We start from the raw sequence: 56,254 nt of genomic DNA, 5'->3' as shown, positions 1-56,254 counted from the left end.
CCGGTCGGATTATGCTTTATGATTCGCTTTCCGGCTTCTTCCTTGCCGCGCCGCGCCTGACGTTACGCCGGATCATGGCGGTGCTTGCGCCGCCAAGGCCGAAAGCGAGGCCGAAATAGACGGTCATGGCCACGACCACCATCGCTGCCACGGTGCCCGCCCGGACCACGAAGGGGGCGGCGGACGAAAGCTCATAGGCGAAATAGCCGATGGCATAATGAATGCCGAAAGCCATGACGCCGGCCGCGAACAGGAGGCGCGGAATGCGGGTCAGGAGCGGAATGTCCTGGCCCCAATGGCCGCGCTTCACCAGTGTTGCGAAAAGCAGGACGGCATTGACCCAGCCTGCGACGATTTCGGCGGTGGCAATGCCCGCCGGGCCGAAAAGCGGGAAAAGCGTGATGGCAAGCGAGACGTTCACGACGACGGAAATGGCGGCGAAGACCATCGGTGTGCGGGTGTCCTCGCGGGCGAAGAAACCCGGAATGAACGCCTTGATCAGCACGAAGGCAGGCAGTCCAAGACCGTAGATCGCCAGAATGCCGGATACGACCAGCGTGGAATCCGGGCTGAACTTGCCACGCTCGAACAGAAGCCGCACGATCGGCTCCGACATGACGAGCAGGGCGGCGGCGGCGGGCAGAGTGAGAAAAAGCGTGAACTCGACCGAGCGGTTCTGGAGGTTCGAGGCCTCCTTCATGTGTCCGCCGCGCAGCGCGCGCGACAGTTCCGGCAGGAGCACGGTCGCGACCGCGATGCCGACGACGCCAAGCGGAAGCTGGTAGATGCGGTCGGCATAGACAAGCGAGGAAACCGCGCCTTCCATTCCGGACGCGATATTGGTGTTGATCAGCAGATTGATCTGCGTGATGCCGCCGGTGATCGCGGCCGGAAGCGCCAGCACGAGCAGCCGCTTGACGTCGGAAGTGAGACGCGGGCGGCGAAAGCCTATCCTGATGCCCGCATGACGCACCGCGATCCAGACGATTGCAAGCTGCACGAGGCCCGCGGCCATCACGCCCCATGAGAGGCCATAGCCGACGGCAAGCGCGTCATGACCCCGCCACCAGGCCACGGCCAGAACACCGATCAGGATGATGTTTAGGAAGACCGGCGCGACCGCCGCCGCGAAATAGCGGTGTAGCGAGTTCAGCATACCGCCCATCATCGCTGCCAGCGACATGCAGGCGAGATAAGGGAACATGATGGTGGCAAGCCGCACTGTATTGTCGAATTTCACCGCATCGCCGGTAAAGCCCGGCGCGATGACGGTGCGCACTAGAAACGGCATCGACAGTTCCATCGCGATGGTCAGGAACAGGAGCACGGTGAAGAGCACGCCGAACACTTCCTCGGAAAAACGGCGCGCGCCATCCAGGCCGTTCTTTTCGATTTCCTTGGCAAAAAGCGGCACGAAGGCGGAATTGAAAGCGCCTTCGGCAAAAAGCCTGCGGAACGTGTTCGGGAAACGGAAGGCGGCGTTGAAGGCGTCCGCTACCGGGCCGGTGCCGAGCGCGGCCGCCATGAACATCTCGCGCGTGAAGCCGAAAATGCGGCTCATCAGCGTGCCCGACGCAACCGTGGCGAATTTTTTAACCAAACTCATTGTCTTGAAATACCCGAACCTACGCTGCCGCCTGGGGCGAGCGATTATTTGTTTTCGTACTGTTGTCATCGCCGACAAGCAGGGCGAGAAGCTTGCGTCTGATCGTGCCCTGACGGGAAGCGTTCGAAATCTTGTGGCCGACGAGATCGGTCACATAGAAACTGTCGATCACCTTCTCGCCGAAGGTGGTGATGTGGGCCGATGCAATATCGAGCGACAGGTCGGAAATAAGTCCGGTCAGTTCCGACAGGAGGCCGGGCCTGTCGAGGCCTTCCACTTCGATGACGGTGAACTTGTTGGAGAGCGTGTTGTTGATTTCCACGCGCGGTTCGACCTTGAAGGCCTTGGCATTTTTTCTCGACTTGGTGCGTTTGGCCAGCACGTCGGGCAGACGCGTTTTCCCGGAAAGCATATCCTCGATCACCTTGCCCACCCGTTCGGCACGGCGGCGCTCATCGTCATCGAGGTCGAATTCGCGGCTGATGAGGATCGTGTCGAGCGCGCGCCCGTCGCCGGTGGTGAAAATCTGCGCGTCCACGATATTGCCGCCCGCCGCCGCACAGGCGCCGGTGATGATCGACAGAAGCCGGGGATGGTCCGGCGCCAGGACGGTGATTTCCGTCACCGCCTCGAATGTATGCGGCTTCGCCATGGTGGCGAGCGCGCGGCCTTCGCGGTCGGCCTCGCGGATGAAATGCGCGTGTCGCGCCTGATCGTCCAGACTGACCGTGAAGAGATAGTTCTGATAATGCAGGCCAAGATAGGCGTCGCGTTCGGCCGGGGGCCAGTCGGCCAGTTTTTCGGCGAGCGCCTGCCGCGCCTGCCGGTCGCGGTCGGCGCGCGAAAGTTCCGAAAATCCGCCCGTCAGCACAAGCTCGGTTTCATAGAAGAGCGTGCGCAGAAGCTGGCCTTTCCAGCCGTTCCAGACGCCGGGGCCAACGGCCTTGATGTCGCAGACGGTAAGGATGAGCAGGAGCTTCAGCCGCTCCATGGTCTGCACCGTGTCGGCGAAGTCGATGATGGTCTTGCGGTCGTTGAGATCGCGCGATTGCGCCACCATGCTCATGGTCAGGTGTTCGCGCACCAGCCATTCCACCGTCTCGGTCTCCGATGGCGTCAGGCCGAAGCGCGGACCGAGCCTGCGGGCAATGCGCGCGCCTGCCACCGAATGGTCCTCGGGGCGGCCCTTGGCGATATCGTGCAGAAGCAGCGCGACGTAAAGCAGGTTACGGTCACGCTTGAGCGTGGTGATGAGATGGTTGGAAAGGGGATGCTCGTTTTCCAGTTCGCCGCGTTCCATTTCAGAGAGAACGGCAATGCAGCGCAGCAGATGTTCGTCGACCGTGTAATGATGATACATATTGAACTGCATCATCGCGACGATCTTGCCGAAATCCGGAATGAATTTTCCCAATACGCCGGATTCGTTCATGCGGCGCAGGATCAGTTCCGGGTTGCGCGGGGACGCAAGAATTTCGAGGAAAAGCCTGTTGGCTTCCCGGTTCTCGCGCAGTTCCGCATTGATGAGCTTCAGCGAGCGGGTAAGGCTCTGCATCGCTTCGGGATGAAATTCCAGCCCGTGCCTGTCGGCAAGATGAAACAGGCGGATGATATTGACCGGATCCTGCCTGAAGACATCCGGCTGGGCAATATTGATGCGGTGGTTTTCCGAAACGAAACCGCCATCCGGGGAAAGCTTGCGTTTGCGGCGGGAAAAGGTGAGAAAAATGCGGTTGAAGCCGGGCACATGCTTGGCCTGCCGTTCCTCAAGCGCCGCACTGATGATGCGGGTCAGGTCGCCGACATCCTTCGCGACGAGGAAATAATGCTTCATGAAGCGTTCGACATAGTTCTGGCCGGGATGCGCCGTGTAGCCGAGACGTTCGGCGATTTCCGGCTGAATGTCGAAGGACAGGCGTTCTTCCGCCTTCAGTGTCGCGAAATGCATGTGGCAGCGCACGGCCCAGAGAAAATCCTCCGCCTTGTTGAACAGGCGCAGCTCCGAACGCGACAGCACGCCGAGCTTGACCAGTTCTTCCTTGCTTTTGACCCGGTAGAAATATTTGGTGATCCAGAACAGCGTGTGCAGGTCGCGCTGGCCGCCCTTGCCTTCCTTGACGTTCGGTTCCACCAGATAGCGGGTTTCGCCCGCCTTGCGGTGGCGCGCATCGCGCTCGGCAAGCTTGGCCTGAATGAATTCCGGCCCCGTATCCTTGACCACTTCCTCGTCGAAACGGGAAACAAGCGTCTTGAAAAGCTCCTTGTCGCCGGACAGGAAACGCGCATCGAGGATCGCCGTGCGGATCGTCATGTCTTCCCGCGAAAGGCGCAGGCATTCGTCGATATTGCGCGTGGAATGGCCGACTTTCAGTCCCATGTCCCATAGCATATAGAGCATGTATTCCACGACCTGCTCGCCCCATGGCGTCTGCTTGTAGGGCAGGAGAAAGAGAAGATCGATATCCGAACCGGGAGCCAGTCCGCCGCGTCCATAGCCGCCGACCGCGACGACGGCCATGTTTTCCGCCTTGGACGGGTTCATCGCGGGATAGACCCGGGCGGCCGCGAATTTGAAGAGCGCTCCGATCAGCGTGTCCATGAGATAGGAAAGGCGTTTCGCGCACAGCGTACCGCCGCCATCCTTCATCAGCAGGCCTTCGGCATTGGCGCGTCCGCGTACAAGCGCGTCTTTCAGCGCTTGCAGAACGACCTTGCGTACGGGAAGACTGGTGTAGCTTTCGCCCGTCGAATCCGCCAGTTCGTTGATCTTGCGGCGCAGCGTCTCGGGATTGACGATTTCTTCCAGCTTAAGGTCGTGTGCGCTCATGCGGGTTTTGGGTCCGGCTTCAGGAGTGGGAGGCGACGGATTATCCTATAGCCGCTTTTACAGGACATGAATATCCAAAAGCAAAGGCCGGGCATTTCGCCCGGCCTTTGTCTTCCTGCCTGCCAAAAGGCTCAGTTGGTCGCATTATAGGCGGTGATTGCCGCCATGTTGACGATATCGGAATCCTTCGCCCCGATCGTCACGATCTGCGCCGGTTTGTCGAGGCCGACGAGCAGCGGACCGATGACGGTCGCGCCGCCCAGCTCCTGCAGCATGTCGGCGGCGATGGACGCCGAATGATTGTCCGGCGTGACGATGACATTGGCGGGACCGGAGAGGCGGATGAACGGATATTGCTCCATCAGCTTCGGATTCAGCGCCACATCCGCGCTCATTTCGCCGTCGAACTCGAAATCGACATGGCGCGTTGAAAGGATGCGGACGGCTTCCTGAATGCGCGCCGAGCGCTCGCCGCCCATATGGCCGAAGGTGGAGAATGCCGTGAGCGCCACGCGCGGCACATAGCCCATGCGGCGCGCCATGCCGGCGGCTTCGACGGCAATGTCGGCAAGTTCGGCTGCGGTCGGCATTTCATGCACTGCCGTATCGGCGATGAACACGGTCCGCTCGCGGCAAAGCGCGATCGAAACGCCCACCATGCGATGGCCGGGCTTGGAATCGATCACCCGGCGCACGTCGTCGAGGCCGGTCGCATAATTGCGGGTTACGCCCGTTACCATGCCGTCGGCATCGCCAAGCGCCACCATGCAGGCCGCGAAATGGTTGCGATCGTTGTTGATGAGGCGATGGCAGTCGCGCGCCAGATAACCCTTGCGCTGAAGCTTTTCGTAAAGATGGTCCGCATAGGCCGAGTTGCGGCTGGAAAGGCGCGCATTGATGATCTCGATTCCCGGACGATCGAGATCGAGACCCGCCGCCTGGGCCGTATTGTGCACGCGCTCTTCGCGACCGACGAGAATGGCGGTGCCAAGCCCCTGATTGACGTAGGAAACGGCGGCGCGCATCACCTGTTCTTCCTCGCCTTCGGCGAAGACGATGCGTTTGGGCTGCTGGCGCACGCGCTCGTAAATACCGCGCAGTGTCGAGGCGATGGGGTCGCGCCGTGCCGACAGTTCCCGCTTGTAGCCTTCAATGTCCTCAATGATGCGCCCGGCAACGCCGGTTTCGATTGCAGCCTTTGCAACGGCTGCCGAAACGGAAGCGAGCAGGCGCGGATCGAACGGCACGGGAATGATGTAGCTCGGACCGAAGCGCGGACGGCTGCCCTGATAGGCGGCGACCACATCGTCCGGCACGTCCTCGCGGGCAAGCTCGGCGATGGCGTGCACGGCGGCGATCTTCATCGCATCGTTGATCGTGGTTGCGCGCACGTCGAGCGCGCCGCGGAAGATGTAGGGAAAGCCCAGGACATTGTTGACCTGGTTCGGATAGTCCGAGCGTCCGGTGGCGACGATGGCGTCGTCGCGAATGAGGGCAACCTCTTCCGGCGTGATTTCAGGATCGGGGTTGGCCATTGCAAAGATGATCGGATTGGGCGCCATGACACGCACCATTTCTTCCGTAAGCGCCCCCTTGGCGGACAGGCCGAGGAACACGTCTGCATCCTTCATGGCATCGGCGAGCGAGCGGCGGTCGGTCTTGACCGCATGTGCCGATTTCCACTGGTTCATGCCTTCTTCGCGGCCCTGATAGACAACGCCCTTGGTGTCGCAAAGGATGACATTGTCCGGGTCGAAGCCCATCGCCTTGATGAGTTCAATGCAGGCGATGCCCGCAGAACCCGCGCCATTGCAGACGAGTTTCGTCGTCTTCATGTCGCGGCCCGTCAGGTGAAGCGCGTTGATGAGACCGGCGGCGGCGATGATCGCCGTACCGTGCTGGTCGTCGTGAAACACCGGGATGTCCATCAGTTCGCGCAGGCGTTGCTCGATGATGAAACAGTCCGGCGCCTTGATGTCTTCCAGATTGATGCCGCCGAAAGACGGGCCGAGATAGCGCACGGCATTGATGAAGGCGTCGATATCGGTCGTATCGATTTCAAGGTCGATGGAGTCCACATCCGCGAAGCGCTTGAACAGCACCGCCTTGCCTTCCATCACCGGCTTGGAGGCCAGCGCGCCGAGATTGCCGAGGCCGAGGATTGCCGTGCCATTGGAAACGACGGCGACCAGATTGCCCTTGGACGTGTAATCATAGGCCAGAGACGCGTCTTCCGCGATGGCCTTCACCGGCACGGCGACGCCTGGCGAATAGGCAAGCGAGAGGTCGCGTTGCGTGGTCATGGGCTTGGTGGGGTTGATCTCCAGCTTGCCGGGACGACCCTGCGCGTGAAAGTCGAGCGCTTCCTTCTCACTGGCTGTGGGTGCGCGTTCTGATGTGTTGCCCTTCGGCGTCGAGGCTGGCATGTTCCCTCCGGTTTCATCTGCGGGAAAACCTCGATAGCGCCAGTCAGGCATCGTGTAAACAGCGCTTACGGGAATAGATATTCATCCAAAAACGATGGAATGCGAAATTTTATGACTTTGGCATTGTTTGCCAAGCAATAAATGAAGGTTTACCTATGGAAGCGAAGGCCAGCGAAAACACGTTGAAAGCGGAAGAAAACGCCGCCGAGGCCGCACCCGTTCGCCTGACGCCCATGATGGAGCAATATATCGAGATCAAGGCGGCAAATGTCGATTCGCTGCTTTTCTATCGCATGGGCGATTTCTACGAGCTGTTTTTCGACGATGCCGTGGAAGCTTCCGCCGCTCTCGGTATCACGCTCACCAAGCGCGGCAAGCATCTGGGCGAGGATATTCCCATGTGCGGCGTGCCGGTGCACGCGGCGGACGACTATCTGCAGAAGCTGATCGCCAAGGGCTATCGGGTCGCGGTCTGCGAGCAGGTCGAAGATCCGGCCGAAGCCAAAAAGCGCGGCGCCAAATCCGTGGTGCGGCGCGATGTGATCCGCCTTGTCACGCCCGGCACGTTGACGGAAGAAAAGCTGCTCGACCCGTCCGAGGCGAATTTCCTGATGGCGCTTGGCCGCACCAGGGGCGAGGGGACGCTGGCGCTTGCCTGGATCGATATTTCCACCGGCACCTTCCGCGTATCGGAAACCGCGCCTGACCGGCTCTTTGCCGATATCATGCGGGTCGATCCGCGTGAGCTGGTCGTGGCGGACACAGCCTTCCACGATGCGGAACTGCGCCCGGTCTTCGATCTGGTGGGCAAGGCGGTGACGCCGCAGCCTGCGACGCTTTTTGACAGCGGGGCGGCTGAAAACCGTATCCAGCGCTATTATGACGTTGCGACGCTCGACGGTTTCGGCCAGTTCAGCCGCGTGGAACTGTCGGCCATTTCCGGCGCCATCGCCTATATCGAGAAGACGCAGATTGCCGAACGACCGCCGCTGATGCGCCCCGAACGCGAACATGAAGGCGGCACGATCTTCATCGATCCCGCCACCCGCGCCAGTCTGGAACTGGTGCGCACCATGTCGGGCAGTCGCGAGGGAAGCCTTCTCAAGGCGATTGACCGTACGGTGACGGGCGGCGGTGCGCGTCTTCTGGCGGAACGGCTGACCGCGCCCTTGACCGATCCCCGCAAGATCACGCTGCGGCTCGATTCCGTTTCGTGGTTCCTGAGCGAGCAATCGCTTTGCGAGGCCCTGCGGCACGAACTGAAGGGCGTGCCGGACATGCCGCGCGCGCTGTCGCGACTGGCAGTCGGTCGTGGCGGTCCGCGCGATCTGGGTGCATTGGCGCGCGGCTTCGAGGCGGCGGGCGCCATTTCCTCGCTGTTGAACGGGGCGCTCCTGCCGAACGAACTGGCCGCCGCGCGGGAAGCGCTGGAGCAGATGTCGGTGGCTTTCGCCGAACATCTCGACCGTGCGCTGGCCGACGAAATGCCGCTTTTGAAGCGTGACGGCGGTTTCGTCCGCGAAGGCTATAATGGCGAACTTGATGAAATGCGCGCGCTGCGCGACCAGTCGCGCCGGGTGATCGCCGGTTTGCAGGCCGATTATATCGAGGAAACCGGCATCAAGTCGCTGAAGATCAAGCATAACAATGTGCTCGGCTATTTCATCGAAGTGACGGCCAACAATGCCGGGGCGATGACCGATACGGACGACGTGAAGGGCCGCTTCATCCATCGCCAGACCATGGCCAATGCGATGCGTTTCACGACGACCGAACTGGCGGAGCTTGAAAGCAGGATCGCGAATGCCGCCGACCGCGCCCTGTCGATCGAACTGGCGATTTTCGAGGAACTGACGGCCGAAGCCGTCAGCCATGCCGACAGCATTCGCGCGGCGGCGGCGGCACTTGCCGTCTTCGACGTTTCGGCGGCGCTTACCGTGCTTGCCGAAGGGCAGGGCTATTGCCGCCCTCTGGTCGACGACAGCCTGTCCTTCAACATCGTTGCCGGTCGCCATCCGGTGGTGGAACAGGCGCTGCGCCGTCAGGCGGCCAATCCGTTCGTGGCCAACGATTGCGATCTTTCCCCGCAAAAGGACGGGGGAAATGGTGCGATCTGGTTGCTGACCGGCCCGAATATGGGCGGTAAGTCGACTTTCCTGCGCCAGAATGCGCTGATTGCCATTCTGGCCCAAATGGGCTCATTCGTTCCCGCCGGATCGGCGCGGATCGGTGTGGTCGACCGGCTTTTCAGCCGCGTCGGTGCGTCCGACGATCTGGCGCGCGGGCGCTCGACCTTCATGGTCGAAATGGTGGAAACGGCGGCGATCCTCAATCAGGCAGGTGAACGCTCGCTCGTCATCCTCGATGAAATCGGGCGCGGCACGGCGACGTTCGACGGTCTGTCCATCGCCTGGGCGGCCGTGGAATATCTGCATGAGAAAAACCGCTGCCGCGCCTTGTTTGCTACCCATTTCCACGAAATGACGGCGCTTTCGGAAAAGCTGGGGCGGCTTTCCAATGTCACCATGCGGGTCAAGGAATGGGACAATGATGTCGTCTTCCTGCACGAAGTGGCAAAGGGGGCGGCTGACCGTTCCTATGGCGTGCAGGTGGCGCGGCTTGCGGGGCTTCCCGAAGCGGTGGTCGATCGCGCTCGTGACGTGCTGCATCAGCTCGAAGCGGGAGAAACGTCCGGCAAGGCCGACAAGCTGATCGACGATCTGCCGCTGTTTTCCGTGGTTTTGCAGGAAAAGCCGAAGCCGCAGGCATCATCGAAAGACAGCGAACTTGCGCAGGCCGTCTCGGCAATCAGCCCGGACGAACTCACACCGCGCGAAGCGCTGGACCTGATCTACAAATTGAAGGAACTGGCCGGAAAGGCGTGAGTTCTCGGAACCCTCGCCCTTCGAGGCTCCGCTATGCTCCGCACCTCAGGGTGAGGGCGTTGGGCTGATTTGATGCAAGATAACCGCAGGGGTTTCCCCTCATCCTGAGGAGGCCTGAAGGGCCGTCTCGAAGGCCGAGGGGAAAACAGCCAAGTTTACACAAAACGGTTAGCTTCCGCGCCGTAATAGGTGATGTAGCGGCTGGAGATGCGCTCGATCGGCAGGATGATGAACACATCGGTGGTGCCGAAGGCTTCATCAATGACCGCGCCGTCGCCAATCATTGCGCCGAGGCGCAGATACCCCTTCACCAGCGGTGGCATGGAGAAAAGCGCAACCTTGTTGTTGATCGCTTCCTTCGGCATCAGATCCATGGCCTGATAACGGTGCGGCAGGGCGCGTACGTCCCAGTCCGGCGTTGCCCGGCAATTATGGTGCAGGAACGACAGGCCCAGCGCGTGTGCTGCCGGCACCGCGCCGTGGAACGATGCGCAGCCGAACATCACGTCGATGGAATGGCGGCGGCAATAAGCCCATGCCCCCTGCCAGAGAAGTTCCACCGTGCGCTTGGAGCGGTATTCGGCTTTCACGCAGGAGCGCCCAAGCTCCAGAAGACGAAGGTTCGGGCGCGACAGCGCCAGGCGCTGCACGTCATATTCGTCAGCGGAGTAAAATCCGAGCGCCTTTTCGGCCTGATCGCTGCGCATCAGGCGGTAGGTGCCGACAATCTGCTGGTGTTCCGGCACAGGCAGTGCAGTGTCGTAGACGAGAAGATGATCGCAAATGGCATCGAAACGGTCGGCGTCGCGCAGTTCCACGGCTTCGATGGTTTCCCTGCGGGCGCCCATTTCATCGAAGAAGACACGGAAACGCAGTTCCTGCGCGGCTTCGATAGCCTCGCGCGAGTTCGCAAGACGCACTTCCAGCGATCCGATGCGACCCAGAACGACAGGGTCACCGTTGGACGCAAGCAGCGCCTGTTGTGCTTCTAAGCCTGACATGATCGTATCATCAATGATTTGCCGGTCCATTCCAAGCAGTACTGTCATGACGATGGCTCCTGATTTGTCTCTTCACGTATTCCTGAACGGCTTTCCCACTGATATTTCAGCGATGGCTAACCAATCCCGGTTCATACGGTCCTGCACGGACATCACGTCCATTTGGACCGAAGCAGTACAGATTCAGTGCTACGCGAGAATGACAGAAGCATGTCACCAATGTGTCATTACGGCTCGACGGAACTTATCCCCTTCAAATAGCTTTTAAATTTTTCCGTTTCAAATTATGCGAAAGCCCGGAAACGATCAACCCGTCCCCCCGGCGGCAGTATATCCGGCGCGGTTTCAGCGCGCGGTGCGCTCGCGCCGCCAGCCCAGAAACTCTTCCAGAATGATCAGTCCCGCACCGAGGGTGATGAACGCATCGGCGAGATTGAACACGGCGAAAGACCATGTGGGCAGATGGAACAGGATGTAATCGACCACATAGCCATGCACCACGCGGTCGATGAGATTGCCGATGGCGCCGCCGACCACCAGCGCGAAGCCATAGCGCGCAAAGACGCGGTTCGGCGCATTGGTCCACCAGAGATAAAGCACGAAGACGATGACGGCCGCGGTGATCGCAATCAGCCCGCCGTCATGAAGCCATGCCAACATGGAGAAGGCGATACCTTCATTATGCGTGCGGAACAGTGCAAGGAAGGGCAGGAGATCGATCTGCTGGCCATAGCCCATGCGCGTTTCGACGAGATATTTCACGCACTGATCGATCAGCACCGTGAGCATCACGACGAAAAGCGAGGACCAGACCACGTGGCGCTTCATCTCAGGACCTTTCGTCCAGCGTGAGTGCCTCGCGGCGGATTTCGTAAAGCATGACGCCGGTGGCGATAGCCAGATTGAGCGAATCGGCGCGACCCGCCTGCGGAATGCGGGCAAGCTTGTCACAGGCACCGGCAAGACTGTCCGGCAGGCCCTGCTGCTCGTTGCCCATCATCAGCACGACCGGCTTGTTCGCGTAAGGAATGGTGCGATAATCGACCGCGCCTTTCAGATGCGTACCGACGATCAGGCCGGAAAAGCCCTTGCGCCAGTTGAGGAAATCGGCTTCGCTCGCCTTGTAGAGCGGCACGGAAAAGACCGAACCCATGGTGGCGCGCACGGTTTCGAGCGAATAGGGATCGGTCGTGTCGCCGATCAGGATCACACCCTTTGCGCCGACAGCATCAGCCGTGCGGATGACGGTGCCGAGATTTCCCGGATCGCGCACCCGGTCGAGCGCGATATAGACGTCATTGCCCTTGGGGCCAAGTGAGCGCAGCGGCCGGTATTGCTGCTCGAAGACACCGACCACCATCTGCGGGTTGTCGCGCCGGGTGATTGCGGAAATGACCTTATCGGTTACTTCCAGCACCAGCCCGCCCTTGGCGAAGGTGCGGGCGGCGACCTGCTCGACCAGCTTGTTGCCTTTGCCGGATTTGGCGAAAACCAGCGTCTTGATGCGCCAGTCCTGCTCCAGCGCGTCGATGACGAGCTTCAGCCCTTCGGCCAGAAACACGCCCTGCTGGTCGCGGAATTTCTTGAGCGCCAGCGAACGCAGGTCCTTGACGATCGGATTGGCGAGGCTGGTGACTTCCTTGACCTGTCCCACCCGGGGGCCTTTGGAAAAATCGTCGTTACGGCTCATTTGGCTACCCAGCGGCTGAACATGGAAGTGGAAAGTGCGCGCCCTGCCGCCTGTTCGCGCAGGATAAGTTCGCCCGATTCGACCGTGCCGCCAAGGCCGGTGAAACGGTCGCGCATCAGTTCGTGAATGGCGAAGAAGGACGCCCGGATCGAATAGGCGGTGAGAATGACGGCCAATGGCTTTGGCGTCAGGATCGACCGGCAGGTATCGACCATGGCGGGCAGATGCTCGAACAATTGCCAGACTTCGCCGCTGGGGCCGCGCCCATAGGCGGGCGGATCGAGCAGGATAATGTCGTAGAAGCTGCCGCGGCGTTCCTCACGCTGGACGAATTTCATCGCGTCTTCGCAGATCCAGCGAATCGGCTTGTCGGAAAGGCCGGCCATTTCCTGATTCTCGCGCGCCCATAGAATGGCCTTCTTGGAAGCGTCGACATGGGTGACTTCCGCTCCGGCGCGCGCAGCCACTAGCGAGGCAACGCCGGTATAGCCGAAAAGATTGAGCACCTTGACCGTGCGTCCGGCCTTCACGCCTTTGCGGATAAGCCCGTCCATGAACGACCAATGCGCGGCCTGTTCGGGAAAGACGCCGACATGCCGGAACGAGGTGAAGCGGCCATGGAAGGAAATGCCTTCGTGCTGCATCGGCCATGTCTCGCCGAGCGGCACTTTTGGAAACGCCCAGCGCCCCATGCCTTCCTCGTCGGTATTGCCGGTGAAGACGGCATCGGCCTCGTCCCATTCCTTTTGCGGGAGGCTTGGCAACCAGATCGCCTGACCTTCCGGGCGCACAATGCGGTAGGGGCCGTATTGTTCCAGCTTCAGCCCGTTGCCGCTGTCGATGAGCGCATAATCGGGCGAAGGTTCCGTTTCGAGGATCAGCGGCAGGCGCTCGCCCGGACGTGCCCCGGAATAGGGTTTTATCTCGCGAAGCGGCGCGATGGGCTTGTCTTCCGAAGGCTTGGAAGCAGCCTTGGCAAATTGCGGGCGCGGTTTCCTGAAGGAAGAAGCCCTGTTTTCGGACTTGCTGTCGAACTTGCTGGCAAACTTGCTGTCAGGGCGCGGTGCATCGTGTTTCGCGCGCTCGGAGCTGCGCTCCTGCCCACGCTCCTGCCTGGGCACTTGCTTGCCGCCCGAGGGCTTTTTGCCTTTTCCTTTTGGCGTCTTCACCCGAAACTCCAATCATCTTTGGCGCTCTAGAGCATTTCCAGCAAAAGTGTGAAGCGGTTTTGCGTAGGATAATGCGTAAAAACAAATAGTTAGAGCGGTTCCAACGATTCAGTCGAACAGGAACCGCTCTAGGTAGGATAAACGACGCCCACGTGGAAGGGGAAAACGTTGATTGTCGCGCGTTTAGGCCCTGTTTCAGGAATTGATAAGGGATGTATTGCGCTTTTCGGCGGTTTCCACCCGTTCCAGAAGACGCGCCGTCTCCTGTTTGCTGTGGCGGGCCTGACGGCGATGCTTGCCCTGCGTGAGCCATGTCACGATGGAACCGAGGACGACACCGATCAAAAGTGCGCCGAACAGCCAGAGGAACAGGGGCGCATGATAGGATAGCGCAGGGTTGCCCGGATTGAACGGGTCGAGTGTGAATTGCACCGTTGCCCGGTTGGCGACCGATAGCGCGATCAGCGCAACGGCGAGCGGTACCAGAACAATAATGGCGATGATGCGTTTTGCCGCCATGATGCTTATCAGACCGCGCCGTTGAGACGGTCACGCAGTTCCTTGCCGGTCTTGAAGAACGGCACCCACTTTTCTTCCACTTCGACCGTTTCGCCGGTGCGCGGATTGCGGCCGCTGCGGGCGGGACGATTTTTTACCGAAAAGGCACCGAAGCCGCGCAGTTCCACGCGGTTTCCGTCCGCAAGGGCGTTGGTGATCTCATCGAATACCGCGCCGACGATATTTTCGACATCGCGCTGAAAGAGATGCGGATTGCGGCTGGCGATAATCTGAACGAGTTCCGATTTGATCACGGCTTTAAACCCCTGTTGTTTTGTTTGCTGCGTCCGGTTTGCCGGACATTGTCAGTCGACCGGCTTGGCGTCAATTCGCTTCAGGCGCTCCGTCAACGTGCCAAACCGAGAGAAGTCCGTCAAGAAAGATACGATCCCCGGCGATCTCCTTGAGAACGCTGCCTGCTTCCTGCGGAACCCCGAGGAGGCGCGCACCGGCATGGATGATGAGATCGCGCACCGAAAAACCCGTGTCGCTGCTGACCGGTTTCCATTCCAGGCGGGGCAGGTCTTTGGAGACCCCCTTGCTCGCGAGCCAGGTCACGGCTTCTTCCTCGCCGCCAAGGCCGTCGATCAGTTTCTTGTCCAGTGCCTGACGGCCGGTGAAAACCGCGCCATTGGCAAGCGCCAGCGCCTGTTCATGCGTGAACGAGCGGCGTTTTTCAACGATATCCACGAACCATGCATAGGAATCCATGATCATGTTGCGGATCATGCCCTTGGCTTCCTCGCTGGCCGGGCTGAAATAGTTGGGCTCTGCCTTGAGCGGAGAGGACTTGATGGTTTCGACCTTCACGCCGATTGTGTCGAGAAGCTTCGAGACGTCGGGATACTGGAACAGGACGCCGATGGAGCCGACGATGGAAGTCTGCCGCGCCACGATATGGTCGGAGGCGCTGGCGATCATGTATCCGGCGGAGGCTGCCAGCGTGCCGACCTGCGTGACCACGGGCTTCTTTTGGGCGATCTTGCGCACGGCTTCAAAGATCGCCTCGCCGCCGACAGTGGTGCCGCCCGGCGAATCGAGGACGAGAATCACGCCTTTGACCGCGTCGTCTCCGGCGATCTTGCCGAGGCGCTTCAACAATTCCTCATTCTCGAAGATGGTTCCTTCGATGCGCACCTTGGCGATATGCGGCTGGCTGAAATTGGCGCCGCGCAGCGACCAGGACGCAAAGACGGCGATCAGCGCGGCAACCAGAAGCAGGAAGGCCACGCGCCAGATCGTCAGCTTCCTGCGCAATTTCCGGCGTTCGATGATTGCTTCGGCGTCGTGAGCCATTCCGTCCATCCGTTTGTTCGAGCAGCGCTGCCTGCGCCTGCAACTTCACCTTTTGCCCCGAATGGGGACATGCGGCAAGTAGCTTTGGCAAGGTCATGCGTCACAGATAGTGCCCGAAAGCCAAATTAATAGGCCCTGACCCTGATAGGTCCTACCCTGATACCGAAGCGCGATGAGTGGAACGGATCGCATTCCGCATGCGCGTTCCGAATTACCCGGCGACACACGCCGGGATTCGGTCAGAGCGCAATTTGCAGCCTGCGTCCGCGCGGCTGTAACTTGCGCCGGATTTGTGGTATCAAAGAGTTGATTAGCATTCTACCTAATTAAATGAATGCCAATTGGGTTGAATAATCAATGGCATAAGCTGTTCCTGCTTCCATTTTGCGAGGCGGGCGCGCTGTTTTGCGCGTATAAGCCTATTGAGCGGCCGGCTATTTCACCCCAAATAAACCCAATTGAAATGAAACAGCGCGACATAGGGCGCTGATTTTTGAATTCTGAAAAGCCATCGAGGACCTGAAGACAACATGACTGCCGACGTCACACATAACCATGCGCCGCAGAGCGCGACCGCTGCCGGTCGCGGCAAGGGCGGCATGCGTTTTGGTGCTTCGGAGAAGGCGGAAACGCTTTTTCACGCTGCGCAGCGCCATTCGGTCCGTGTCCGGGTTCTGAAAACCGCGCTGCCGATCGCCGCGATCATGGTGGCGGCCGTTTTTTCCTGGTACACCTTTCTCGCCACGCCGAACACGCCCGTCAAGGTGGAAGTGAACACCGGCGGCGAAAGCGGCAAGCTCGTCATGACCAGCCCGCATCTCAACGGATATACCAAGGACAACCGTCCCTATTCGATGACTGCCGCCAAGGCGACGCAGGACGCGAAGAACAGCGGCGCGATTGCGCTTGAAGGCATTTCCGCCGAGTTGCCGGTCGGTGAAGACGGCATCGCCAGGGTTGAGGCCGCGTCGGGCGTTTATGATAATGCAAATGGTCGTTTGCAACTTGATAACGACTTTACTGTTACGACGAATGAAGGTTTACGTGCCGTGCTGCATTCTGCGGATGTGAACCTGAAAAGCGGGCAGATCACCACCGACAAGCCCGTCGACATTCGCAGCGGCAGCACGCATATCCTGGCCGACCGTATGCAGGTCAGGGACAACGGGAAGGTTCTCGTTTTCGAGAACAAGGTTCGAATGACCGTTGACGGCAGCGTCGTTTCGCCCAACAAGGCTCCCTGACGGGGAGCTTGACCTGAGAAAAGGAAACGCATTCCGAAAGAGGGCATAGGCTTTCGGGGACCAAAATGCGCTCCAGACTGGTTTTTTTGATCGCATTTTGCGATGCCGAATGTTCCCATTTGGCCGCAAACTGCTTAAAGTTGCGTCTGACCGCATGTCGGCCCAGAAATGGTTGATGAATGGCCGAATGCTTCGGGGAGCTCAAGATATATGGAACGCGAGACGGGCAGGATGAACAAGGGTACGATGGCCCGCACTTTGCGGACGGGATTTGCAGTTCTGGCGCTTGGCATGGTCGCGGCTCCGGTCGCGTCGCTGGCTCAGGAAGAAGGCTCTGCCGTGAACGGTCTGAAGCTTTCCAACAGCAAGGCGCCGGTCAAGATCGACGCCGACAAGCTGGAAATGCGCGACAAGGAAGGCATTGCCATATTCACCGGCAATGTGGCCGTTTCGCAGGGTGACGCGCTTCTCAAGGCCGGTCTGATGACCGTCTACTACAACAAGGCGAAGAAGGACGGCGAAGGCCAGGCCGCCGCGCCTGCAAGCGCCGGCGTGGGCGGGCTTGATTCGTCCAGCATCGATCACATCGACATTTCCGGAAAAGTGTATCTGAAGTCCGGCACGCAGGTCGCGACCGGCGATACCGGCCGCTACGACGCGAAGAATCAGGTGATGGTCCTTCAGGGGCAGAAGGTGGTTCTGACCGACGGCGATAACGTGGTGACCGGCTGCAAGCTGACCGCGCATCTCGATACGGGGCGCGCCAATGTTGAAAGCTGCAAGGGCCAGACGAAGGGACGTGTGTCGATCATCATGGCTCCGAAGGATCAACAGCAGGGCGGCGCGGCGCCCACACAGAACTGACCGGAGCGCGCGTGGGATTGTTCTGGAACAAGAAGGCCGATGAGCCGCAAGCTGCATCTCGAAATGTGAATGGAGCGTCTGAGGCCGTGGGGGCGATGCCCGCGCAGCCCGGCAAGTCGGCGCGGCTCAAGGGCACACTGGTCGCGCGCGGGCTTTGCAAGAGCTATCGCGGGCGGCAGGTGGTCAATGGCGTGTCGTTCGGCGTTCGCGCGGGCGAGGCCGTCGGTATTCTGGGACCGAACGGCGCCGGCAAGACCACATGCTTCTATATGGTGACGGGACTGGTTCCCGCCGATAGCGGGTCCATCGAGATCGACGGTTTCGACGTTACGTCGATGCCGATGTATCGCCGCTCGCGCCTGGGTATCGGTTATCTGCCGCAGGAAGCCTCGATTTTCCGTGGCCTTTCGGTGGAAAACAATATCAAGGCCGTGCTGGAAGTCGTGGAAAAGGACCGCGCCAAGCGCGCATCCGAGCTGGATGCGCTGCTGGAAGAATTTCACATCGCGCATCTGCGCAAGGCGCCCGCCATTTCGCTCTCGGGCGGTGAACGCCGCCGTCTTGAAATTGCGCGCGCGCTCGCGTCGCGTCCGAATTTCATGCTGCTCGACGAACCTTTTGCAGGCGTCGATCCCATCGCCGTTTCGGATATTCAGCAACTCGTGCGTCACCTGACGAGCCGCGGTATCGGCGTTCTGATCACCGACCACAACGTGCGCGAAACGCTCGGTCTCATCGATCGCGCCTATATCATTCACGCCGGACAGGTCCTGACCCACGGTCGTCCCGCCGAAATCGTCGCAAATCCCGATGTTCGCAGGCTTTATCTCGGCGACCAGTTCACTCTTTGATCCAGCTTATACGCGTTCGAATCGATGCGCGGACGCGCTGTCGTCCGGCTCTCGTGCTGCCGCTCGTGCCGTCGGTGCGCGAGCGGTCGAAACCGTGTCTTCCCGCGACTAATTTCCCTTTTGCTTGAAAAACGCGCATTCTGAATTGACAAGCAAGGTTCATACCAGTTTTCATTCGGTTCGGCCTGCATAGGCGGTTCGTGAAAATTGCTGGAGCGCATCCCGAAAAGTGTGAAACGGTTTTCGGGCCGATGCCATGGGGTAAACCGGGGAGAATAACGCGTCATATGGCTTTGTCGCCCAAGCTCGATTTCCGTCAGTCTCAATCGCTGGTCATGACCCCCCAGCTGATGCAGTCGATCAAACTGTTGCAGATGACGCATGTGGAGCTGGAGCAGTTTCTGGATGTCGAGATCGAGAAAAATCCGCTGCTGGACAGAATAGAGGCAGCGAACGATGATTTTTCAGGCGCGGATTCTGTGCGCGACGACGGGGAGACGGGCGGGGAAGAAGCAGGTTCCGACGCGTCCGAGGCGGACTGGTTCAAGACGGATGTTTCCGACGATGCGGAAACGCTCTCCTCCGCCTTCGACAGTTCGCTGGAGAATATTTTTCCCGACGATCCCGGACGTTCCGACGCGGTCGGCCCCGATCTGACGGCGCAATGGAAATCCGCGCCGGGCGAGGGCCAGGTTTCGGGAAGCGGATACGATATAGACCAGGTCGTGGCGAGCCGTGTTTCGCTGAGCGAGCATGTCGCCGGACAGATCGCGCTGACTTTCTCCACAACCGCTGACCGTTTCATGGCAACGGGGCTTGCCGATGCGCTGGACGAGAGCGGCTATCTGCGCGCCGACACTACGGCGCTGGCCCAGAATCTGGGCGTGGAGACCGCCGAGGTCGAGCGGATACTGACCGCGATGCAAGGCTTCGACCCGCCGGGGATTTTTGCGCGCGATCTGCGCGAATGCCTGGCGATACAGTTGCGCCTCAAGGATCGTTTCGATCCGGCGATGGAAGCGCTCATCGATAATCTCGATCTTCTGGCCCGGCGCGACTTTGCGACGCTCAAAAAGCTCTGCGGCGTCGATCAGGCGGATATTCTCGACATGCTCACCGAAATTCGGATGCTCGATCCCAAGCCGGGAGCGTTGTTCGAGGTTGCGGTGGTCGATGCCATCGTGCCCGACGCGCTCGTCACGCCTTCGCGCGATGGCGGCTGGCTTATCGAACTGAATCCGGCCGCGATGCCGAGGCTCATCGTCAATAATGAATATTATGCCGAAGTCAGCGCATCGGTGAAGGCGGAGGAAAAAGCCTTTCTGTCGGACTGTATGCAGACGGCGAACTGGCTGGTGCGCAGCCTCGATCAGCGGGCGCGAACCATATTGAAGGTCACGCAGGAGATCGTGCGTCAGCAGGACGGTTTTCTGCGCCATGGCGTGGCCTATCTGAAGCCGCTCAATCTGCGCATGGTTGCCGATGCGGTCGGTATGCATGAATCGACCATCAGCCGCGTGACGGCCAACAAGTTCATGGCCACGCCGCGCGGGGTTTTCGAGCTGCGCTATTTTTTCACCGCCTCCATTGCCTCTTCGGAGGGCGGCGACGCCCATTCGTCGGAAAGCGTGCGCCATCGCATCCGTCAGTTGATCGACGCCGAACAGCCGGACAATGTGTTGTCCGACGACGCCATCGTGGATGTCCTGAAGAAGGACGGTGTGGATATTGCGCGCAGAACCGTCGCAAAATACCGCGAAGCGATGAATATTGCTTCGTCCGTTCAGCGCCGACGCGAAAAGAAGGCGAGATTGTCCGCGTCGTGAGCGTCTGAAACAAAAGCGGTGGCGATGGGGAAAACAACCGTCGCGGACAGGCATGGCGACTTTTGGAGCAGACACCGGTTGTGCTGGCTATGCTCCTGTTTTTCGTGAGATATTGGCTTCGGTTACGTACAAGGCCCGCATGGCTGGGAGATCGACTGGCATGAGGACCAATTGACAAGCGCCTGTTCACCCAATAGAAGCCCGGCTCGCGTTGCGAAACCTGTCCCGTCCTCCTGGAAATGGGAAGTTCTGGCGCGCCGACGGGTGTCTTGAGTAAAAGTCGCAGGCAGCTTTTCCCGGAGACCCGGCGTACAACTGAATCGAGTGGTTTCAGGGATTTCGTTTCCACTGGACCAACACGAAACATGATCGCGGTTTGTGAAGAAATTGCGGTTGTCCATATGCTGGCCGAGCAGGTAATCCGACGTTCTGGACGGTCCGGGTGGAAAAGCCGGAAAACGCACGGGATGAAAAGCATCTTTGATGCGGGTTCGCTTTGCGCTTCGCTCGCCTTGTGATTAGACTGAGTCCTGTGGTGTAACGCAAATGAGGTGTGCCAAATGACTCTGCGTGTATCTGGAAAGCATATGGACGTCGGTGAAGCTTTCACGGCCCGGATCGTCGATCGGGTTAACGAGGCTGTCGGCAAATATTTCGATCATGGCTTTTCCGGACAGGTTACGGTCACCAAGTCCGGCTCGCGTTTCAGTGCGGATTGCACTTTGCACCTCGATAGCGGTGCGACGCTGCAAAGCACTGGCGAGGCGCAGGATCCGCAACTGGCTTTCGAAGCGGCCGCGGACAAGATCGAAACCCGCCTTCGCCGCTACAAGCGCCGTCTGAAATCGCGCTCGGCTGCACAGCAAGATGCGATCTATGATGACGTTGCATATCGTGTTATGGCACCGCTGCCGGACGAAGAGGAGGATCTTCCGGCGGATTACGCGCCGACTATCGTTGCGGAATCGTCCGTCGCCCTGCGCACCATGTCGGTGGCGTCGGCGGTCGTGGAACTGGATCTGATCGAGAATCCGGTTCTGGTGTTCCGCAATGCCGGCAATGATGAAGTTAATATCGTCTACCGTCGCGCGGACGGCAATATCGGCTGGGTCGATCCATCGATGGTCACCCGCCAGGCCGTGCGACGCGCCTGACGGCAAACCTGAAGCGCACGCAGCTATTGGCCGCCAGGCCGCCGCGTGCGCTTCCCAAAACCGGGCCGCAAAGGCCTGATTGAAGAAGGAACGGAGAGAATGGATCTTAGTGATCTGATTCAGCCGGGGGCGGTTATCCCTGCGCTGAAAGCCAGCTCCAAAAAGCAGCTTTTGCAGATTTTGTCTGAAAAGGCTGCGGAACTGACCGGTCTCCCTGAGCGCGAAGTTTTCGAAACAATTCTCCAGCGTGAGCGCCTCGGTTCCACCGGGGTAGGCAATGGTATTGCCATTCCGCACGGAAAGCTGGCGAACATCAACAAAATAGCGGGAATCTTCGCTCGTCTGGAAACACCGGTCGATTTCGAGGCGCTGGACGATCAGCCGGTCGATCTTGTTTTTCTGCTTCTGGCGCCGGAAAACGCCGGCGCGGATCATCTGAAGGCACTTTCGCGCATCGCCCGTATGTTGCGCGACGCCGATATGGTTGCCAAGCTGCGCGGCACGCACGACGCGCAGGCGCTATATTCATTCCTGACCGCCCAGCCCGCGTCCAACGCCGCCTGAGCGCAAATAGTTTCTCGTAGACAAAACCGCCGTTCGCCTTGAGTGGCGGTTTTGTTTGTCTGTGTTCATTTTGAACGGGATACATGCAAGGTTTGCGGCAAAGCCTTGCCCGGAATTTGCTCCCTCTGTCTTTGGATTTCGACACATCGCGTAAACCTTTAAATTGGCGACGCAACCAATAATTTAGAGGTGTTTGATGAAATTGGGAAAAACGTGTTTTCTCATTGCAGCGACGTTGGTCCTGACCGGAAATGTTGCTGTCGCGGGTTCACTGACCTCACCATCGATTAGCCAGTCGACAAAATCAGAGCAATGCCATCAGTTGGCGGAGACGATCTGTGCGGAATGGAAGCACTACAAGGAAAAATATGATTACTGCCTGAAAACGACCTACGGCAACTGTATGCACCAGAACCCTCCGCATTGATCACGCATGGAGGTGCGATACCGACGATGGCCGGTATCGCATCAAACTTTACTGCAGCATCACCGTGCGCAGTTCATGCTCCTGTGCGCCCTGCAGCGCGGTGGCGCGGACATCGGAGAGCACGATGGGTTCGCCGCTTGCGCCAAACAGCGCCCAGAGTTCCAGGCCCGGCTCGATTGGCGGAAGGGCAGGGAAGCTGCGGGCAAGGTCATCAGAACGGATCTTGCGCACATAGGCGAGTTCACCTTCGCCGAGATGGGCGAATTCATTTTCGGTGAATATTTGTCTGTTCATGGTCTTAGCCTCCATTCAGGCGGCATGTCATTTGCGACCATGCCGCATCAGAGCTTCACGATTTCAGCATAACGCCAGAGACTGAACGAAACCTGAACGGCTTTCAGTCCTTCACGGCGATGTTGATCTTCTTGATCAGTCGTTCCGGTTCGGGACGGTCGAGATCGATGGCGAGAAGGCCATTCTTCAATTCGCAACCGAGAACCCGCATACCGTCGGCCAGGACGAAAACGCGCTGGAACTGCCGGGCGGCAATGCCGCGATGCAGGAATTCACGTTCGGTATCGTCATTCTGGCGACCCCGGATGACGAGCTGATTGTCTTCCGTCATGACCTCGAGGTCTTCGCTGGAAAAGCCGGCCACCGCGAGCGTGATGCGCAGGCGTTCGGACTCGGTGTCCTCGCGCAGGCGTTCGATGTTGTAGGGCGGATAACCGTCGCCGGATTTAGCGATCCGTTCCAACGTTTTTTCCATCGTATCGAATCCGAGCAGCAAAGGGCTCGAAAACGGTGTCATTCTTGTCATTGCATCAGTCCTTGATGAAAAGCGACCGTTACGAAGAGAACCCGTTCGGCGTCTCTCTTCGCCACCTGATATGGCTTGCAAAATGCCCGACTTCAAGAGCCCGCGCCGGATTCCTTGTCCTGGATCGTAAAACGGGGCCGGATCGTAAAACGGGGATTGGCAACGCGAAAGCTGCGACTGTTGCAGGGAAGGGTGTCAGCGCCGGGCTTTGGCGAGAGCGGCGCCGAACGCGACCGCAAAGCTTTCGCGGTCGTCGGGATTGAGGAAGTTACCGATGGCCACGCTCTTGTCGCGACTTTCCACGCGCATACCGGTAATGCCGATATCCGGTTTGCGCGCCACGTTGAAGCGCGCCCAGAACGGATTGAAGCGATGCGCGGTCAATTTGCCCGAGGCGGCATATTGGCGAATATGCAGGGCCGAACGCGACACGGAAATTTCCTCTCGCGCGCGGGCGGCGCGATAATTCCAGCGAAAGGCGAGATAGATCAGCAGGACGTCGAGGCCGAAAAATCCGAAGATGGGCCAGGCCCCGATGGACCAGAAAAGAATGCCGACGAACATCCAGCAGCCGATCAGGGCGCTCATGAGAACGGTAAAGCCCTTGTTGCCCAGCGACCGATAGGGTGTGAGCAGGGCTTCGAAAATGGGTTTGTCGAACCGGTCTGGTTCTGCGCCGTCTGGATGATGCATCGAATTCGGGTCGGTTGGGGGTTCCGCGAGGGCCTGCGTCAAGCTGCTGATTGTTCTCCTGTCAGGGAAACGATTATAGAAGCGGAATGCAAAAGGCCAAAATCAAATCGCCCGTGAACGATTCTTCTACCCAGCGCCGCCCGCGCCGCGTGGCGGGTACGCTTTATACGGCGGAGGAAATTCACGAAATTTTCCGCCGTTTCTCCGTTCAGCGGCCAGAGCCGAAAGGCGAACTGGAGCATGTGAACGCTTTCACGCTTCTGGTTGCCGTGGTCCTGTCCGCACAGGCGACGGATGCCGGGGTCAACAAGGCCACGCGGGCCCTGTTCGCTGTCGCCGATACACCCGGCAAGATGCGGGCGCTGGGCGAGGAAAAGATCGGCGACCATATCCGCACCATCGGCCTTTGGCGCAACAAGGCAAAGAACGTCATGCTTCTGTCGGAAGCCCTGATCCGCGATCATGGCGGCGAGGTGCCGGGCGACAGGGACGAGCTGGTGAAGCTGCCCGGCGTCGGGCGCAAGACGGCCAATGTCGTGCTGAACATGGCTTTCGGCCAGCCGACCATGGCGGTGGACACGCATATTCTGCGCATCGGCAACCGTATCGGTCTCGCGCCCGGAAAGACGCCGGAGGCCGTCGAGGCCGTTCTGGTGCGCGTCATCCCGGCGGAATACATGCTCCATGCGCATCATTGGCTCATCCTGCACGGGCGTTATGTGTGCAAGGCGCGCAAGCCGGAATGCGAGAGTTGCGTGATCGCGGACATCTGCAAATATCCGGCGAAGACCTGCGACGTGCCCGCCGCGCTCATTCCCCTGCCGCCGCAGGCGTGAGCCGCGCTTCGCGCTGCGATATGGCCTTGTGAAGATGGACCATCATCGTTGCGGCGAAAAGCGGGGTCAGGAGATTGACGATGGGGATCGCCATGAAACCGGCAATCGGCAGGCCAGCCAGAAACACCGTCACGCCGTAATGCGACCGCAGCGCCTTCGCCTCGGCTTCCGGGCGATAGCGCATGGCGGCGAATTCGAAAAACTCCCGTCCGAGCAGGTAGGCGTTGATGACGAAAAAGGCGATCAGATTGACGCCGGGTATGAAAAGCATCAACAGCGCGACGATATTGCCGAGAATGACGATGCCGAGAAATTTCAGCGAAACGACGATGGACCTGACGACCGGCAATGGCTGGCCGGAAGGCTCGCCCGGATAGTCTTCGCGTTCGACCACTTCCGCCACATCGTCGAGAAACAGTCCGGCCACCAGCGCGGTGACGGGCGCTATCATCAGTGCGAGCACGAGTGCCAGTCCAAGGCCCGCCACAATGGCCGCGACGATGCCGAGCCAGCCTGCCCATTCGGGCATACCGGGGAGTATCTGCTCCATCCATGGCCAGGCGAAGGTGAAAAAGACCTGTCGAACGGCTGCCCACAGGCCGATGAGCAGCAGGAGGGTAAGGCCGAGTGTTTTCCAGAAGACGTTTCTCAACTCCGGCGTGAGCAGGCGCTTCAGGGCATTCAATGCGGCGTCAAAGATCATTTTCGACCCATTCCTGGCAGATTCAATAAGCTGGAGCTACCTTTGTGCGTCCGAACGGACGCACGGCGCTCTGTGGACGAAGATGGAAATAGGTATGCGCCTTACCCGACGCAAGCGCTACTACCCACAAGGAGGGAGGCTCGCAGGGTAGCCAAAAGGGTTGCAACAGGCTAAACCGGCACGCATATGACTGCCCGGTATCCGGCCTTGGGCCGGACAGTTGCAACAAACGGGAGCTTCTCGCGCTCATGGCCACATTCGACGTTCTCTGCATCGGCAATGCCATTGTCGATATTCTGTCGCGCACGGATGATTCTTTTCTTGAAACCAACGGCATCGTCAAAGGCGCGATGAATCTCATCGATGCGGATCGCGCTGAACTGCTCTATAGCCGTATAGCGGGTCCGGCGACGGAGATGTCAGGCGGCAGCGCCGGAAACACGGCTGCGGGCGTGGCAAGCCTCGGCGGGCGTTCGGCCTATTTCGGCAAGGTGGCGACCGATCATCTGGGCCGCGTTTTCGCGCATGACATCCGCGCGCAGGGCGTCGCCTTCGACACGCGCCCGCTTGAAAAGGGATCGCCGACCGCCCGTTCGATGATTTTCGTGACGCCGGATGGCGAGCGTTCCATGAACACCTATCTGGGCGCCTGCGTGGAGCTTGGGCCGGAAGACGTCGAGACATCCAAGGTTGCCGACGCGAAAGTCACCTATTTCGAAGGCTATCTCTGGGACCCGCCGCGCGCCAAGGAAGCCATTGTCATGGCCTCGAAGATCTCGCATGAGAAGAACCGCCAGATGGCGATGACGCTCTCCGATCCGTTCTGCGTGGACAGATATCGCGAGGAGTTCCTTGAACTCATGCGCTCGCGCACCGTCGATATCGTTTTCGCCAATGAAGACGAGGCCATGTCGCTCTACAAGACCAAATCGCTCGAAACGGCGATTGCCTCCATGCGCATGGACTGTGCCCTTTCCATTGTCACCCGTTCGGAAAAAGGCGCTATCGTCGTCACGCCCGACCAGACCCTGACGGTCCCGGCGATCGAGATCGACGCGCTCGTGGATACGACTGGCGCGGGCGATCTTTATGCCGCCGGTTTCCTTTACGGTTATACCAAGGAGCGTTCCCTTGAGGATTGCGCGCGCCTCGGTTCGCTCGCAGCCGGTCTCATCATCCAGCAGATGGGACCGCGCCCGCAATTGAGCCTGCAGGACGCAGCCGGTCAGGCCGGTCTCGTATAGAGCATTTCCAGCAAAAGTGTGAAGCGGTTTTGCGTCCGGAAATGCGGCCAAAAAACAGACAGGGCATTTCCAGCAAAAGTGTGAAACGGTTTTGCGCCCGGAAATGCGGACAAGAGGGACAGGGCATTTCCTGAAAATCGTTTCGCCCTTTTCGGAATGTCCTTTTGGAATCACTCCGGCCTGATGATCCGGTCGCGCTGCAATTCCTCTGCGGTGCGTCCGGGACGGCTCTTGTAGACTGGCAGGTTCCAGCCGAAATAGAGCGCTCCGCCGCGGATGACGAAAGCCGCGAGGGCTGCGGCGGCGGCGCAGAATTCCGGTTCGATGCGGAGCCGGGCAAGCAGCACATAAAGACAGGCGCCCGCAAGCGAAGCCGTGACGTAGATTTCCCGGCGCATCAGCACGGAAGGCTCGCCTGCGACCATGTCGCGCAATATGCCGCCGAGCGTGGCGGTGAATATTCCTGTCACGATGGCAACCGACGGGCCGAAACCGAGCGCCAGCCCCTTGGCGGCGCCCAGCACCGTATAGGCAGCCATGCCGACGGCATCGAGCCAGAGCAGGACGCGATAGCGCGATTCGACCCTGTGGGCTGTGAAATAGACAAAGATCGCGGCAAGCGTGCCTGCGAGGAGATAGGCCGGTTCGACCACCCAGAACACCGGCGCGCCTAGGACGAGGTCGCGCAGCGTCCCGCCGCCGATACCTGTTATGTTGGCGAGGAACAGAAAGCCGATAATGTCGAGCTGGCGTCGCGAAGCGGCGAGCGCACCGGTCGCGGCGAAAACGAAAACGCCTGCGAAGTTCAGAAAATCGGGAAGCGTCACGCCACAGCTCTCCTCCGCTCGTTCGGGAACAGTTTTATCGGCGTCCGGCAATAGAGCGCCGTGTGTCCCTAAAGCGTGTTGCGTTCAATCGTATTCAGGCAACACGCTTTAAGCCTTTGTTTCTACGAATGTCTTTTCCCCGCGTAGGCGGTTCCCACTTTTGGGAGACATGCTCTGGCAGGCGCACAAAAGACGCTCCAGCTTGTCGAATCCACGCATCGTGCTTCCCGAAAATCGCTTCCGGTCTTCGGGCCGATCTTGCAGAGCGATTCCCAATTTAACGGAATCGACGGAACCGCTCTACCCTCTTGTTTTTTCCGCAGCCTTCCGGCGCATATGGCCGGGTAGATACGGAAAGAGCGGCAGAAGCAACTGCCGCTCGATCAAATTACTCCCGGTCAGGGATGCTTGACGCCGTTGAAATCAGGCATTGCCTTCCGGTGCCGTAGCCCCGTTCTCGGCCGCGACCTTCGGGCCGCCCTTGGAAACACCGACCATGGCCGGGCGCAGAACGCGCTCGCCGATGGCGTAACCGGCCTGCACGACCTGCACGACCGTATTGTTCGGCAGGTCCGGGTTCGGTACTTCGAACATGGCCTGATGGAAATTCGGGTCGAATTTCTGGCCTTCCGGTTCCAGCTTCTTGACGCCGTGGCGTTCCAGGGCCTGCAACATGGCGCGTTCGGTCATCTCGACGCCTTCGGCCAGCGACTTCAGGCTCGGGTCGATTTCCAGCGCTTCGGCGGGAATGGCTTCCAGCGCGCGGTTCAGATTGTCCGAAACAGACAGCATGTCGCGGGCGAAATTGGTGATCGCATAGGAGCGGGCGTCCTGCACGTCGCGCTGGGTGCGCTTGCGCAGGTTTTCCATCTCGGCGGCGACGCGCAGCATCTGGTCCTTCAGTTCCGTATTGTCGGCTTCCAGCATGGCGATGCGGTTTGCGGTGTCATCCACTTCCGTTTCGGTTTCATCCTCGGCTGCTTCCGCGCGCGCCTCGGCCCGGCGCGCCTTCAGAAAGTCGTCGGCAGCCTGCTTCAGCGCTTCACGATCCTTCGGATTGTTGATATCGCGCTGATCAAGATCGGGGTTCTGCGATTTGTTTTTTTCTTCTGCCATAATTCCAACTTCCGTCTTGAATGTCATTTGAGGCGGATATCGAGTTTCGTGCGTGTAAAATCAAGGTTTAATTTCGCCGCGCCTGACAAGCATGACACCTGTCATCGCAGCAGTCGGGAAACGATTTGCGCCGTATAGTCCACCATCGGAACGATACGGGCATAATTCAGCCGCGTCGGACCGATGACGCCAAGCGCGCCGATGACACGCTGTTCGCTGTCGCGATAAGGAGCGACCACCAGCGACGAGCCGGACAGGGAAAAGAGCTTGTTCTCCGAGCCGATGAAGATGCGCACACCCGAACCGGCTTCCGCCAGATCGAGCAGTTGCACCATGCTGTCCTTGGTTTCCAGATCGTCGAAAAGATGGCGCAGGCGTTCTATGTCTTCCTGTGCATGGATATTTTCCAGCAGGTTGGCGCGGCCGCGCACGATCAGCCGTGCGGGCTGGTCCGTTCCGGCGCCGCTCCATACCGCCAGTCCCTGCGCGACCAGTTCCTGCGAAAGGCTGTCGAGTTCCTGCCGCGTTTCCTCGGAAAGCTTCTTCATTTCCGCTTTGGCTTCGGAAAGCGTGTGCCCGTGGATATGCGCATTGAGGAAGTTGGAAGCTTCCACCAGCTGCGAAGCCGTTATGCCTGCGGGCAGGTTGACGACGCGGTTCTCCACATCGCCATTCTGCATGACAAGGACCGCGAGCGCGCGCGTGGGGTCCAGCCGCACGAACTCGATATGCTTGAGCGCCCCTTCCGCCTTGGTGGCAAGCACCAGCCCCGCGCCGCGTGAAAGGCCGGAAAGCACCTGGCTCGCTTCAGTCAGGACGCTTTCGACGGAATTGTTCGTACCGGCTGCGCGCACCTGCGCTTCGATGGAGGAGCGTTCCTCCGGCGGCAGGTCGCCGACCTCCAGAAAGGCATCGACAAAGAAGCGCAGCCCGATCTGTGTCGGCAGGCGTCCGGCCGAGACATGCGGCGCATAGATGAGCCCCAGATGCTCCAGGTCGCTCATCACGTTGCGGATGGTGGCTGGCGAGAGCGTATGCGGCAGCAGTCGCGAGAGGTTGCGCGAACCCAGTGGATCGCCGTCGTTCAGATAGGTTTCGACGATGAGCCGGAAAATATCGCGTGACCTCTGGTCGAGTGAACTCAGAAGCTGGTGTTCCGGCGGCGTTATCATGGTTGGGCAGCAAACCTTTTGAGTGAATGCCCTTAATATAAGGCTGTACCTTGCAGCGTCAAAGCTTTTGCATAGAGGCTGTCATGTCTCTCAACATGCCCGGCCACGCGAAATTCCTTTCTATTTGCGCGCGACCGGCCTAAGAAACCGCACGGAAATATGAAACGAGGATTTGATATATGCGTCCATCCAAGCGTGCAGCCGACGAAATGCGCGCCGTCTCCTTCGAGCGCGGCATCTCCAAACATGCGGAAGGCTCCTGCCTGGTGAAATTTGGCGACACGCATGTGCTCTGCACGGCGAGCCTTGAAGAAAAGGTGCCGGGCTGGATGCGCAATAGCGGCAAGGGCTGGGTCACGGCGGAATACGGGATGCTGCCGCGCTCCACCGGCGACCGTATGCGCCGCGAAGCCGCGACCGGCAAGCAGGGTGGGCGCACGCAGGAAATCCAGCGCCTGATCGGACGTTCCCTGCGCGCGGTCGTGGACATGCAGGCGCTGGGCGAAGTGCAGATCACGGTGGACTGTGACGTCATTCAGGCCGATGGCGGCACGCGCACGGCGGCGATCACCGGCGGCTGGGTCGCCCTGCACGAATGTCTGCGCTGGATGGAAGCGCGCCAGATGGTGCGCGTGGAAAAGGTCCTGAAAGACCATGTCGCGGCCATTTCCTGCGGCATTTATGAAGGCGCGCCGGTTCTCGATCTCGATTATGCCGAAGATTCGGTTGCCGAGACCGACAGCAATTTCGTCATGACCGGCACGGGCGGCATTGTCGAAATCCAGGGCACGGCCGAAGGCGCTCCGTTCTCGGAAGAGGAATTTTCCAATCTGATGAAACTGGCGCGCACCGGCGTCGATCGTCTTGTGTCATTGCAGAAAATGGCTGTAGCCTGACGGTTCACCGTTATTCCGGCTCTGGCGACCTGCAAATGGCGTTCTTTTCCGCTTCCGGTGCTCATGTACTTTAAGTACACTCCGCTCCGGGTCTCAAAGACCACCATTTTCGGCTCGCCATAGCCGGAATCTCGATGAACCGTATTGGATGCGTTGCAATCGAGGGAAAATCCATGCGCGCTGCCCGTATTCTGGAAACTGCGCTTTATGTCCGCGATGTCGCCGAGGCGATTACTTTCTATCGCGGGGTGATGGGGCTGGAGCCGGTCGGCAAGGTCAGCGAACGCAATGCATTCTTCCGCTGCGGCGAGGGCATATTGCTGCTCTTCAAGGCGGAAGAAACGTTAAAGCCGCCATCGCCCGGTCATCTGCCCGTGCCGCCGCATGGCACGACAGGGCCGGGCCATGTGTGCTTTGCGGCAAGCCGCGCTGAGATCGACGGCTGGCGGGCGCATCTGGAAAAGCATGGCGTCGCAATCGAGGCCGATTTCAATTGGCCCAACGGTGCGCGCTCGATCTATTTCCGCGATCCTTCGGGCAATTCGCTGGAGATTGCTGAACCGAAATTATGGGACTAGAGCATGATCCCAAAAAGTGGGAACCGGTTTTTGGTATAGATCATGCGATGATAAAATAGGTCATGAAATGAGAGTGTTGGAAAAAGGCAAGCTGATCGTCGCTTCGCATAATGCGGGCAAGCTGAAGGAATTTGACGGGCTGATCGGTCCGTTCGGTTTCGATGTCAGCTCCGTCGCCGCTCTCGGTCTGCCTGAGCCGGATGAGACGGGCACGACGTTTGAGGAAAACGCCTATATCAAGGCGCTTGCCGCAGCGAAGGCGACAGGTCTGCCAGCGCTTTCCGACGATTCCGGCATGATGGTTGATGCGCTTGGGGGCGATCCGGGCGTCTACACTGCCAACTGGGCGGAAACGGAAGATGGCAAGCGCGATTTCGACATGGCCATGCAGAAGGTCGAGAACCTGTTGCAGGAAAAGGGCGCCGTGACGCCGGACAAGCGCAAGGCGCGTTTTGTCTCCGTTATTTGTCTCGCATGGCCGGATGGCGAAGCGGAATATTTCCGTGGCGAGGTGGAAGGCACGCTGGTCTGGCCGCCGCGCGGCACGATTGGCTTCGGTTACGATCCGGTTTTCCTACCGGATGGTTATGAAAAAACCTTTGGCGAAATGACGGCGGATGAAAAGCACGGATGGAAGCCCGGCGATGTATCGGCCTTGTCTCACCGCGCCCGCGCCTTCAAGCTTTTTGCCGAAAAGGCGCTCGATCTGGAAGCGGTTCCGGCAAAATGAACGAACGATTTTCTCCGGCAAGCGCCTTTCCCCTTGCGCGTACCGACGGGGAAACCGCGTTTGGCGTTTATCTGCACTGGCCGTTTTGTCTGGCCAAATGCCCCTATTGCGATTTCAACAGCCATGTCCGCCACAAGCCGGTGGATCAGGCGCGTTTTACGCAAAATTTCTTGACCGAAATGGCAACATTGCGCGCGCGCACCGGCCCGCGCACCGTCACCAGCATATTTCTGGGCGGCGGCACACCATCGCTGATGCTACCGGAAACAGTCGGTGCGCTGCTGGACGGCATCGCCTCGCATTGGTCGGTCGCGCCCGATATCGAGGTGACGCTGGAAGCCAATCCCACCAGCGTCGAAGCCGACCGTTTTCGCGGCTATCGCGCTGCCGGCGTCAATCGCGTGTCGCTTGGTATCCAGGCGCTGAACGATCCTGATCTGCGCCGTCTCGGACGCATGCATTCGGTGGAAGAGGCAAAAGCGGCCATTCGCCTCGCACGCGGAATTTTTCCGCGCCTGTCCTTCGATCTCATTTATGCGCGACCCGACCAGACCATTGCAGCATGGCGCGAGGAGTTGAAGGAAGCCATCGGCCTTGCCGCAGATCATCTCTCGCTCTACCAACTCACAATCGAGGAAGGCACGCAGTTCTATAATCTGTGGAAGGCGGGCAAGCTCACGACGCCGGAACCGGATCACGCAGCAGCGCTTTATGAGGAAACGCAACGCGTGACGGCGGAGCACGGTCTTCCGGCCTATGAGATTTCCAATCATGCCGCGCCGGGGCGTGAATCGCAGCACAATCTGGTCTACTGGCGCTATGGGCAATATGTCGGTATTGGGCCGGGCGCGCACGGGCGCTTTGTCGAAAACGATGTGCGCACGGTTACCATGACGGAAAAGCATCCCGAAACATGGCTCGATCATGTGGAGCGGCGCGGCCATGGCATTATCGATGAAGAATATCTCGATGGCGGGCAGGAAGGCGACGAGTTCCTCATGATGGGGCTTCGCCTGCGTGAAGGCATCGACCTTCGCCGTTATGAGAGACTTTCGGGCCACCCGGTCGACCAGAAGCGCCTTGCAAAGCTGGTTTCCGAAGGCATGATCGAACTGATGGGCGGCAATATCATCCGCGCGACGCCGGACGGTGCGCTGGTGCTGGACGCGCTGGTGGCCGATCTTGCGGTATGAAGGACACGAAATGACCGAGGATACGGGCGAGGGACGGCGCGATTATGTGGTGGGCGGCACGGCGATGCGCGCTCGTCCGCTGGAGCCTGCGCTTTATATCGTCTCGACACCCATCGGCAATCTCGGCGACATGACCCTGCGCGGCATCGAGACGCTGGCCGCAGCCGATGTGCTAGCCTGCGAGGATACGCGCGTAACCCGCGTTCTGCTCGACCGCTATGGCATTTCGCGCCGCCCTGTCAGCTATCACGAGCACAACGCCGCCGAGGCCGGTGAAAAGCTGATTGCCGCGTTGGCGGCGGGCAAAAGCGTGGCGCTGGTCTCCGACGCCGGAACGCCGCTCGTTTCCGATCCGGGTTTCCGGCTGGTGGGCGAGGCGCGCGAGGCAGGCATAAAGGTCGTGCCCGTGCCGGGCGCTTCCGCCGTTCTGGCGGCACTTGCCGCTTCCGGCCTGCCGACCGACGCCTTCATGTTCTGCGGCTTCCTGCCGTCCAAGCATGGCCAGAGGCAGAACCGGCTCGAAAGCCTCAAGGGCATCGACGCAACGCTGGTTTTCTATGAATCGCCCAATCGCACGGCAGCGACGCTGGCCGATATGACGGCGGTCTTCGGGCCGGATCGCGAGGGCGCGCTGTGCCGCGAATTGACCAAGGCCTATGAAACGGTTGTCACCGCGCCGCTGGGCGAGTTGGCAAAACAGTTCGATGGTGAAGACCGCATTCGCGGCGAGGTGGTTCTGCTGGTCGGTCCGCCATCGGGGGAGGCTGCCCCGCAGACCGAAGAGGATATCGACAGGCTGCTTCTGTCGCTTGCCGCCGAATTGCCGCCATCCAAGGCCGCGGGCGAAGCGGCCCGCATGATTGGCGGGCAGAAATCCGTCCTCTATCAGCGCCTCATGCAACTCAAATCGGGCGCGTGATGACGAGGTTTCGCGAGAAAAGGCAGGATGCTTTCTTTCGCGGACACAGCGCCGAACGCTTTGCCGCACTCGCGCTGATGCTGAAGGGGTTTCGCATCGTGGCGCGGCGCTATCGCACACGGCTTGGTGAGATCGACCTGATCGCAAGGCGTGGGCGACTGGTGCTGGTCGTGGAGGTCAAGGCGCGAACGAGTATCGAGGCCGCACAACTGGCCGTCACCCCGCAGGCGATGCAGCGCATCGAAGCCGCCGCCGATCTCTGGCTGCAACGGCAACCGGACCATGCGCAATTGTCGCTGCGGTTCGATCTGGTCGCGGTGCTGCCGCGCCGCTGGCCGAAACATTTTCCCGCCTTCTTTAGCTCCGGGACCTATGCGTAAGTTTCTGTAATCACATAAAAACTGTGGGATATATTGCAGGCCTGCCGGAGAATGAAAATCCTGCAAAGGGCATTCTTGAGAAAAAGTGATGCGCGGTGCGATTTGCGCGCGCAAGCCCGTTTCTTATAATTTTCCGCCGCGCCATGAATAATGACCACCATCTCGACTGCCCATGTATTTCCAGCCCGGAAGCGGCCGCCGCCTTCGCTGGAAGGGCTCAAAAGGATGGTTGCCGTGCCTTCATCGCAAAAACGTCTGCTGGCAGATTTTCCCGCCTTCTTCCGTGTTTCGGAAGAGCTGGTGGTGATCGTCGGCGGGGGCGAGGAAGCCCTGAACAAGGCGCGCCTGGTGGCGCAGACTTCCGCCCGCCTGCGCATTGTCGCCAATAAAATCGAACCGGCACTGGCCGCTTTCGCGACGAGCCACGGCGCGGAGCAGATCACCCAGGCTTTTGCGCCTGAACATCTCGATGGCGCCCGGCTCGTCTTTGTCGCTACCGGTGACGAGGCGCTGGATAGCGCCGTTGCCGCCAGCGCCAAGGCGCAGAAAATCCCGGTCAATGTGGTGGACCGGCCAGCGCTCTGCGATTTTCTGACGCCCGCAATCGTCAACCGCGCTCCCGTTGCGATTGCCATCGGCACGGAAGGGGCCGCGCCTGTTCTGGCGCAGATGGTGCGCGCGCGTATCGATGCCGCTTTTTCGCCGCGTCTGGGCGAGCTTGCGCATCTTGCCGAAAGCTGGCGTCCTCGGGTCGAGCGCATGGTGCCCAAGGGGCTGGCGCGCCGCAGTTTCTGGCGCGGTTTCTTTTCGGGACCGGTCTCCCGCGCCGTTGAAAACGGCGACCGCGAGGAAGCTTCCCGCATCGCTGGCGATCTCATCGCTCAGCCTCACGGAATGGCCGGTTATGTCTGGCTGGTGGGGGCGGGGCCGGGGGCGGAAGATCTTCTGACCCTGCGTGCGCAGCGCGCATTGATGCAGGCCGATATCATCGTTCACGACGCTTTGGTGCCGGAGAGCGTGATTGCCATGGGCCGCCGCGATGCCGAGCGCCTGCCGGTCGGCAAGCGCAAGGGGTGCCATTCGAAAAGCCAGGAAGAGATCAATCGCCTGCTGGTTTCGCTGGGACGGCAAGGCAAGCGCGTGGTGCGGCTGAAATCGGGCGATCCGCTGGTCTTCGGTCGTGCCGGTGAGGAAATGGCCGCTTTGCGCGCTGCCGGGATCGGTTTCGAAGTCGTGCCGGGCATCACCTCCGCCTTTGCCGCCGCCGCCGATATGGAATTGCCGTTGACACTGCGCGGTGTCGCCTCTTCGCTGGTTTTCACCACCGGCCATGACATGACGGGCCGCGTGCTGCCCGATTGGGCAAAGCTCGCCGTCTCGGGTGTTACCATCGCCGTCTATATGGGCTCGACGGTTGCCGCGTCGGTCGCGTCGAGGCTGATCGCCGCCGGTCTGCACGAAGATACCGCCGTCGCGGTGGTGGAAAATGCAAGCCGCGAGGACAAGCGCCTGTTTCACGGCACATTGAAGGATTTGCCCGCGCTGGAAGAAAAGAAGCTTTCCGGCCCGGTCATGGTGATCATTGGCGATGCCGTCGCCGGTGCGGCGATAGACAGGGCCGAAGCGCTGGCCGTTCGGCCCGTTGCCGTCGCAGCCTGATTTCGAGGAGATTGGATATGGTCGTAAAAGTTCTCACTGCAAACCGCCTCATCGACGGACAGGCTGTGTGGCTTGGCGCCGACGGCTCGTGGCGGGAAACCATCGATGGCGCGTTGATCGCCCGTCATGCGGAAGCGGTCGCGGCGCTGGAAAGCGCGGGAGAGACCGCGGCGAAGGCCAATCTCGTTGTCGATGTGAATGTGATCGACGTGGAGGAGCGTGAGGAGGGGCTTTACCCGATCCGCCTGCGCGAGCGCATCCGCCTGTCGGGGCCTTCTATCCCCACGTTCGGACATGCGCCCCTGAAGCGCGCCTCCTGACCCTGTTGTTGGAATAGCTCATGTATCGTTATGACGAATTCGACCGCGATTTTGTTGCAGCCCGCGTTGCCCAGTTCAAGGATCAGGTCGAGCGCCGCCTCGCCGGTGAATTGACGGAAGACCAGTTCAAGCCGCTGCGCCTGATGAACGGGCTTTATCTGCAATTGCACGCCTATATGCTGCGGGTTGCTATCCCTTACGGCACCTTGTCCAGCCGCCAGTTGCGCAGGCTTGGCCACATTGCCCGCACCTATGATCGCGGCTTCGGCCATTTCACCACGCGCCAGAACATCCAGTACAACTGGCCCGCGCTGAAGGATGTCCCGCGCATTCTGGAAGAACTGGCGGAAGTGGAAATGCACGCCATCCAGACATCGGGCAATTGCATCCGCAATGTGACCGCCGACCATTTTGCCGGGGCCGCCGCTGACGAAGTGGCCGATCCGCGCCCCTTCGCGGAAATCCTGCGGCAATGGTCGTCGCTGCACCCGGAATTTTCCTACCTGCCGCGCAAGTTCAAGATTGCGATTGTCGGTTCCGACCATGACCGTGCCGCCATTCAGGTGCACGATATCGGCCTGCAACTGAAAAAGAACGAAGCGGGTGAACTGGGTCTGGCGGTCTATATCGGCGGCGGTCAGGGCCGCACGCCGATGGTGGCGCGTAAAATTCGCGATTTCCTGCCCGTCGAGGATATGCTGACCTATGTGACGGCGATCGTCCGCGTCTATAATCTTTATGGGCGCCGCGACAACAAGTACAAGGCGCGCATCAAGATTCTCGTTCATGAAACCGGCGTCGAGCAACTCACCCGCGAGATCGACGCGGAATGGGAAGAAATCCGCAACGGCGACCTGAAGCTGCCGCAGCGCGATATCGATGCCATCGAAAGCTACTTCCGCCTCCCCGACCTGCCGCAGCGCCCGGAGGGCTGGGAGATACTGGCCGTCACGCAGAAGGCCGATCCGGCTTTCGCAAGCTGGGTGGCCCGCAACGTGACGCCGCACAAGCATCCCGATTATGCGGTCGTCACCATCTCGCTGAAACCTATCGGCGGCATTCCGGGCGACGCAAGCGCCGAGCAGATGGAACTGGTGGCCGATATTGCCGAAACCTATTCCTTCGACGAAATCCGCGTCAGCCACGAACAGAATCTGGTTCTGCCGCATGTGGCCAAGGCCGATCTTGCGGCTGTCTTCGACCTGTTGCAGTCGGACGGGCTGGTGACGCCGAATGCCGGGCTCATCACCGACATCATCGCCTGCCCCGGTCTCGATTACTGCGCGCTGGCCAATGCGCGTTCCATTCCGGTGGCGCAGCGCATTTCCGAACGTTTTGGCGATCAGCAGCGCCAGCTCGAAATCGGCGATCTGAAGATCAAGATTTCCGGCTGCATCAATGCCTGCGGCCATCACCATGTCGGCCATATCGGCATTCTGGGCGTCGAGAAGAAAGGCGAGGAGCTTTATCAGATCACGCTCGGCGGTTCGGCGGACGAACATTCGGCCATCGGCGAAATCACCGGACGCGGCTTCTCCTCGGAAGAGGTCGTGAACGCCATTGAAACGATTGTCGATACCTATCTCGATCTTCGCGAAAATGCCGGGGAAACGTTCCTGGCCGCTTATCGCCGGGTCGGAATGGAACCCTTCAAACGTGCGCTCTATGGAGAAATCAGCCGTGCAGCCTGACGCCGAACAAAGGGCGAGTGCCGAAGCCCGTCTCCTGGAGGCGAGCCACGGCGCGTCGTCCCCTCAGGAAGTGATCGCCCTTGGCGTTCGCGAGCTTTTTGAGGGGCGGATCGCCGCCGTGTCGTCATTCGGTGCGGAATCGGCGGTGCTTCTGCACATGATCGCCGAGATCGATCCCGCGACGCCGGTGCTGTTCCTCGATACGGGCAAGCATTTTCGCGCAACACTCGATTATCGCCGCGATCTGGTGGACCGTCTGGGCCTGACCAATGTGCAGGATATCTTGCCGGTTGCGGAAAGCCTCAAGGCCGAGGACCCGTTCGGCGCCCTGTCGATGACCGACAAGGACCGGTGCTGCTTTATCCGCAAGGTGGAGCCGATGGCGCGTGCGGTCGCGCCCTACCGCGCATGGATGACGGGACGCAAGCAGTTTCAGGCTTCCACCCGCGAAAGCCTGCCGACTTTTGAATCCGTCGGTCCGCGCATTCGCATCAATCCGCTTGCCCGCTGGCAGGCATCGGATCTGAAAGCCTATGCCGAAAAGCACGATCTTCTGGCGCATCCGCTGATCGCTCAAGGATACCGTTCCATCGGTTGCATGCCTTGCACGCGGCCGGTGGCGGACGGCGAAGATCAGCGGGCGGGACGCTGGGCAGGATCGGAAAAGACCGAATGCGGCATCCATCTCTCCGGCCTTGCCGATAGTCTGAATAGTTTGGGAGCAGCGGACAGAAAATGAGCGACGCACAGGAAACGAAACTCTGGTCCCGCGACGGCTTCCGCGCGGACGAATATGTTCTGGCCGATGATCTCGAAGCGGCGAGCGGTGCGCCAGCGGTCATTATCCCGCTTGCCGCCTGGCTCGGTCTCGATGAGGAACGCCGCCGTTCCTCCAACCGCCGCATCGGCGTCCTGGTCGCGTCGGGCGAGAAGATCGAGCCGCTTCTGGAACATCTCGACAATCTGCCGGTGATCGTCCTGCAATTTCCGGCCTTTGGTGACGGGCGGTCCTATTCGAAGGCGGAAATTTTGCGCCGCGCCGGTTTTGCGGGCGAATTGCGCGCAGCCGGAGACGTGCTGATCGATCAGGCCGCGCTGATGCTGCGCACGGGGTTCGACACCTTGCAGGTGACGAATGCGGTCGCGCAAAAACGCCTCGGCGAAAACCGCCTCGTCGACACGCCCGGCTATTACCAGCCGGGGCGTGGCTCGGTTCGGGAAGAAGGCGGCTATGCCTGGCGGCGGGTGAAGGCTGGCTGAAATTTGTATTTGTCCGGTCGCTTCAATGCTCTAGAACCCCTTTGTTGATTTCAGGGAGTTTCAGGCATGATCCGGCATATCGTTTTCTTCAGCGTCAAGGACGGTCACGACGTGGATACGGTTCGCGAGGGGCTGGAGCGTCTGGCAACGATTCCTCATGCCGACCTGTTCGAGGTTCTGCCCAATAGCAAGGTCGACCCGATGTGCGATCGCGTCGATCTGGTGGTTTATGCCGAGTTCAGGGATGAGGCGGCGCTTTTTGCCTTCAAGGCTCATCCGACCTATGACGCCACCACGCAATACGTCCGCCCGATGCGCGAGATGCGTTTTTCCGCCGATGTGGTGACGGACAAGGCCTGATCAGAAATCGGCTTGCGGGCGTTCCTGAAGCGGCAGTCCGCCAAAAAGATCGGGCTGGCTGGATGTTCTGGCGCGCTCGATATTGAGAAGCTTCAGTTTGGTGGCGGTTCCGCCCTCGGCGGAAAATCCGCCGACCTTGCCATTTGCGCCGAGGACGCGATGGCAGGGCACCACGATCGGAAACGGGTTCTTGCCAAGCGCATAGCCGACCGCCTGCGACAGGTTCACATCGCCAAGCCGTCTGGCTATCGCGCCATAGGTGATCGTTTCTCCGGGCTGCAATTCAAGAATGATCTCATAGACGCGCCGATTCAGTTCGGGCACACCGTCCAGCGCAAGCGGTGTCGTCGAAAAATCAGGCTTTTCGCCGTTGAGAAGCGCCCGGATTTTTTCGACGGTCTCGCCGACGAAAGCGGGTGGATCGTCGCTTTCGCTCCCCGGAGAGATTTCGCTCAACCGGTGACGCGCCACCCTTTCGTCCGTATCGCCGATGGCGACACCCACGATTACGCTCCCGCGCCAGGCTATGCCGCACGGTCCTATCGGAGTCTCAAAAGTGACGATGCCAGATGATTCCATGAAATCCATCATAGCACGGTTTCCATGCGCCGAAGGCTGTCGATGGATGAAAAGTCGCAACAATTGCAGCGGATGCCGCTGTGAAATGGTTGAAGAACGAGACGAATAATGATTGTGTGATGGCGACGGCCGGGGCATGGCCTTCGGGATTCCATGCCTTTAAATGGCCAAACCGATTATGAATGTTTCCGGCGCAGCTATCGTGAGACCGGAACCGAGGAATTTAAATGGACGATTATGAGCGTTATGCCACGGGGTTAATGATCGTTTTCGGTGCGCTGATCATCGGCGGGCTTATGGCGGCTAACCTTTATCACGGCGACAAGCCGGGTTTCCTGTTCGCGCTCGGCGCGGCGGTGGTCGGCTGGTTTTCGGCTTTTGCCGTTCTCTTCGACAAGCCACGCGTCTATGGCGTCATGATTGCGGTCGCAATCGGCCTGGTTGCCGCTTCCATCGGTGCCTACGTCACCTGATTTTGGGCCGTAAGCCCATGAGGACACGACGGTGCCGATCATTCGGCACCGTTTTTGCGTCACAGATAGGGTGAATAGCACTGGCGTCGCGGCCCATAATTGGGCTGGAACGTATTGTCGTAGGCGCGATAGGAACGATAACGGTTATAGCACCAGCGAACATGCGGATTGCCGCCGCGATAGAACGGCGCCGGGCGGTGGCGATAGATCGGTGGCGGACCCCAATAGCGGCGGTCATAACGGTAATGACGGCGATAGCGCGGACGATGGCGATGCCGCCAGTGGCGTCGTTCCCGCCAGTAGCGGCGGTCACTGCGATAATCGCGATATTGCACGTTCTGCACCGGGCCTTGTTCGGCCCTTGCCGCCTGTTGCGGCACCATGAGGGAAGGCTGTGCGGCGTTTGCAGTCGCGGAAAAAGCTGACAGACCCACGCCAAGCGACAGGCACGCAGCAAACAGGGAATAACCAAGTTTCTTCATCGGTCTCTCCTCGCGGGTTCCAGTTCACCCGGAAGCCGCATCGTGGTCGCGGGCGGAATTCCCCGAAGGAAAGCTGCCCGTTTTGTCATCGTCCCTGTGGTAAATCCTGCTCTGCTAATGTGGCGGTGCGGTGACTTTGTCCGGTCACGATTTCTTCGATCCGGCAACAGACCGGTGATGCATCGATCTGATTCAATCGGGCCGAAACGCGCTCGGGGGGAAGGGCGAATCTGAATGGCGCTTCGAATTGACATAAAGATATGTTTATGTCATTAAACGACCTTCTGCGAACATGCGTATTTGAATACAGGCGGTATCCCCTATGGCGTCTTCCCTCGACGATCTCTTCGGTGCAACGGCTGCAAGGCCAGACGGTTCGGAGGTGCTTGCAGCACTGACGAAAGCGGCGCGCGAGCGTATCCTGATCCTCGACGGGGCCATGGGAACGCAGATTCAGGGGCTTGGCTTCCATGAAGAGCATTTCCGGGGCGATCGTTTTGCCGCCTGCGACTGCCAGCTTCAGGGCAATAACGATCTTCTGACGCTGACCCAGCCCAAGGCGATTGAGGAAATCCACTATGCCTATGCAATGGCCGGTGCGGATATCCTCGAAACCAACACCTTTTCCTCCACGACCATCGCCCAGGCCGATTACGGCATGGAAGGTCAGGTCTATGAACTGAACCGCGACGGTGCGCGCCTTGCCCGTCGCGCGGCGATCCGCGCCGAGCAGAAGGACGGTCGACGCCGTTTCGTCGCAGGCGCGCTGGGGCCGACCAACCGCACGGCTTCACTGTCGCCGGATGTCAACAATCCGGGCTTTCGCGCCGTCACTTTCGACGATCTGCGCATCGCCTATGCCGAACAGATTCGAGGTCTGATCGATGGCGGTTCCGACATCATCCTGATCGAGACGATTTTCGACACGCTGAACGCCAAGGCCGCCATATTTGCCGCCGAGGAAGTGTTCGAGGAAAAGAGTATCCGCTTGCCGGTGATGATTTCCGGCACGATCACCGATCTTTCCGGGCGCACGCTGTCCGGCCAGACGCCGACGGCGTTCTGGCATTCTCTGCGCCATGCAAAACCGTTTACTATCGGGTTGAATTGCGCATTGGGCGCCAATGCCATGCGCGCCCATCTCGATGAATTGTCGTCGATTGCCGACACATTCGTCTGCGCCTATCCCAATGCCGGTCTGCCCAATGAATTCGGCCAGTATGACGAAACGCCGGAAAGCATGGCCGCGCAGATCGAGGGTTTTGCCCGCGACGGTCTGGTCAATATCGTCGGTGGCTGCTGTGGCTCGACGCCGGACCATATCCGCGCCATCGCTCAAGCCGTGTCAAAACATGCGCCGCGCAAGCCTGCGACCGTTGCCCCGCTGATGCGCCTTTCGGGCCTTGAGCCTTTCACGCTGACCAAGGATATTCCCTTCGTCAATGTCGGCGAGCGCACCAATGTCACCGGCTCGGCGCGCTTCCGCAAGCTGATCAAGGCGGGCGATTTTTCGGCAGCGCTCGACGTGGCGCGCGATCAGGTGGCCAATGGCGCGCAGATCATCGACATCAATATGGATGAGGGCCTGATCGATTCGGAAAAGGCGATGGTCGAGTTCCTCAATCTCATTGCCGCCGAGCCGGATATTGCCCGCGTGCCGATCATGATCGACAGTTCCAAATGGGAGGTGATCGAGGCCGGGCTGAAATGCGTGCAGGGCAAGGCGGTGGTCAATTCCATTTCGCTGAAAGAAGGTGAGGAAGCCTTCATCCATCACGCCAAGCTGGTCCGTGCTTACGGTGCCGCTGTCGTGGTCATGGCTTTCGACGAAACCGGACAGGCGGACACCAAACAGCGCAAGATCGAAATCTGCGCCCGCGCCTACAAGGTTCTGACCGAAAAGGTCGGTTTCCCGCCGGAAGACATCATCTTCGATCCGAATATTTTCGCGGTCGCGACCGGTATCGAAGAACACAATAATTACGGCGTCGATTTCATCGAAGCGACGCAGGAAATCGTGCGCGCCCTACCGCATGTGCATGTGTCGGGCGGCGTGTCGAACCTCTCCTTCTCATTCCGCGGCAATGAGCCGGTGCGCGAGGCCATGCATGCCGTTTTCCTCTATCACGCCATTCAGGCGGGGATGGATATGGGGATCGTCAATGCTGGTCAGTTGGCGGTCTATGACGCCATCGACCCGGAACTGCGCGAGGCTTGCGAAGATGTGGTGCTGAACCGCCGCGATGACGCTACCGAACGCCTGCTGGAAATCGCCGAACGTTTCCGCGATTCCGGCAGCAAGGAAGCCAAGGCGCAGGATCTCGCCTGGCGCGAATGGCCGGTGGAAAAGCGTCTCGAACATGCGCTGGTCAATGGCATCACCGAATTCATCGAGGCTGATACGGAAGAGGCGCGCCAGAAGGCCGAGCGCCCGTTGCACGTCATCGAAGGGCCGTTGATGGCCGGCATGAATGTCGTGGGCGACCTGTTTGGTGCGGGAAAGATGTTTTTGCCGCAAGTGGTGAAATCCGCCCGCGTGATGAAACAGGCCGTGGCGGTTCTGCTTCCCTATATGGAGGAAGAAAAGCGTCTTAACGGCGGTGCCGGCGAACGCCAGAGCGCCGGCAAGGTGCTGATGGCGACCGTCAAGGGCGACGTGCATGACATTGGCAAGAACATTGTTGGCGTCGTGCTGGCCTGCAACAATTACGAAATCATAGATCTGGGCGTCATGGTGCCTGCGCAAAAGATATTGCAGGTGGCGCGCGAGGAAAAGGTCGATGTCATCGGCCTCTCCGGCCTTATCACGCCGTCGCTGGATGAAATGGCGCATGTGGCAGCCGAAATGGAGCGCGAAGGTTTCGACATTCCGCTGCTGATCGGCGGAGCCACGACCAGCCGCGTCCATACGGCGGTGAAAATCCACCCGCGCTATGATCGCGGGCAGGCGGTCTATGTGATCGATGCCAGCCGCGCCGTCGGCGTGGTGTCCAGCCTGCTGTCGCCGGAGGGTAAACACGACTATGTCGAAGGCTTGCGCGCCGAATATGCCAAGGTGGCGGATGCCCATGCCCGCAATGAAGCGGCAAAGCAGCGTCTGCCGCTCGCGCGCGCCCGCGCCAATGCATTCAAACCCGACTGGGAGAATTTCACCCCGGTCAAGCCTGCCTTTACCGGCACGAAAATTTTCGAAGATTACGATCTGGCAGAGATTGCTCGCTATATCGACTGGACGCCATTCTTCCAGACATGGGAGCTGAAAGGCCGTTATCCGGCAATCCTCGAAGACGAAAAGCAGGGCGAGGCGGCGCGTCAGCTTTGGGCCGATGCGCAGGCGATGCTTGGGAAAATCATCGAGGAAAAATGGTTCGCGCCGAAGGCTGTCATCGGCTTCTGGCCCGCCAACGCGGTCGGCGACGATATTCGCCTCTATACGGATGAAGGCCGCAATCAGGAACTTGCGACCCTGTTCACGCTGCGCCAGCAATTGGGCAAGCGCGACGGTCGCCCGAATGTGGCCATGTCGGATTTCGTGGCGCCGGAGGGAAGCGGTCGCCAAGACTATGTTGGCGGTTTCGTGGTCACGGCGGGCATTGGCGAAGTGGCGATTGCCGAGCGCTTCGAGCGTGCCAATGACGATTATTCGTCCATTCTGGTCAAGGCGCTGGCCGACCGTTTTGCCGAAGCCTTTGCCGAACTGATGCATGAGCGCGTGCGCAAGGAATTCTGGGCCTATGCACCGGATGAAAATTTCACGGCTGAAGAGCTGATCAGCGAACCCTATAAGGGTATTCGTCCGGCGCCCGGCTATCCGGCGCAGCCTGACCATACGGAAAAGACGACCCTGTTCCGCCTGCTCGATGCGACGGCGGCGACCGGCGTGGAACTGACCGAAAGTTTTGCCATGTGGCCGGGATCGTCGGTGTCCGGTCTTTATATCGGGAACCCGGAAAGCTATTATTTCGGGGTGGCGAAAGTCGAGCGTGACCAGGTCGAGGATTATGCGGCGCGCAAGGGCATGGCGATCGAGGACGTGGAGCGCTGGCTCGGTCCGATCCTCAATTATATGCCCGGACAAGATGAGGAAGCGGCGGCCTGATGGGCCGTCGCAAGCCTTTTCTCTACTAACGTTTATTAAGCATATCGCAAATACCCGTCATTCTGACAGGTTTGCCGGACCCGCTCGACGGTTCTAGTGTTTCTCGGAGTCTGAATCAAAAGGCGGCATGTGCGTGTGCAAATTGCCATTTGCATCCACGCATGGCGACTTTTGGAACAGGCTCTCAGGCGCAAATCGGTCTTGGGCTCCGCTGCTCTGGAGCATTTCCAGCAAAGTGTGAAACGATTTTACGCTCGGCAATGCTTTTAAAAGACAGTTGGAACAATTGCGGCAATTCCGACGAAAGAGGAACTGCTCCTGCATTATTTGCGGAGCTGGCGGCTTGCGCTGTTCCTGTTCAAGTATTTTATTGAGTGTTAAATTAGTAATTCAGTTCGATGATTCAAATATTCACAATTTATCGATTTGAACTCAAACGAATGTACTTTGTCATATAGTCAAAAACCGATGGTTGTGATACCCGTGAAATGCGCAACTGTTTTTTGTAATGGCGCTGCATTTTAAAAAATTGAAAATTAGACTTTAATTGGGATGTCTGCAATGAAATGGGAACAAATTTATGCCTCCATGCAATCTGCCGACAATGCCGTCCAGCTTCTTGAGCATATAGACGTCTATGCAAGGAAGTGCGGTTTCGCACATACAGCTTATCTCATACGTGTTCCATTATTGAACGGCGTCGTCAAATGGCAGACCTTCGGAACGCTTCCGCAGGAATGGACGGACCATTATACGAGCCAAAGATATGCGGATAACGATCCGCTTGTCCGCAAGGCGCTGAACAGCATCGAACCATTGGTCTGGTCGGCAAAACTGTTCTCGGATGCGCCGCAATTATGGGCCGATGCCCAGCGGTTCGGATTGACCGTCGGTCTTTCACAATCATGCTGGGCCGCTCAGGGCGTATTCGGGCTGCTTACATTCCTGAGAAACGGACCGGGCCTGTCTCCGGGCGAAATTGCCATGCTCCGCCGACCAATGCAGATGGCGGCCAATCTGCTCCATCTTTCGATGTATGAACATCTCGATGTGCCGGCGATGAGTTGCGTTTCGGAAGTTAATCTCACGGCCCGCGAGCGCGAAATATTGCGCTGGACGAGCGAGGGGAAAACTGCCGAGATCATTGGCACGATACTCAACATTTCGACGCGTACCGTCAATTTCCACATCAGCAACGTGCTGACGAAACTGGTCGCTGTAAACAAGGTCCAGGCCGTCGCCAAGGCACGCACCTTCGGCCTTCTCTGACCATTTCCACGTCCTTCGACGGTTTGTTCCGAAGGGCAATCTCCCACGGCTTTCCGGTTTGCGCTTTTCCTGAAACGGGCTACACATTCATTATCGTTCCAGGAGGATGAATGAATGAGCGCTCAGCCGAATTCTCTCGAAGCCCGTGATATCCGTTACCATCTGCATTCCTATACCGACGCTGTCCGTCTTGAGGCGGAAGGTCCGCTGGTGATCGAGCGCGGGGATGGCATCTATGTCGAGGATGCCGCCGGAAAACGCTATATCGAAGCGATGTCGGGACTCTGGAGCGTCGGCGTGGGCTTCTCGGAGCCGCGCCTTGCCGAAGCGGCCGCGCGGCAGATGAAGAAGCTGCCTTACTACCATACATTTACCTATCGTTCTCACGGCCCGGCCATCGATCTGGCCGAAAAGCTCGTTTCCATGGCTCCGGTGCCGATGAGCAAGGCCTATTTCACCAATTCAGGCTCCGAGGCGAACGATACGGTCGTCAAGCTGATCTGGTATCGCTCCAATGCGTTGGGTGAGCCGGAGCGCAAGAAGATCATCTCGCGCATGCGCGGCTATCACGGCGTGACGGTGGCCTCGGCCAGCCTGACGGGCCTGCCCAACAATCACCGCTCCTTCGACCTGCCTCTCGACCGCATCCTCCATGCCGGTTGCCCGCATCATTATCGTGACGCGCTGCCCGGTGAAAGCGAGGAACAGTTCGCAACGCGGCTTGCCGATGAACTGGAGCAGATGATTCTTGCCGAGGGGCCGCATACGATTGCCGCCTTTATCGGCGAGCCGGTGATGGGGGCGGGCGGTGTCGTGGTGCCGCCGAAAACCTATTGGGAGAAGGTGCAGGCGGTGCTGAGGCGCTACGACATTCTGCTGGTCGCCGATGAAGTCATTTGCGGCTTCGGGCGCACGGGCAATCTGTTCGGCTGCCAGACATTCGATATCAAGCCCGATATTCTGGTGATGTCGAAGCAGCTTTCGTCGTCTTATCTTCCGATTTCGGCCTTCCTCATCAATGAGCGCGTTTATGCGCCGATTGCGGAAGAGAGCCACGAGATCGGTACGCTCGGAACAGGCTTCACGGCGTCGGGTCACCCGGTGGCGGCGGCTGTGGCGCTGGAAAACCTCGCCATCATCGAGGAACGCGATCTGGTCGCCAATGCCCGCGAGCGCGGCGAGCACATGCAAAAGCGCCTGCGCCAGCTTGGGGACCACCCGCTGGTCGGCGAAGCGCGCGGCGTCGGCCTCATCGCCGGTGTCGAGCTTGTCATCGACAAGCAGGCCAAGACGGGGCTGGAAGAGCCGGGCGCGCTCGGCGCTCTGGCCCATGCGGCGCTTCAGAAACGCGGCGTCATCTCGCGGGCCATGGGCGACACGCTCGCCTTCTGTCCGCCGCTCATCATCGAGGATGGGCAGATCGACACGATTGTGTCTTCGCTCGAAGCCGCTCTCAACGATGTTCAGGCGAGCCTCGCCAGGTAATGATTTTCCCGCCTGAGCCGCCCGATCGACGGGCGGCTTGGGCACCGGAAAAGCCATAAATGTCATAAAATCTATGGGATTACCCGTTGATTGCGCGAAAAATCCGCTTTCGGGCTGCGCGCAAGTTTGTTCCGGGGTGGCGATGAAACACGGTAAGTTTTTCGCGCAAGCCCGCCGCAATACGCGATAGGTTGCTTTCACTTTTCCCCGCCGTTTCACGACAATGCGCGCATTGTGGCTTTTGCCATATCTGCGCCGGACAAGGCATGTGCGCCCGTTCCCGCCAGTATGGAGTCTTTATCCGGTTGCCGGGAGTAAATTGTCGTGCATCATGCATCCCTGACCAAAAACCTGACGCATCTGCAGCACCTCGAAGCCGAGGCGATCCACATCTTCCGTGAAGTGGCGGCCACTTTCTCCAATCCGGTCATGCTCTACTCGGTCGGCAAGGACTCCTCCGTCATGCTGCATCTGGCGATGAAGGCATTTTATCCCGCGCCGCCGCCTTTTCCCTTTCTTCATGTCGACACGACATGGAAGTTCCGCGAGATGATCGAGTTCCGCGACGCCCAGGCCCGCGAAAAGGGGTTCGAGCTTCTGGTGCATATCAACGAGGACGGGGTGCGCGAGGGCGTTGGTCCCTTCAGCCACGGGTCGAACATCCACACCCATGTGATGAAGACGGTCGGCCTGCGCCAGGCGCTCGACAAATACAGGTTCGATGCCGCCTTTGGCGGCGCGCGGCGCGACGAGGAAAAATCGCGCGCGAAAGAGCGCATCTTTTCCTTCCGCAACGCGCAGCACGGCTGGGATCCGAAGAACCAGCGCCCTGAAATGTGGAAGATCTACAATACCCGCATCTCTGCCGGGGAATCGATCCGCGTCTTTCCGCTGTCGAACTGGACCGAGCTGGATATCTGGCAATATATCTTGCAGGAAAACATCCCCATCGTGCCGCTCTATTTCGCCGCCCGCCGTCCTGTGGTCGAGCGCGACGGCATGTTGATCATGGCCGATGACGACCGCATGAAGCTGCAACCGGGAGAAAAGACCGAAAACCGCCTGGTACGGTTCCGCACGCTTGGCTGCTATCCGCTGACGGGGGCCATTGAATCGAGCGCCGCCAACCTCTCCGATATTGTCGAGGAAATGCTGATTGCCCGCACATCCGAGCGGCAGGGCCGTGCAATCGACCGCGACGAAGCGGGCTCGATGGAAAAGAAGAAGCGCGAGGGCTATTTCTGATGAACGCGGTAATCAAGCCTGCGGCCACCAATGCTGCGGTCACCGAATTTCTGGCCGATCAGGAACGCAAGACGCTGTTGCGCTTTCTCACCTGCGGTTCGGTTGATGACGGCAAATCGACGCTGATCGGCCGCCTGCTCTACGATACCAAGCTGATCTTCGAGGATCAGCTTGCATCGCTGAAGAGCGACAGCCGCAAATTCGGCACCACGGACGACGATTTCGACTTCGCGCTTCTGGTCGACGGTCTTGAAGCGGAACGGGAACAGGGCATCACCATCGATGTGGCCTACCGGTTCTTTTCGACGCCGCGCCGCAAGTTCATCGTCGCCGATACGCCGGGCCATGCGCAATATACGCGCAATATGGCGACGGGCGCCTCGACCGCCGATCTGGCCGTTGTGCTTGTCGATGCCCGGCAGGGCATATTGACCCAGACGCGTCGTCACTCCTACATCGCGTCGGCGCTCGGCATTCGCCATATCGTGCTGGCCGTGAACAAGATCGATCTCGTCGGTTTCTCGCAGGAGGCGTTCGAGCGTATCGTCGCCGACTATATGAGCTTTGCCAGGGACCTGGGCTTTTCCAGCATCCAGCCGATCCCGCTTTCGGCGCGCTTCGGCGATAACGTCACCGCGCCGTCGCCGCGTATCGGGTGGTACGAGGGGCCGCACCTGCTCGAACATCTCGAAACGGTGCGTATCGACGGGCAGGCGGCGGCAAAGCCGTTTCGCTTTCCCGTGCAATATGTGAACCGGCCCAATCTCGATTTCCGGGGCTTTTCCGGCACGGTGGCGTCGGGTTCAATCGGTACGGGCGACACCGTTGTGGTCGCCAAATCGGGCAAGACGTCGCGCGTGAAGCGCATCGCCACCTATGACGGCGACCTGCCGCGGGCGTCGGAAGGGCAGGCCGTCACGCTGGTGCTGGAAGACGAGATCGAAGTCTCTCGCGGCAACATGCTGGTCGGAACGGAGGCGCGGCCCGAAGTGGCCGACCGGTTTGCCGCCAATATCGTCTGGTTCGGCGAAGAGCCCTTGCAGGCAGGCCGCTCCTATCTCCTGCGCACCGAGACCGACCAGACCCCGGTAACCGTCAGCGAAATCGTCTCCAGAACCAGCGTGGACAGTTACAGGCGCGAGGAAACCGACAGTCTCGGCCTCAACGAAATCGGGCTTTGCAATCTTCAGGCCGCCGACCCGATTGCGTTCGATCCCTATGCGGAGAACCGCGTGACGGGAGCCTTCGTGCTGATCGACCGTTTCACCAACGCGACCGTGGGCGCGGGGATGATCGATCATGCGCTTCGCCAGGCCACCAACGTGCATTTGCAGGCCTTCGACCTCGACAGGCAGACCCGCGCGGCGCAGAAGTTCCAGAAACCTGCCGTGCTCTGGTTCACCGGTCTGTCAGGCTCGGGCAAGTCCACCATCGCGAACCGGCTGGAGCAGCGGCTCCATGCGCTCGGCAAGCACACCTATCTGCTCGATGGCGACAATATCCGCCATGGACTCAACAGCGATCTGGGCTTCTCCGGGGAAGACCGGGCGGAAAACATCCGCCGTGTCGGCGAAGTCGCGCGGCTGATGGCCGATGCGGGGCTGGTTGTCCTGGTTTCCTTCATCTCGCCGTTCCGCGCCGAACGGGAGCGTGTCCGCGCGCTTCTGCCGGAGGGCGAATTTATCGAAATCTTCGTGGATACGCCGATCGAGGAATGCATCGCCCGCGACCCGAAGGGGCTTTACGCTCAGGCATTGCGCGGCGAGATCAAGGCCTTCACCGGAATAGATTCGCCCTATGAAGCGCCGGTCGCGCCCGAACTGCGGCTCGATACGACGGGACGTGACGTTGACGAACTCGTCGCGGAGGTAGAAAAGTATCTTGCCGAGCGTGGTGCCATCGGCAGTTATGGCAGTGATTCCTGGTCGATCTGAACAATGAAGATTTCCGCCTCTCCGAAAGCCGATCCGAACGGCGAAGCCCTGCTCGCCGTCCTGCGGGACGCCGCCCTGCAGGCGGGCCGGGTCATCATGAAGCATTATATCGATGGCTGCGCCGTCCACAGCAAGAAGGATTCTTCGCCCGTGACGGAAGCGGACCGCGATGCCGAGGCCGTCATTCTTGCGGCGGTCGCATCGGTTGCCCCGGATGTTCCGGTCGTGGCGGAGGAGGAAGTGGCTGCGGGACGGCTGCCTTCGCAACTGGGCCGGCGGTTTTTTCTGGTCGATCCGCTGGACGGAACGCGTGAGTTTCTGCTGAAGAATGGCGATTTCACGGTGAATATCGCCCTCATCGAGGACGGCGTGCCGGTTCTGGGCATTGTTTATGCGCCGGTCCGCAACCGGCTGTTTATCGGCAGTTCCGGCGGCGCCGAAGAAATGGAAACCTCGCCGGATCACGCGGTCATTTCGCGGCGCGCCATAGCGGCGCGCATTCACGGTTCCGAACGGGTCGCCGTGTGCAGCCGTTCGCACAGGACGCCTGAAACCGACAGATTCCTGAGCGACAACCATATCGATCACTGCGTTTCCGTCGGGTCCTCGATGAAGTTCTGCCTGATCGCCTGCGGCGAGGCCGACATCTATCCGCGCTTCGGCCCGACGATGGAGTGGGACACGGCGGCAGGCGACGCCGTGCTGCGCGCGGCGGGCGGCCTGACCACGACTTTCGAGGGAAAACCCCTCATTTATGGGCAGCGGGCCGGCGACGGCGCCGCAGGTTTCGCCAATCCGGATTTCGTGGCTTTCGGAGCCGGAACGCCGCCCGTTTTCGTTTCCGGATAAGTTTGTCCCGGACAATCGGATAAACGCATAAAAAAAACGGTCGAAGGCTCTTGCAGCTTGAAATCCGGGGCGTTATAAGCCGCCTCATTGGTCAAGGCCACATGGTCACGGAGTGTAGCGCAGCCTGGTAGCGCACCTCGTTCGGGACGAGGGGGTCGGAGGTTCGAATCCTCTCACTCCGACCATTATATCACTCTGATATCATTATATTATTTGTTTCACCCAATTTTGGGGAAAAGTCTTTGCGGACCGATTTCGGACCGAAACGATTTCATTTCTCTCAATATGCATTCGCTGCATCGCTCTGGAATAGCGGTGAAACATGCGAATATGTGCGCTCAAATTCTTCCACAGTCAGACCAAGAGATGCTGCTGCCTGATGCGCATCGACACCAGCCTGAGCAAGCCATGTCGCTCTGGTATGGCGTAGGACGTGCGGCGTAACGTCCATTCCTAAGCCCGCCTCCGCCCGGACTGACCGGAACGCCTTATGAGGCTTGGCAATTTTCTCCCCCTGAAAATGAACGACATAGCGCAGCGAGATTTTCTTTTCTTGCTCGGCGCTCCATGCCTCGTCCTGATCTTTCCAGTATCGCAGGAAGCGTAGCAGGCGCGGCGGTATCTTGGCGGGTGGCTTGCGCTTGTTGTGCGCCACGCGCTCGCCCACAGCCTTACGATAGATAACGCCATGATCAAGATCGACATATCCCCCTGTCGTATTTGGCATCCATTGTAGCCCCAGAATGGGCGACAGGCGCGTTCCGGTATAAGTGCCGATCAAAACAAGCCTGATGATGTGATCGCATTTCTTGAGCCGTCTTGCGGCTTTTATCAGAGCGGCGACTTCTTTGCGCGTCAGCCAGCGTTCTCGCGGCAGGCTCTTATCCGGCAGGCTCACGGTCGGAACCACGTCAAGCCCATATTCCCGGTGATAATAATTGATCGAGGCGCGCAGGACTTCTAAATCCCGGCGCGCTCCGCTTTCTGTCTTTCTGTGATCTGCAAATTCCCGGCAGCGTTTCCCGCGAATCATTGTGAGTGCGTCGGCCCCGAAAAAATCATTCAGGCGAGATATGGCGGCTTGCGTCTCTTTCGGGCGGGACGTGCGGCTGGCCTTCTCATCCAGATAGACCAGAAGCACGTCTCCTATCGTGATTGCAGCCGAAGAACCTCCCCGGACTGGTTCGTATTTCGACGCGACGTATTCGCGGAGAACTTGCTCTGCCCGTTCAGTTTCGCCCTTAGCGCATCCTGTGCTGATACGCTTGTTTCCGTCCTTGATGAACCAATTTCCGGTATCATCCCGGAACCAGAGACGGGCTGGGCTTCTCTTACGCGACATCGCTCAATCATCCTCTTTATGCCATTGCGGGTGACGAAATCCTTGTTCGCAATGCGGATGATTTCGAGATTTCCCTTTGCGGCTTCTGTCCGCAACGACGATTTTGAAAGACGGCCACCGAAGAACATAAGCGCCGCCTCGGCAAGCGGTATCGGTTCATCATCCCCGATATCAACAATAGGAGCGTCTCGGATCATTCCGCCTCCTTCTCGGCTTCTTCCGCCGCTTTCAGCCATTTCTCACGCGAAACAATTACGTCCGCGAACACAAGGTCGTCCCGACCGAATACATGCTTCAAGGCCCATCTGAAACGCGACCAGAAAGATGACTGCCGGGAGGACAGGATTTCGACGTTCAATGTGCCGTCTATATCCTCATCCGGGCACACACGGACAAAATGATCAGCGCTGAAGCACCGGCACGGAATATAATGGTAGTTGGGTTCGTACATCCTCACTCCCTTTCCCGCAGTGCGGCGCGGCCAAAGGCGATCTGTCGTTCACCAGCTGGATAAAATGTGAAGACATTCTTGAAGTTCTGCCTTGTTAATTCGATGGCATTTTCGCCAAACCAGTTCGGGACATAAGAGCAAATTGCAAAAGTCTGCTCCTTATCAAAATCGTTGGCATGATTGCGGATGAACTCACCAGCCGAACATTCGTAATGTGTCGTGTTAGAGGCGAAGAACCGCTCGCATGCCGACCCGTCTACACCGATATAAGCCTTATGGTTCTGAAAGATGAATGCTTGTGGCGCATAGGCGCATCCAAGATCAATCACTGTCCAGTGCATAGGGATCAATGCTGCCAGTGACATATAGACGTTGGTAAACCCCAGAAAGCTCCCGTCAATATCGCACATGTCTTGATTGAAGACGCGATCTAACTGCTCTTCTGGAATGAGGTGAAATGCCGGGTCCAATGGCTCTGAAGAGTTAAATTGTGTACGCATCTACTCACCGCCTTTCAGGGCTTGGCGGCCGGCAATCTCATCAATGAGCATGATGGTCTGTCGAAGGCTGTCTTCGCCGGGAATACCGACATTGGTCTTTGATCCAGCGTGATAGCCAGTTAACCAGCATCTAACCTTCGTCAGCTCAGAACGAAGCGAATGCATCTTATCAATCTGCTGTTTCGTCAGCTTCATTCGCTCTGCTCCCCAAGTGCGGAGGCTTTCAGCATTGCACGCCATTCCTTGGCCAGAATTTCACCTTGCGTGATCTGGTCGCCAAAATCGTACTGATCGCAACCAGCTTCTATCATCCTCTCATTCGGCTCCTTTAGAGCGGCGCGGATGGTGGATAGGATGCGATCTGCCGTATTGAACGGGATTGTTGCTAATCCGCGAGCGCAATCCGCATGGATGATGTGAGCAATTTCATCTCGCAATGCTTCCTTACTCGGCATGGTTGGCCTCCTGATCCATCTGCATCACTCTTGAAGCCTGCAACAGCTTCAGCTTTGTATGGTCAGCCTCACTGAGAACCGGGACGGCGACGAACAGAATACCTGCCTTGGCCATTTCCTGCGCGATGCTCATGGCTTCACGTATCTGTGCAACTTTGCTGGTCACTTGCTGGCCTCCTTTGCGCGCAAGAGGGCGATCAGAAGGGCAATGGCGGCGTGATCGTGTGTCTGAACAATTGTCGGGGCTACTTCATGTAGGCGAGTGGCCTGACTGATAACGACGATTGCACGGCCTTCTTCCCAAACAATTTTACGAGCCTGACCCGGCAACACCCTCTCAGCCAGCGCGATAGCCGCGTCTATAGATGACGTCACATGTAAGGCCGAGGAAACATCCCCATTCGGGAAATTATACATCCAGCAACCTTGACCGAGCGGAGCATCGGCCAGTTGCGAGAAAAACTTCCCATCGCAAAGCAGATCGTGGATTTCTTCATCCACTTCCCTGTCAGGCGCGTCTAGCTTGGCGAGACGGGTAATGAGGGTCATGATGCGTAGCTCACAATCAGGTGGTAATCACCGAGGACAAAGGTAACTGTTCCGTGGAAGTCGTCGCCGGTAAAGCCGCCGCCGTTCTGATTAACCCATTCGTGCTTTATCCCTTTGATTTCCGGGCCTTCGTAATCCTGACATTTGCCCCTTGGTGGCTTTCCTTCATGGCGCTGCAAGAAAACATTATACGCCCCGTCAACAGAGCGGGACAGCGTATCAATTGCTTGCATTGTCTTGGATGAAAATAAGGTCATGGCTTGTCCTCCAAGGCGGCACGGGCAATTTCAATGCATTTCGCATGACGGTCGCCAGAGAAATAATCATCCATTGATGCGATTGCGTCCAAAGCCTTTTTCGCAGCCGCGAGTTGGGTTTCGAGGGCTTTCATACGCTTGTATATTTCAGACGGCTCATTCAGCCCATCATCATAAAAACGAAACTTCTCGTATTTAGGGATGTTGTCGTCTTCCCATTCGGCATCACCAATACCCGTTAAGTCGAGGCGCGCAACGTCCCATGTGACACCGCCAGCACCGGGAAATTCCTTGATGTGCATTTCTGTGGCTTTGGAAATTGCTTCCTCTGGGGTGTCTGCTTGAACTATTATTGCTCGGCCTTCGTCCTGATCGTCAAAAGCCCAATCGCTATCTTTCAGAGCATAATATGTCATTGCTCTTCTCCTGAATTATGAGCTTCTAAAGCATCTAGGATTTCTTGATGTTCTCCGGGTTCAGCGTTTGCTGCATCGAATAAA

The 56,254-nt window shown here is 59.2% G+C and carries 58 protein-coding genes and 1 tRNA gene; 30 read left to right on the top strand and 29 right to left on the bottom strand.

What is annotated here, in order from left to right:
• Positions 1–16: 16 nt before the first annotated feature.
• The 3 genes from murJ to FHS76_RS00285 all read right to left on the bottom strand — a co-directional run bounded on the left by murJ (position 17) and on the right by FHS76_RS00285 (position 6,859).
• A complete protein-coding gene (gene murJ / locus FHS76_RS00295) occupies positions 17–1,606 on the bottom strand; it encodes a murein biosynthesis integral membrane protein MurJ (protein ID WP_183646374.1) in 1,590 nt (529 codons plus the stop codon).
• 19 nt (positions 1,607–1,625) lie between these two features.
• Positions 1,626–4,433: a [protein-PII] uridylyltransferase gene (locus FHS76_RS00290; RefSeq protein ID WP_183646371.1), complete on the bottom strand. Its 2,808-nt coding sequence runs from the start codon at positions 4,431–4,433 to the stop codon at positions 1,626–1,628.
• A 131-nt stretch (positions 4,434–4,564) separates the two neighbouring features.
• Positions 4,565–6,859 carry an NADP-dependent malic enzyme gene (locus FHS76_RS00285; RefSeq protein ID WP_183646368.1) on the bottom strand — a complete coding sequence of 765 codons (2,295 nt, stop codon included), beginning with the start codon at positions 6,857–6,859 and terminating at the stop codon, positions 4,565–4,567.
• Between the two features lie 155 nt (positions 6,860–7,014).
• Here FHS76_RS00285 and mutS point away from each other — a divergent pair, with 155 nt between their 5' ends.
• The gene (gene mutS / locus FHS76_RS00280) at positions 7,015–9,744 is read left to right on the top strand and encodes a DNA mismatch repair protein MutS (protein WP_183646365.1); all 2,730 of its coding nucleotides are present in this window, start codon (positions 7,015–7,017) and stop codon (positions 9,742–9,744) included.
• A 155-nt stretch (positions 9,745–9,899) separates the two neighbouring features.
• Here mutS and FHS76_RS00275 read toward each other — a convergent pair whose 3' ends face one another.
• The 7 genes from FHS76_RS00275 to sppA form a co-directional block, all read right to left on the bottom strand.
• Complete coding sequence (locus tag FHS76_RS00275; protein WP_183646363.1) at positions 9,900–10,793, bottom strand: GNAT family N-acetyltransferase; 894 nt, start codon at positions 10,791–10,793, stop codon at positions 9,900–9,902.
• 297 nt (positions 10,794–11,090) lie between these two features.
• Positions 11,091–11,573: a signal peptidase II gene (gene lspA, locus FHS76_RS00270; RefSeq protein ID WP_183646360.1), complete on the bottom strand. Its 483-nt coding sequence runs from the start codon at positions 11,571–11,573 to the stop codon at positions 11,091–11,093.
• Between the two features lies 1 nt (position 11,574).
• Positions 11,575–12,435, bottom strand: coding sequence for a TrmH family RNA methyltransferase (locus FHS76_RS00265; RefSeq protein WP_183646357.1), 861 nt, complete (start codon positions 12,433–12,435; stop codon positions 11,575–11,577).
• On the bottom strand, positions 12,432–13,604 hold the full coding sequence (locus tag FHS76_RS00260) for a class I SAM-dependent methyltransferase (protein ID WP_183646354.1): 1,173 nt from the start codon (positions 13,602–13,604) through the stop codon (positions 12,432–12,434). Before FHS76_RS00260 ends, FHS76_RS00265 begins: the two co-directional genes overlap by 4 nt.
• Positions 13,605–13,799: 195 nt before the next feature.
• The gene (locus FHS76_RS00255; protein WP_183646351.1) at positions 13,800–14,123 is read right to left on the bottom strand and encodes a lipopolysaccharide assembly protein LapA domain-containing protein; all 324 of its coding nucleotides are present in this window, start codon (positions 14,121–14,123) and stop codon (positions 13,800–13,802) included.
• 8 nt (positions 14,124–14,131) lie between these two features.
• Complete coding sequence (locus FHS76_RS00250) at positions 14,132–14,416, bottom strand: integration host factor subunit beta (RefSeq protein ID WP_183646348.1); 285 nt, start codon at positions 14,414–14,416, stop codon at positions 14,132–14,134.
• A gap of 70 nt (positions 14,417–14,486) precedes the next feature.
• Positions 14,487–15,458 (bottom strand): signal peptide peptidase SppA, encoded by a 972-nt coding sequence (sppA, locus tag FHS76_RS00245; protein WP_183646345.1) that lies wholly within the window; start codon positions 15,456–15,458, stop codon positions 14,487–14,489.
• Positions 15,459–15,988: 530 nt separating this feature from the next.
• On the opposite strand from sppA, the gene lptC reads away from it, so the two are divergent.
• The 7 genes from lptC to FHS76_RS00210 all read left to right on the top strand — a co-directional run bounded on the left by lptC (position 15,989) and on the right by FHS76_RS00210 (position 22,388).
• The gene (lptC, locus tag FHS76_RS00240; RefSeq protein ID WP_183646342.1) at positions 15,989–16,702 is read left to right on the top strand and encodes an LPS export ABC transporter periplasmic protein LptC; all 714 of its coding nucleotides are present in this window, start codon (positions 15,989–15,991) and stop codon (positions 16,700–16,702) included.
• A 210-nt stretch (positions 16,703–16,912) separates the two neighbouring features.
• Positions 16,913–17,566 (top strand): LptA/OstA family protein, encoded by a 654-nt coding sequence (locus tag FHS76_RS00235; RefSeq protein WP_183646340.1) that lies wholly within the window; start codon positions 16,913–16,915, stop codon positions 17,564–17,566.
• Positions 17,567–17,577: 11 nt separating this feature from the next.
• Entirely contained in the window at positions 17,578–18,417 is an 840-nt protein-coding gene (gene lptB, locus FHS76_RS00230) for an LPS export ABC transporter ATP-binding protein (protein ID WP_183646338.1), read from the top strand.
• A 287-nt stretch (positions 18,418–18,704) separates the two neighbouring features.
• On the top strand, positions 18,705–20,243 hold the full coding sequence (rpoN, locus tag FHS76_RS00225; protein WP_183646335.1) for an RNA polymerase factor sigma-54: 1,539 nt from the start codon (positions 18,705–18,707) through the stop codon (positions 20,241–20,243).
• Positions 20,244–20,803: 560 nt separating this feature from the next.
• Positions 20,804–21,397, top strand: coding sequence for a ribosome hibernation-promoting factor, HPF/YfiA family (hpf, locus tag FHS76_RS00220; protein WP_183646333.1), 594 nt, complete (start codon positions 20,804–20,806; stop codon positions 21,395–21,397).
• Positions 21,398–21,496: 99 nt separating this feature from the next.
• Positions 21,497–21,961, top strand: coding sequence for a PTS IIA-like nitrogen regulatory protein PtsN (ptsN, locus tag FHS76_RS00215; RefSeq protein ID WP_183646331.1), 465 nt, complete (start codon positions 21,497–21,499; stop codon positions 21,959–21,961).
• Positions 21,962–22,157: 196 nt separating this feature from the next.
• Complete coding sequence (locus FHS76_RS00210; RefSeq protein WP_183646329.1) at positions 22,158–22,388, top strand: hypothetical protein; 231 nt, start codon at positions 22,158–22,160, stop codon at positions 22,386–22,388.
• A gap of 48 nt (positions 22,389–22,436) precedes the next feature.
• Here FHS76_RS00210 and FHS76_RS00205 read toward each other — a convergent pair whose 3' ends face one another.
• The 3 genes from FHS76_RS00205 to FHS76_RS00195 all read right to left on the bottom strand — a co-directional run bounded on the left by FHS76_RS00205 (position 22,437) and on the right by FHS76_RS00195 (position 23,901).
• On the bottom strand, positions 22,437–22,682 hold the full coding sequence (locus FHS76_RS00205; RefSeq protein WP_183646325.1) for a BQ00720 family protein: 246 nt from the start codon (positions 22,680–22,682) through the stop codon (positions 22,437–22,439).
• A 103-nt stretch (positions 22,683–22,785) separates the two neighbouring features.
• Entirely contained in the window at positions 22,786–23,208 is a 423-nt protein-coding gene (locus FHS76_RS00200; RefSeq protein ID WP_183646322.1) for an Hsp20 family protein, read from the bottom strand.
• 195 nt (positions 23,209–23,403) lie between these two features.
• Complete coding sequence (locus FHS76_RS00195; RefSeq protein ID WP_183647437.1) at positions 23,404–23,901, bottom strand: DUF2244 domain-containing protein; 498 nt, start codon at positions 23,899–23,901, stop codon at positions 23,404–23,406.
• A gap of 86 nt (positions 23,902–23,987) precedes the next feature.
• Between FHS76_RS00195 and nth the strand changes: the two genes are divergently transcribed.
• Positions 23,988–24,737 (top strand): endonuclease III, encoded by a 750-nt coding sequence (gene nth / locus FHS76_RS00190; protein WP_183646319.1) that lies wholly within the window; start codon positions 23,988–23,990, stop codon positions 24,735–24,737.
• On the opposite strand, the gene FHS76_RS00185 is transcribed toward nth, so the two are convergent.
• Positions 24,712–25,440, bottom strand: coding sequence for a sulfate transporter family protein (locus tag FHS76_RS00185; protein ID WP_183646316.1), 729 nt, complete (start codon positions 25,438–25,440; stop codon positions 24,712–24,714). The two genes, nth and FHS76_RS00185, sit on opposite strands and share 26 nt — an antisense overlap.
• A 248-nt stretch (positions 25,441–25,688) precedes the next feature.
• Between FHS76_RS00185 and FHS76_RS00180 the strand changes: the two genes are divergently transcribed.
• On the top strand, positions 25,689–26,684 hold the full coding sequence (locus tag FHS76_RS00180) for an adenosine kinase (RefSeq protein WP_183646313.1): 996 nt from the start codon (positions 25,689–25,691) through the stop codon (positions 26,682–26,684).
• 170 nt (positions 26,685–26,854) lie between these two features.
• Here FHS76_RS00180 and FHS76_RS00175 read toward each other — a convergent pair whose 3' ends face one another.
• The 3 genes from FHS76_RS00175 to hrcA form a co-directional block, all read right to left on the bottom strand.
• Positions 26,855–27,511, bottom strand: coding sequence for a trimeric intracellular cation channel family protein (locus FHS76_RS00175; protein ID WP_183646310.1), 657 nt, complete (start codon positions 27,509–27,511; stop codon positions 26,855–26,857).
• Positions 27,512–27,934: 423 nt separating this feature from the next.
• The gene (gene grpE / locus FHS76_RS00170) at positions 27,935–28,627 is read right to left on the bottom strand and encodes a nucleotide exchange factor GrpE (protein WP_183646307.1); all 693 of its coding nucleotides are present in this window, start codon (positions 28,625–28,627) and stop codon (positions 27,935–27,937) included.
• A gap of 101 nt (positions 28,628–28,728) precedes the next feature.
• Positions 28,729–29,799: a heat-inducible transcriptional repressor HrcA gene (gene hrcA / locus FHS76_RS00165; protein WP_183646303.1), complete on the bottom strand. Its 1,071-nt coding sequence runs from the start codon at positions 29,797–29,799 to the stop codon at positions 28,729–28,731.
• 179 nt (positions 29,800–29,978) lie between these two features.
• Between hrcA and rph the strand changes: the two genes are divergently transcribed.
• The 12 genes from rph to FHS76_RS00105 all read left to right on the top strand — a co-directional run bounded on the left by rph (position 29,979) and on the right by FHS76_RS00105 (position 39,785).
• Positions 29,979–30,695: a ribonuclease PH gene (rph, locus tag FHS76_RS00160; protein WP_183646299.1), complete on the top strand. Its 717-nt coding sequence runs from the start codon at positions 29,979–29,981 to the stop codon at positions 30,693–30,695.
• Between the two features lie 173 nt (positions 30,696–30,868).
• Positions 30,869–31,273 carry a VOC family protein gene (locus FHS76_RS00155; protein ID WP_183647434.1) on the top strand — a complete coding sequence of 135 codons (405 nt, stop codon included), beginning with the start codon at positions 30,869–30,871 and terminating at the stop codon, positions 31,271–31,273.
• Between the two features lie 67 nt (positions 31,274–31,340).
• A complete protein-coding gene (gene rdgB / locus FHS76_RS00150) occupies positions 31,341–32,003 on the top strand; it encodes an RdgB/HAM1 family non-canonical purine NTP pyrophosphatase (RefSeq protein WP_183646296.1) in 663 nt (220 codons plus the stop codon).
• Positions 32,000–33,196 carry a radical SAM family heme chaperone HemW gene (hemW, locus tag FHS76_RS00145; RefSeq protein ID WP_183646293.1) on the top strand — a complete coding sequence of 399 codons (1,197 nt, stop codon included), beginning with the start codon at positions 32,000–32,002 and terminating at the stop codon, positions 33,194–33,196. Before rdgB ends, hemW begins: the two co-directional genes overlap by 4 nt.
• Positions 33,197–33,206: 10 nt before the next feature.
• Positions 33,207–34,115, top strand: a complete 909-nt coding sequence (rsmI, locus tag FHS76_RS00140) for a 16S rRNA (cytidine(1402)-2'-O)-methyltransferase (protein WP_183646290.1) — start codon at positions 33,207–33,209, stop codon at positions 34,113–34,115.
• Positions 34,115–34,495, top strand: a complete 381-nt coding sequence (locus FHS76_RS00135; RefSeq protein WP_183646285.1) for a YraN family protein — start codon at positions 34,115–34,117, stop codon at positions 34,493–34,495. The genes rsmI and FHS76_RS00135 overlap by 1 nt, the downstream gene beginning before the upstream one ends.
• A gap of 225 nt (positions 34,496–34,720) precedes the next feature.
• Entirely contained in the window at positions 34,721–36,154 is a 1,434-nt protein-coding gene (gene cysG, locus FHS76_RS00130) for a siroheme synthase CysG (RefSeq protein WP_183647431.1), read from the top strand.
• Between the two features lie 17 nt (positions 36,155–36,171).
• Positions 36,172–36,474, top strand: coding sequence for a DUF2849 domain-containing protein (locus FHS76_RS00125; protein WP_183646282.1), 303 nt, complete (start codon positions 36,172–36,174; stop codon positions 36,472–36,474).
• Between the two features lie 20 nt (positions 36,475–36,494).
• On the top strand, positions 36,495–38,165 hold the full coding sequence (locus FHS76_RS00120; RefSeq protein ID WP_183646279.1) for a nitrite/sulfite reductase: 1,671 nt from the start codon (positions 36,495–36,497) through the stop codon (positions 38,163–38,165).
• Positions 38,140–38,904, top strand: coding sequence for a phosphoadenylyl-sulfate reductase (locus tag FHS76_RS00115; protein WP_183646276.1), 765 nt, complete (start codon positions 38,140–38,142; stop codon positions 38,902–38,904). The genes FHS76_RS00120 and FHS76_RS00115 overlap by 26 nt, the downstream gene beginning before the upstream one ends.
• A complete protein-coding gene (locus tag FHS76_RS00110; RefSeq protein ID WP_183646274.1) occupies positions 38,901–39,425 on the top strand; it encodes a DUF934 domain-containing protein in 525 nt (174 codons plus the stop codon). The genes FHS76_RS00115 and FHS76_RS00110 overlap by 4 nt, the downstream gene beginning before the upstream one ends.
• A gap of 66 nt (positions 39,426–39,491) precedes the next feature.
• On the top strand, positions 39,492–39,785 hold the full coding sequence (locus tag FHS76_RS00105) for a Dabb family protein (RefSeq protein ID WP_183646271.1): 294 nt from the start codon (positions 39,492–39,494) through the stop codon (positions 39,783–39,785).
• On the opposite strand, the gene FHS76_RS00100 is transcribed toward FHS76_RS00105, so the two are convergent.
• Complete coding sequence (locus FHS76_RS00100) at positions 39,786–40,364, bottom strand: methylated-DNA--[protein]-cysteine S-methyltransferase (protein WP_183646268.1); 579 nt, start codon at positions 40,362–40,364, stop codon at positions 39,786–39,788.
• A 227-nt stretch (positions 40,365–40,591) separates the two neighbouring features.
• Between FHS76_RS00100 and FHS76_RS00095 the strand changes: the two genes are divergently transcribed.
• Positions 40,592–40,837 carry a hypothetical protein gene (locus FHS76_RS00095; protein WP_006465911.1) on the top strand — a complete coding sequence of 82 codons (246 nt, stop codon included), beginning with the start codon at positions 40,592–40,594 and terminating at the stop codon, positions 40,835–40,837.
• A 59-nt stretch (positions 40,838–40,896) separates the two neighbouring features.
• On the opposite strand, the gene FHS76_RS00090 is transcribed toward FHS76_RS00095, so the two are convergent.
• Entirely contained in the window at positions 40,897–41,319 is a 423-nt protein-coding gene (locus FHS76_RS00090; RefSeq protein WP_183646265.1) for a BA14K family protein, read from the bottom strand.
• A 322-nt stretch (positions 41,320–41,641) separates the two neighbouring features.
• Between FHS76_RS00090 and metH the strand changes: the two genes are divergently transcribed.
• The 7 genes from metH to FHS76_RS00055 all read left to right on the top strand — a co-directional run bounded on the left by metH (position 41,642) and on the right by FHS76_RS00055 (position 52,385).
• A complete protein-coding gene (gene metH, locus FHS76_RS00085; protein WP_183646261.1) occupies positions 41,642–45,418 on the top strand; it encodes a methionine synthase in 3,777 nt (1,258 codons plus the stop codon).
• Between the two features lie 561 nt (positions 45,419–45,979).
• Positions 45,980–46,687 (top strand): LuxR family transcriptional regulator, encoded by a 708-nt coding sequence (locus FHS76_RS00080; RefSeq protein ID WP_183646247.1) that lies wholly within the window; start codon positions 45,980–45,982, stop codon positions 46,685–46,687.
• Between the two features lie 114 nt (positions 46,688–46,801).
• Positions 46,802–48,172 (top strand): aspartate aminotransferase family protein, encoded by a 1,371-nt coding sequence (locus tag FHS76_RS00075; RefSeq protein WP_183646244.1) that lies wholly within the window; start codon positions 46,802–46,804, stop codon positions 48,170–48,172.
• A gap of 324 nt (positions 48,173–48,496) precedes the next feature.
• Entirely contained in the window at positions 48,497–49,417 is a 921-nt protein-coding gene (gene cysD / locus FHS76_RS00070; RefSeq protein WP_183646241.1) for a sulfate adenylyltransferase subunit CysD, read from the top strand.
• Positions 49,417–51,351 (top strand): sulfate adenylyltransferase subunit CysN, encoded by a 1,935-nt coding sequence (gene cysN, locus FHS76_RS00065; RefSeq protein WP_183646237.1) that lies wholly within the window; start codon positions 49,417–49,419, stop codon positions 51,349–51,351. The genes cysD and cysN overlap by 1 nt, the downstream gene beginning before the upstream one ends.
• A 3-nt stretch (positions 51,352–51,354) precedes the next feature.
• Entirely contained in the window at positions 51,355–52,200 is an 846-nt protein-coding gene (cysQ, locus tag FHS76_RS00060; protein WP_183646234.1) for a 3'(2'),5'-bisphosphate nucleotidase CysQ, read from the top strand.
• A 108-nt stretch (positions 52,201–52,308) separates the two neighbouring features.
• Positions 52,309–52,385: transfer RNA gene (locus FHS76_RS00055), tRNA-Pro, on the top strand.
• A gap of 95 nt (positions 52,386–52,480) precedes the next feature.
• Here the strand turns inward: FHS76_RS00055 and FHS76_RS00050 are convergent.
• From FHS76_RS00050 to FHS76_RS00005, 10 genes are read right to left on the bottom strand one after another with little or no spacing between them, the layout of a single operon-like run.
• The gene (locus FHS76_RS00050; protein WP_328700427.1) at positions 52,481–53,341 is read right to left on the bottom strand and encodes a tyrosine-type recombinase/integrase; all 861 of its coding nucleotides are present in this window, start codon (positions 53,339–53,341) and stop codon (positions 52,481–52,483) included.
• Positions 53,342–53,346: 5 nt separating this feature from the next.
• Positions 53,347–53,739, bottom strand: a complete 393-nt coding sequence (locus FHS76_RS00045; RefSeq protein ID WP_235992521.1) for a hypothetical protein — start codon at positions 53,737–53,739, stop codon at positions 53,347–53,349.
• Positions 53,736–53,993 carry a hypothetical protein gene (locus tag FHS76_RS00040; RefSeq protein ID WP_183646228.1) on the bottom strand — a complete coding sequence of 86 codons (258 nt, stop codon included), beginning with the start codon at positions 53,991–53,993 and terminating at the stop codon, positions 53,736–53,738. Before FHS76_RS00040 ends, FHS76_RS00045 begins: the two co-directional genes overlap by 4 nt.
• Positions 53,994–53,995: 2 nt before the next feature.
• Positions 53,996–54,493, bottom strand: a complete 498-nt coding sequence (locus FHS76_RS00035) for a hypothetical protein (RefSeq protein WP_183646225.1) — start codon at positions 54,491–54,493, stop codon at positions 53,996–53,998.
• The gene (locus FHS76_RS00030) at positions 54,494–54,688 is read right to left on the bottom strand and encodes a hypothetical protein (protein ID WP_183646222.1); all 195 of its coding nucleotides are present in this window, start codon (positions 54,686–54,688) and stop codon (positions 54,494–54,496) included. It lies immediately after the preceding gene.
• A complete protein-coding gene (locus FHS76_RS00025; protein WP_183646219.1) occupies positions 54,685–54,948 on the bottom strand; it encodes a hypothetical protein in 264 nt (87 codons plus the stop codon). Before FHS76_RS00025 ends, FHS76_RS00030 begins: the two co-directional genes overlap by 4 nt.
• Positions 54,938–55,114 (bottom strand): DUF1382 family protein, encoded by a 177-nt coding sequence (locus tag FHS76_RS00020; protein WP_183646216.1) that lies wholly within the window; start codon positions 55,112–55,114, stop codon positions 54,938–54,940. The genes FHS76_RS00025 and FHS76_RS00020 overlap by 11 nt, the downstream gene beginning before the upstream one ends.
• Positions 55,111–55,497 (bottom strand): hypothetical protein, encoded by a 387-nt coding sequence (locus FHS76_RS00015; protein ID WP_183646214.1) that lies wholly within the window; start codon positions 55,495–55,497, stop codon positions 55,111–55,113. Before FHS76_RS00015 ends, FHS76_RS00020 begins: the two co-directional genes overlap by 4 nt.
• On the bottom strand, positions 55,494–55,754 hold the full coding sequence (locus tag FHS76_RS00010) for a hypothetical protein (RefSeq protein WP_183646211.1): 261 nt from the start codon (positions 55,752–55,754) through the stop codon (positions 55,494–55,496). Before FHS76_RS00010 ends, FHS76_RS00015 begins: the two co-directional genes overlap by 4 nt.
• Positions 55,751–56,170, bottom strand: coding sequence for a hypothetical protein (locus FHS76_RS00005; RefSeq protein WP_183646208.1), 420 nt, complete (start codon positions 56,168–56,170; stop codon positions 55,751–55,753). The genes FHS76_RS00010 and FHS76_RS00005 overlap by 4 nt, the downstream gene beginning before the upstream one ends.
• Positions 56,171–56,254 lie beyond the last annotated feature (84 nt).

It is taken from the genome of Brucella daejeonensis, assembly GCF_014199265.1.
GTDB classification, from domain to species: domain Bacteria; phylum Pseudomonadota; class Alphaproteobacteria; order Rhizobiales; family Rhizobiaceae; genus Brucella; species Brucella daejeonensis.
The sequence above is the reverse complement of the archived record's forward strand: the minus strand, read 5'-3'. Positions and strand labels throughout refer to the sequence as shown.

Coding starts and splice junctions, on each gene's coding strand:
- FHS76_RS00265 (WP_183646357.1), bottom strand. CDS start 12,435: ATGAGCCGTAACGACGATTTTTCCAAAGGCCCCCGGGTGGGACAGGTC.
- rdgB (WP_183646296.1), top strand. CDS start 31,341: ATGAGAGTGTTGGAAAAAGGCAAGCTGATCGTCGCTTCGCATAATGCG.
- hrcA (WP_183646303.1), bottom strand. CDS start 29,799: ATGATAACGCCGCCGGAACACCAGCTTCTGAGTTCACTCGACCAGAGG.
- sppA (WP_183646345.1), bottom strand. CDS start 15,458: ATGGCTCACGACGCCGAAGCAATCATCGAACGCCGGAAATTGCGCAGG.
- murJ (WP_183646374.1), bottom strand. CDS start 1,606: ATGAGTTTGGTTAAAAAATTCGCCACGGTTGCGTCGGGCACGCTGATG.
- cysN (WP_183646237.1), top strand. CDS start 49,417: ATGAACGCGGTAATCAAGCCTGCGGCCACCAATGCTGCGGTCACCGAA.
- cysG (WP_183647431.1), top strand. CDS start 34,721: ATGGTTGCCGTGCCTTCATCGCAAAAACGTCTGCTGGCAGATTTTCCC.
- FHS76_RS00235 (WP_183646340.1), top strand. CDS start 16,913: ATGGAACGCGAGACGGGCAGGATGAACAAGGGTACGATGGCCCGCACT.
- FHS76_RS00100 (WP_183646268.1), bottom strand. CDS start 40,364: ATGGAATCATCTGGCATCGTCACTTTTGAGACTCCGATAGGACCGTGC.
- FHS76_RS00025 (WP_183646219.1), bottom strand. CDS start 54,948: ATGCCGAGTAAGGAAGCATTGCGAGATGAAATTGCTCACATCATCCAT.
- FHS76_RS00040 (WP_183646228.1), bottom strand. CDS start 53,993: ATGTACGAACCCAACTACCATTATATTCCGTGCCGGTGCTTCAGCGCT.
- lptC (WP_183646342.1), top strand. CDS start 15,989: ATGACTGCCGACGTCACACATAACCATGCGCCGCAGAGCGCGACCGCT.
- FHS76_RS00135 (WP_183646285.1), top strand. CDS start 34,115: ATGACGAGGTTTCGCGAGAAAAGGCAGGATGCTTTCTTTCGCGGACAC.
- lspA (WP_183646360.1), bottom strand. CDS start 11,573: ATGAAGCGCCACGTGGTCTGGTCCTCGCTTTTCGTCGTGATGCTCACG.
- hpf (WP_183646333.1), top strand. CDS start 20,804: ATGACTCTGCGTGTATCTGGAAAGCATATGGACGTCGGTGAAGCTTTC.
- FHS76_RS00290 (WP_183646371.1), bottom strand. CDS start 4,433: ATGAGCGCACACGACCTTAAGCTGGAAGAAATCGTCAATCCCGAGACG.
- FHS76_RS00210 (WP_183646329.1), top strand. CDS start 22,158: ATGAAATTGGGAAAAACGTGTTTTCTCATTGCAGCGACGTTGGTCCTG.
- FHS76_RS00185 (WP_183646316.1), bottom strand. CDS start 25,440: ATGATCTTTGACGCCGCATTGAATGCCCTGAAGCGCCTGCTCACGCCG.
- mutS (WP_183646365.1), top strand. CDS start 7,015: ATGGAAGCGAAGGCCAGCGAAAACACGTTGAAAGCGGAAGAAAACGCC.
- FHS76_RS00105 (WP_183646271.1), top strand. CDS start 39,492: ATGATCCGGCATATCGTTTTCTTCAGCGTCAAGGACGGTCACGACGTG.
- nth (WP_183646319.1), top strand. CDS start 23,988: ATGCAAAAGGCCAAAATCAAATCGCCCGTGAACGATTCTTCTACCCAG.
- rpoN (WP_183646335.1), top strand. CDS start 18,705: ATGGCTTTGTCGCCCAAGCTCGATTTCCGTCAGTCTCAATCGCTGGTC.
- FHS76_RS00115 (WP_183646276.1), top strand. CDS start 38,140: ATGGAGAAATCAGCCGTGCAGCCTGACGCCGAACAAAGGGCGAGTGCC.
- cysQ (WP_183646234.1), top strand. CDS start 51,355: ATGAAGATTTCCGCCTCTCCGAAAGCCGATCCGAACGGCGAAGCCCTG.
- FHS76_RS00205 (WP_183646325.1), bottom strand. CDS start 22,682: ATGAACAGACAAATATTCACCGAAAATGAATTCGCCCATCTCGGCGAA.
- FHS76_RS00080 (WP_183646247.1), top strand. CDS start 45,980: ATGAAATGGGAACAAATTTATGCCTCCATGCAATCTGCCGACAATGCC.
- FHS76_RS00285 (WP_183646368.1), bottom strand. CDS start 6,859: ATGCCAGCCTCGACGCCGAAGGGCAACACATCAGAACGCGCACCCACA.
- metH (WP_183646261.1), top strand. CDS start 41,642: ATGGCGTCTTCCCTCGACGATCTCTTCGGTGCAACGGCTGCAAGGCCA.
- FHS76_RS00035 (WP_183646225.1), bottom strand. CDS start 54,493: ATGCGTACACAATTTAACTCTTCAGAGCCATTGGACCCGGCATTTCAC.
- FHS76_RS00255 (WP_183646351.1), bottom strand. CDS start 14,123: ATGGCGGCAAAACGCATCATCGCCATTATTGTTCTGGTACCGCTCGCC.
- rsmI (WP_183646290.1), top strand. CDS start 33,207: ATGACCGAGGATACGGGCGAGGGACGGCGCGATTATGTGGTGGGCGGC.
- FHS76_RS00125 (WP_183646282.1), top strand. CDS start 36,172: ATGGTCGTAAAAGTTCTCACTGCAAACCGCCTCATCGACGGACAGGCT.
- hemW (WP_183646293.1), top strand. CDS start 32,000: ATGAACGAACGATTTTCTCCGGCAAGCGCCTTTCCCCTTGCGCGTACC.
- FHS76_RS00045 (WP_235992521.1), bottom strand. CDS start 53,739: ATGATCCGAGACGCTCCTATTGTTGATATCGGGGATGATGAACCGATA.
- FHS76_RS00030 (WP_183646222.1), bottom strand. CDS start 54,688: ATGAAGCTGACGAAACAGCAGATTGATAAGATGCATTCGCTTCGTTCT.
- FHS76_RS00180 (WP_183646313.1), top strand. CDS start 25,689: ATGGCCACATTCGACGTTCTCTGCATCGGCAATGCCATTGTCGATATT.
- FHS76_RS00275 (WP_183646363.1), bottom strand. CDS start 10,793: ATGACAGTACTGCTTGGAATGGACCGGCAAATCATTGATGATACGATC.
- FHS76_RS00015 (WP_183646214.1), bottom strand. CDS start 55,497: ATGACCCTCATTACCCGTCTCGCCAAGCTAGACGCGCCTGACAGGGAA.
- FHS76_RS00095 (WP_006465911.1), top strand. CDS start 40,592: ATGGACGATTATGAGCGTTATGCCACGGGGTTAATGATCGTTTTCGGT.
- FHS76_RS00090 (WP_183646265.1), bottom strand. CDS start 41,319: ATGAAGAAACTTGGTTATTCCCTGTTTGCTGCGTGCCTGTCGCTTGGC.
- ptsN (WP_183646331.1), top strand. CDS start 21,497: ATGGATCTTAGTGATCTGATTCAGCCGGGGGCGGTTATCCCTGCGCTG.
- FHS76_RS00110 (WP_183646274.1), top strand. CDS start 38,901: ATGAGCGACGCACAGGAAACGAAACTCTGGTCCCGCGACGGCTTCCGC.
- FHS76_RS00005 (WP_183646208.1), bottom strand. CDS start 56,170: ATGACATATTATGCTCTGAAAGATAGCGATTGGGCTTTTGACGATCAG.
- FHS76_RS00155 (WP_183647434.1), top strand. CDS start 30,869: ATGCGCGCTGCCCGTATTCTGGAAACTGCGCTTTATGTCCGCGATGTC.
- FHS76_RS00120 (WP_183646279.1), top strand. CDS start 36,495: ATGTATCGTTATGACGAATTCGACCGCGATTTTGTTGCAGCCCGCGTT.
- FHS76_RS00010 (WP_183646211.1), bottom strand. CDS start 55,754: ATGACCTTATTTTCATCCAAGACAATGCAAGCAATTGATACGCTGTCC.
- FHS76_RS00075 (WP_183646244.1), top strand. CDS start 46,802: ATGAGCGCTCAGCCGAATTCTCTCGAAGCCCGTGATATCCGTTACCAT.
- FHS76_RS00200 (WP_183646322.1), bottom strand. CDS start 23,208: ATGACAAGAATGACACCGTTTTCGAGCCCTTTGCTGCTCGGATTCGAT.
- rph (WP_183646299.1), top strand. CDS start 29,979: ATGCGTCCATCCAAGCGTGCAGCCGACGAAATGCGCGCCGTCTCCTTC.
- grpE (WP_183646307.1), bottom strand. CDS start 28,627: ATGGCAGAAGAAAAAAACAAATCGCAGAACCCCGATCTTGATCAGCGC.
- FHS76_RS00195 (WP_183647437.1), bottom strand. CDS start 23,901: ATGCATCATCCAGACGGCGCAGAACCAGACCGGTTCGACAAACCCATT.